Annotated in this window: 51 protein-coding genes and 2 rRNA genes (2 of these 53 only partly in view); 24 read left to right on the top strand and 29 right to left on the bottom strand. The window is 70.4% G+C overall.

What is annotated here, in order from left to right:
* Positions 1-500 carry the start of a sensor histidine kinase gene (locus ACFV2X_RS09505; RefSeq protein WP_385613610.1) on the bottom strand. The gene continues 721 nt to the left of window position 1, outside the view, so only the first 500 of its 1,221 coding nucleotides appear in the window; its start codon is at positions 498-500; its stop codon lies off the left edge, out of view.
* Between the two features lie 178 nt (positions 501-678).
* Here ACFV2X_RS09505 and ACFV2X_RS09500 point away from each other — a divergent pair, with 178 nt between their 5' ends.
* The 3 genes from ACFV2X_RS09500 to ACFV2X_RS09490 all read left to right on the top strand — a co-directional run bounded on the left by ACFV2X_RS09500 (position 679) and on the right by ACFV2X_RS09490 (position 3,026).
* The gene (locus ACFV2X_RS09500; protein ID WP_385613609.1) at positions 679-1,194 is read left to right on the top strand and encodes a YceI family protein; all 516 of its coding nucleotides are present in this window, start codon (positions 679-681) and stop codon (positions 1,192-1,194) included.
* An 81-nt stretch (positions 1,195-1,275) separates the two neighbouring features.
* On the top strand, positions 1,276-2,223 hold the full coding sequence (locus ACFV2X_RS09495; RefSeq protein WP_385613607.1) for an ABC transporter ATP-binding protein: 948 nt from the start codon (positions 1,276-1,278) through the stop codon (positions 2,221-2,223).
* On the top strand, positions 2,220-3,026 hold the full coding sequence (locus ACFV2X_RS09490) for an ABC transporter permease (RefSeq protein ID WP_385613604.1): 807 nt from the start codon (positions 2,220-2,222) through the stop codon (positions 3,024-3,026). Before ACFV2X_RS09495 ends, ACFV2X_RS09490 begins: the two co-directional genes overlap by 4 nt.
* Positions 3,027-3,051: 25 nt before the next feature.
* Here ACFV2X_RS09490 and ACFV2X_RS09485 read toward each other — a convergent pair whose 3' ends face one another.
* Together ACFV2X_RS09485 and ACFV2X_RS09480 are read right to left on the bottom strand one after the other, a co-directional pair.
* Entirely contained in the window at positions 3,052-4,242 is a 1,191-nt protein-coding gene (locus ACFV2X_RS09485; RefSeq protein WP_385613602.1) for a M20 family metallopeptidase, read from the bottom strand.
* 51 nt (positions 4,243-4,293) lie between these two features.
* A complete protein-coding gene (locus tag ACFV2X_RS09480) occupies positions 4,294-5,847 on the bottom strand; it encodes an AbgT family transporter (RefSeq protein WP_385613599.1) in 1,554 nt (517 codons plus the stop codon).
* Positions 5,848-5,974: 127 nt separating this feature from the next.
* Here ACFV2X_RS09480 and ACFV2X_RS09475 point away from each other — a divergent pair, with 127 nt between their 5' ends.
* Entirely contained in the window at positions 5,975-7,000 is a 1,026-nt protein-coding gene (locus ACFV2X_RS09475; RefSeq protein ID WP_385613596.1) for an Lrp/AsnC family transcriptional regulator, read from the top strand.
* Between the two features lie 78 nt (positions 7,001-7,078).
* On the opposite strand, the gene ACFV2X_RS09470 is transcribed toward ACFV2X_RS09475, so the two are convergent.
* The gene (locus ACFV2X_RS09470) at positions 7,079-7,600 is read right to left on the bottom strand and encodes a MarR family winged helix-turn-helix transcriptional regulator (RefSeq protein WP_385613594.1); all 522 of its coding nucleotides are present in this window, start codon (positions 7,598-7,600) and stop codon (positions 7,079-7,081) included.
* A 289-nt stretch (positions 7,601-7,889) separates the two neighbouring features.
* Here ACFV2X_RS09470 and ACFV2X_RS09465 point away from each other — a divergent pair, with 289 nt between their 5' ends.
* A complete protein-coding gene (locus ACFV2X_RS09465) occupies positions 7,890-9,386 on the top strand; it encodes an MFS transporter (RefSeq protein ID WP_385613591.1) in 1,497 nt (498 codons plus the stop codon).
* A gap of 40 nt (positions 9,387-9,426) precedes the next feature.
* On the opposite strand, the gene ACFV2X_RS09460 is transcribed toward ACFV2X_RS09465, so the two are convergent.
* On the bottom strand, positions 9,427-10,503 hold the full coding sequence (locus ACFV2X_RS09460; RefSeq protein ID WP_385613589.1) for a hypothetical protein: 1,077 nt from the start codon (positions 10,501-10,503) through the stop codon (positions 9,427-9,429).
* Positions 10,504-10,803: 300 nt separating this feature from the next.
* On the opposite strand from ACFV2X_RS09460, the gene ACFV2X_RS09455 reads away from it, so the two are divergent.
* Genes ACFV2X_RS09455 through ACFV2X_RS09440 form a run of 4 tightly spaced genes read left to right on the top strand, consistent with a single transcriptional unit; the run spans position 10,804 to position 16,195 of the window.
* Complete coding sequence (locus tag ACFV2X_RS09455; RefSeq protein ID WP_385614009.1) at positions 10,804-12,993, top strand: HAMP domain-containing protein; 2,190 nt, start codon at positions 10,804-10,806, stop codon at positions 12,991-12,993.
* Between the two features lie 6 nt (positions 12,994-12,999).
* The gene (pgsB, locus tag ACFV2X_RS09450; protein WP_385613587.1) at positions 13,000-14,628 is read left to right on the top strand and encodes a poly-gamma-glutamate synthase PgsB; all 1,629 of its coding nucleotides are present in this window, start codon (positions 13,000-13,002) and stop codon (positions 14,626-14,628) included.
* The gene (locus ACFV2X_RS09445) at positions 14,625-15,107 is read left to right on the top strand and encodes a poly-gamma-glutamate biosynthesis protein PgsC/CapC (RefSeq protein ID WP_358630818.1); all 483 of its coding nucleotides are present in this window, start codon (positions 14,625-14,627) and stop codon (positions 15,105-15,107) included. The genes pgsB and ACFV2X_RS09445 overlap by 4 nt, the downstream gene beginning before the upstream one ends.
* A gap of 20 nt (positions 15,108-15,127) precedes the next feature.
* Positions 15,128-16,195 carry an NlpC/P60 family protein gene (locus ACFV2X_RS09440; RefSeq protein ID WP_385613584.1) on the top strand — a complete coding sequence of 356 codons (1,068 nt, stop codon included), beginning with the start codon at positions 15,128-15,130 and terminating at the stop codon, positions 16,193-16,195.
* 12 nt (positions 16,196-16,207) lie between these two features.
* On the opposite strand, the gene ACFV2X_RS09435 is transcribed toward ACFV2X_RS09440, so the two are convergent.
* Positions 16,208-18,523 carry a hypothetical protein gene (locus tag ACFV2X_RS09435; RefSeq protein ID WP_385613581.1) on the bottom strand — a complete coding sequence of 772 codons (2,316 nt, stop codon included), beginning with the start codon at positions 18,521-18,523 and terminating at the stop codon, positions 16,208-16,210.
* A 130-nt stretch (positions 18,524-18,653) separates the two neighbouring features.
* Here ACFV2X_RS09435 and ACFV2X_RS09430 point away from each other — a divergent pair, with 130 nt between their 5' ends.
* On the top strand, positions 18,654-18,989 hold the full coding sequence (locus tag ACFV2X_RS09430) for a YnfA family protein (RefSeq protein WP_014178616.1): 336 nt from the start codon (positions 18,654-18,656) through the stop codon (positions 18,987-18,989).
* A 4-nt stretch (positions 18,990-18,993) separates the two neighbouring features.
* Here ACFV2X_RS09430 and ACFV2X_RS09425 read toward each other — a convergent pair whose 3' ends face one another.
* Entirely contained in the window at positions 18,994-20,133 is a 1,140-nt protein-coding gene (locus ACFV2X_RS09425) for a hypothetical protein (protein WP_385613578.1), read from the bottom strand.
* 209 nt (positions 20,134-20,342) lie between these two features.
* On the opposite strand from ACFV2X_RS09425, the gene ACFV2X_RS09420 reads away from it, so the two are divergent.
* Entirely contained in the window at positions 20,343-21,098 is a 756-nt protein-coding gene (locus tag ACFV2X_RS09420) for an SDR family NAD(P)-dependent oxidoreductase (protein ID WP_385613576.1), read from the top strand.
* A gap of 83 nt (positions 21,099-21,181) precedes the next feature.
* Here ACFV2X_RS09420 and ACFV2X_RS09415 read toward each other — a convergent pair whose 3' ends face one another.
* Together ACFV2X_RS09415 and ACFV2X_RS09410 are read right to left on the bottom strand one after the other, a co-directional pair.
* Positions 21,182-21,592 (bottom strand): hypothetical protein, encoded by a 411-nt coding sequence (locus ACFV2X_RS09415; RefSeq protein ID WP_385613574.1) that lies wholly within the window; start codon positions 21,590-21,592, stop codon positions 21,182-21,184.
* Between the two features lie 326 nt (positions 21,593-21,918).
* Positions 21,919-23,112, bottom strand: a complete 1,194-nt coding sequence (locus ACFV2X_RS09410; RefSeq protein ID WP_385613571.1) for an RtcB family protein — start codon at positions 23,110-23,112, stop codon at positions 21,919-21,921.
* 182 nt (positions 23,113-23,294) lie between these two features.
* Here ACFV2X_RS09410 and ACFV2X_RS09405 point away from each other — a divergent pair, with 182 nt between their 5' ends.
* The 3 genes from ACFV2X_RS09405 to ACFV2X_RS09395 all read left to right on the top strand — a co-directional run bounded on the left by ACFV2X_RS09405 (position 23,295) and on the right by ACFV2X_RS09395 (position 26,680).
* On the top strand, positions 23,295-24,254 hold the full coding sequence (locus tag ACFV2X_RS09405; protein WP_385613568.1) for a DUF3558 domain-containing protein: 960 nt from the start codon (positions 23,295-23,297) through the stop codon (positions 24,252-24,254).
* Between the two features lie 123 nt (positions 24,255-24,377).
* On the top strand, positions 24,378-25,106 hold the full coding sequence (locus ACFV2X_RS09400) for a hypothetical protein (RefSeq protein ID WP_385613566.1): 729 nt from the start codon (positions 24,378-24,380) through the stop codon (positions 25,104-25,106).
* A 119-nt stretch (positions 25,107-25,225) separates the two neighbouring features.
* On the top strand, positions 25,226-26,680 hold the full coding sequence (locus ACFV2X_RS09395; RefSeq protein WP_385613563.1) for a DUF2637 domain-containing protein: 1,455 nt from the start codon (positions 25,226-25,228) through the stop codon (positions 26,678-26,680).
* A 70-nt stretch (positions 26,681-26,750) separates the two neighbouring features.
* Here the strand turns inward: ACFV2X_RS09395 and lysS are convergent, their stop codons facing one another.
* Entirely contained in the window at positions 26,751-28,514 is a 1,764-nt protein-coding gene (gene lysS, locus ACFV2X_RS09390) for a lysine--tRNA ligase (RefSeq protein ID WP_385613560.1), read from the bottom strand.
* A gap of 135 nt (positions 28,515-28,649) precedes the next feature.
* On the opposite strand from lysS, the gene argS reads away from it, so the two are divergent.
* On the top strand, positions 28,650-30,455 hold the full coding sequence (gene argS / locus ACFV2X_RS09385; protein WP_385613557.1) for an arginine--tRNA ligase: 1,806 nt from the start codon (positions 28,650-28,652) through the stop codon (positions 30,453-30,455).
* 57 nt (positions 30,456-30,512) lie between these two features.
* Here argS and ACFV2X_RS09380 read toward each other — a convergent pair whose 3' ends face one another.
* The 4 genes from ACFV2X_RS09380 to ACFV2X_RS09365 form a co-directional block, all read right to left on the bottom strand.
* Positions 30,513-31,079 carry a Uma2 family endonuclease gene (locus ACFV2X_RS09380; RefSeq protein ID WP_385613555.1) on the bottom strand — a complete coding sequence of 189 codons (567 nt, stop codon included), beginning with the start codon at positions 31,077-31,079 and terminating at the stop codon, positions 30,513-30,515.
* Between the two features lie 124 nt (positions 31,080-31,203).
* Positions 31,204-32,730, bottom strand: coding sequence for an alpha/beta hydrolase (locus ACFV2X_RS09375; protein ID WP_385613552.1), 1,527 nt, complete (start codon positions 32,728-32,730; stop codon positions 31,204-31,206).
* Between the two features lie 113 nt (positions 32,731-32,843).
* On the bottom strand, positions 32,844-33,257 hold the full coding sequence (locus ACFV2X_RS09370) for a hypothetical protein (RefSeq protein WP_385613550.1): 414 nt from the start codon (positions 33,255-33,257) through the stop codon (positions 32,844-32,846).
* Positions 33,258-33,413: 156 nt separating this feature from the next.
* A complete protein-coding gene (locus ACFV2X_RS09365) occupies positions 33,414-33,851 on the bottom strand; it encodes an ATP-binding protein (RefSeq protein WP_385613547.1) in 438 nt (145 codons plus the stop codon).
* A 140-nt stretch (positions 33,852-33,991) separates the two neighbouring features.
* On the opposite strand from ACFV2X_RS09365, the gene ACFV2X_RS09360 reads away from it, so the two are divergent.
* The 5 genes from ACFV2X_RS09360 (at position 33,992) to ACFV2X_RS09340 (ending at position 37,841) form a co-directional block, all read left to right on the top strand.
* Complete coding sequence (locus ACFV2X_RS09360; RefSeq protein ID WP_385613544.1) at positions 33,992-34,843, top strand: helix-turn-helix domain-containing protein; 852 nt, start codon at positions 33,992-33,994, stop codon at positions 34,841-34,843.
* 11 nt (positions 34,844-34,854) lie between these two features.
* A complete protein-coding gene (locus ACFV2X_RS09355; RefSeq protein WP_385613542.1) occupies positions 34,855-35,052 on the top strand; it encodes a DUF397 domain-containing protein in 198 nt (65 codons plus the stop codon).
* 122 nt (positions 35,053-35,174) lie between these two features.
* Complete coding sequence (locus ACFV2X_RS09350; RefSeq protein ID WP_385613540.1) at positions 35,175-35,768, top strand: hypothetical protein; 594 nt, start codon at positions 35,175-35,177, stop codon at positions 35,766-35,768.
* Positions 35,769-35,838: 70 nt separating this feature from the next.
* Complete coding sequence (locus ACFV2X_RS09345) at positions 35,839-36,798, top strand: SMI1/KNR4 family protein (protein WP_385613537.1); 960 nt, start codon at positions 35,839-35,841, stop codon at positions 36,796-36,798.
* A 41-nt stretch (positions 36,799-36,839) separates the two neighbouring features.
* Positions 36,840-37,841 (top strand): ketopantoate reductase family protein, encoded by a 1,002-nt coding sequence (locus tag ACFV2X_RS09340; protein ID WP_385613535.1) that lies wholly within the window; start codon positions 36,840-36,842, stop codon positions 37,839-37,841.
* 80 nt (positions 37,842-37,921) lie between these two features.
* On the opposite strand, the gene hemB is transcribed toward ACFV2X_RS09340, so the two are convergent.
* Genes hemB through ACFV2X_RS09315 form a run of 5 tightly spaced genes read right to left on the bottom strand, consistent with a single transcriptional unit; the run spans position 37,922 to position 43,905 of the window.
* Positions 37,922-38,953, bottom strand: a complete 1,032-nt coding sequence (gene hemB, locus ACFV2X_RS09335) for a porphobilinogen synthase (RefSeq protein WP_385613532.1) — start codon at positions 38,951-38,953, stop codon at positions 37,922-37,924.
* Positions 38,950-40,617: a uroporphyrinogen-III synthase gene (locus tag ACFV2X_RS09330; RefSeq protein WP_385613530.1), complete on the bottom strand. Its 1,668-nt coding sequence runs from the start codon at positions 40,615-40,617 to the stop codon at positions 38,950-38,952. Before ACFV2X_RS09330 ends, hemB begins: the two co-directional genes overlap by 4 nt.
* Complete coding sequence (gene hemC, locus ACFV2X_RS09325) at positions 40,614-41,624, bottom strand: hydroxymethylbilane synthase (protein ID WP_385613527.1); 1,011 nt, start codon at positions 41,622-41,624, stop codon at positions 40,614-40,616. The genes ACFV2X_RS09330 and hemC overlap by 4 nt, the downstream gene beginning before the upstream one ends.
* Complete coding sequence (locus ACFV2X_RS09320) at positions 41,621-43,048, bottom strand: glutamyl-tRNA reductase (protein WP_385613525.1); 1,428 nt, start codon at positions 43,046-43,048, stop codon at positions 41,621-41,623. Before ACFV2X_RS09320 ends, hemC begins: the two co-directional genes overlap by 4 nt.
* Entirely contained in the window at positions 43,045-43,905 is an 861-nt protein-coding gene (locus tag ACFV2X_RS09315; protein WP_385613523.1) for a redox-sensing transcriptional repressor Rex, read from the bottom strand. Before ACFV2X_RS09315 ends, ACFV2X_RS09320 begins: the two co-directional genes overlap by 4 nt.
* A gap of 323 nt (positions 43,906-44,228) precedes the next feature.
* On the opposite strand from ACFV2X_RS09315, the gene ACFV2X_RS09310 reads away from it, so the two are divergent.
* From ACFV2X_RS09310 to ACFV2X_RS09295, 4 genes are all read left to right on the top strand, one after another.
* Positions 44,229-44,507 carry a glutaredoxin family protein gene (locus ACFV2X_RS09310; protein ID WP_089509882.1) on the top strand — a complete coding sequence of 93 codons (279 nt, stop codon included), beginning with the start codon at positions 44,229-44,231 and terminating at the stop codon, positions 44,505-44,507.
* A gap of 153 nt (positions 44,508-44,660) precedes the next feature.
* Positions 44,661-45,587 carry an HAD family hydrolase gene (locus tag ACFV2X_RS09305; protein ID WP_385613519.1) on the top strand — a complete coding sequence of 309 codons (927 nt, stop codon included), beginning with the start codon at positions 44,661-44,663 and terminating at the stop codon, positions 45,585-45,587.
* Between the two features lie 611 nt (positions 45,588-46,198).
* Positions 46,199-47,002: an ECF subfamily RNA polymerase sigma factor, BldN family gene (locus ACFV2X_RS09300; RefSeq protein ID WP_358630737.1), complete on the top strand. Its 804-nt coding sequence runs from the start codon at positions 46,199-46,201 to the stop codon at positions 47,000-47,002.
* 204 nt (positions 47,003-47,206) lie between these two features.
* Positions 47,207-48,424: a DUF5667 domain-containing protein gene (locus ACFV2X_RS09295; protein WP_385613517.1), complete on the top strand. Its 1,218-nt coding sequence runs from the start codon at positions 47,207-47,209 to the stop codon at positions 48,422-48,424.
* A gap of 66 nt (positions 48,425-48,490) precedes the next feature.
* Here the strand turns inward: ACFV2X_RS09295 and ACFV2X_RS09290 are convergent, their stop codons facing one another.
* From ACFV2X_RS09290 to ACFV2X_RS09245, 10 genes are all read right to left on the bottom strand, one after another.
* Positions 48,491-49,546 carry a lysophospholipid acyltransferase family protein gene (locus ACFV2X_RS09290; RefSeq protein ID WP_385613514.1) on the bottom strand — a complete coding sequence of 352 codons (1,056 nt, stop codon included), beginning with the start codon at positions 49,544-49,546 and terminating at the stop codon, positions 48,491-48,493.
* Positions 49,547-49,560: 14 nt separating this feature from the next.
* Positions 49,561-50,610, bottom strand: a complete 1,050-nt coding sequence (locus ACFV2X_RS09285) for an NAD-dependent epimerase/dehydratase family protein (RefSeq protein WP_385613512.1) — start codon at positions 50,608-50,610, stop codon at positions 49,561-49,563.
* Positions 50,611-50,815: 205 nt separating this feature from the next.
* Positions 50,816-50,914 carry a 30S ribosomal protein bS22 gene (locus tag ACFV2X_RS09280; RefSeq protein WP_003948845.1) on the bottom strand — a complete coding sequence of 33 codons (99 nt, stop codon included), beginning with the start codon at positions 50,912-50,914 and terminating at the stop codon, positions 50,816-50,818.
* A gap of 140 nt (positions 50,915-51,054) precedes the next feature.
* Entirely contained in the window at positions 51,055-51,264 is a 210-nt protein-coding gene (locus ACFV2X_RS09275; RefSeq protein WP_014053989.1) for a helix-turn-helix domain-containing protein, read from the bottom strand.
* Between the two features lie 128 nt (positions 51,265-51,392).
* Entirely contained in the window at positions 51,393-52,208 is an 816-nt protein-coding gene (locus tag ACFV2X_RS09270; protein ID WP_385613510.1) for a phosphatase, read from the bottom strand.
* A 218-nt stretch (positions 52,209-52,426) separates the two neighbouring features.
* Positions 52,427-53,599, bottom strand: coding sequence for an acetoin utilization protein AcuC (locus ACFV2X_RS09265; RefSeq protein WP_385613508.1), 1,173 nt, complete (start codon positions 53,597-53,599; stop codon positions 52,427-52,429).
* Entirely contained in the window at positions 53,568-54,827 is a 1,260-nt protein-coding gene (locus ACFV2X_RS09260) for an MFS transporter (RefSeq protein WP_385613506.1), read from the bottom strand. The genes ACFV2X_RS09265 and ACFV2X_RS09260 overlap by 32 nt, the downstream gene beginning before the upstream one ends.
* Positions 54,828-54,866: 39 nt before the next feature.
* Positions 54,867-55,511, bottom strand: a complete 645-nt coding sequence (locus ACFV2X_RS09255; protein WP_385613503.1) for an HAD family hydrolase — start codon at positions 55,509-55,511, stop codon at positions 54,867-54,869.
* Positions 55,512-55,598: 87 nt separating this feature from the next.
* Positions 55,599-55,715: ribosomal RNA gene (gene rrf / locus ACFV2X_RS09250) — 5S ribosomal RNA — on the bottom strand.
* Positions 55,716-55,814: 99 nt separating this feature from the next.
* Positions 55,815-56,991: ribosomal RNA gene (locus ACFV2X_RS09245) — 23S ribosomal RNA — on the bottom strand (it continues 1,752 nt past the right edge of the window).

Raw genomic sequence — 56,991 nt, 5'->3', positions numbered from 1 at the left:
AGCCTGCGGCGGGCGTCGAAGTACAGCGCCAGCAGCGGCCCGACCGCGGTACGCAGCAGCCCGATCGTCATATTCGTGGCGGACGGATCCCAGGGCCGCATGACGACGAGGGTGAAGGCGGCGAGCGCGAGGTACGCGGTCCGGCGGCGGTTCCGCTGGTAGAAGAGCGGACCGTAGGCGGCCACCGTGGTGGAGAGGGGCGCCCATACGTTCCCCGGGTGGGCCGGTGTCAGCACGCCCGCCGGTGAGATCAGCAGGCTCACCACGAGCGTGAACGCGCCGAGCACGCCGATGACGGCCAGCGGGGCGATACGGCGGACGGCGAGCGAGGCGCCGGCGAGCGCCTGCGCACCCAGCATGGCCCAGGCGAGCGTGCCGGGGTGTTCGGGCCACCAGGTGGCGCCGACCAGCGTCAGGCCGGTGTCGACGAGCACGAACGCGGCCGCGACGATCACGTCCACAGCGAGCCGGTGCCGGCAGTGCCACGGTCCGTCGGTCATGACGCTCACCGTAGGACATCCGGCTCGCGGCCCCGTTCCGGTCAGCGGCACCGGATACTTCCGCCTCGGCGGACCCTACGAAAGTCGTATGCCGGGCATCGCGGGCAAGCCCTTCGTCGGATGAGGAACCAACCGCTCGCCCTGCCGCGCGGTGCGCCCGCCGCCGTGGAATGGGGGCATGGATGCGACAGGCAACACTGCCACGACGACTCCCCGGCTCGGCCGCTACACGATCGACACAGCCAAATCGTCCATCTCGTTCAAGAGCAGACACCTTTTCGGCCTGCTGCCGGTGCGCGGCACCTTCGCGATCCGCGGCGGCACCGTCGAGGTGGCCGAGCCGATCTCCGGGTCGCGTGTGCACGCCGAGGTCGACGCGGCGAGTTTCCGTACGAACCATGCCCCGCGGGACGCCGCCGTACGGTCGGTGGCGTTCCTGGACACCGACCGACACCCGCTGATCACGTTCGCCGCCGACCACGTGGCCACCACCACGGTCTCCGGCACGCTCACCGCATGCGGACTCTCCCGGCCGGCGGACCTGTCGATCGTGCGCTCCGAGGTGCTGGCGGATGCCTTCACCGTCCGTGCCACCACGCGGGTCGACCGCACCGCGTTCGGTGTGACGGCGGCCCGTGGCATGGCCGGGCGCCATCTCGATCTGACGTTGGAGATCCGTTGCGTCCGCGTCTGACACCGGAGCATCTGTCGCCCGGGCACCCGACGCCCGAGCACCTGACACCGGCGGTTGCGCACTGGGCGACGGGAGACGGCCGTGGCTGACGCGGTCGTGGTGGAGGGCCTGCACAAGCGGTACGGCGCGGTGCGGGCGGTGCGCGGGGTGGGCTTCACCATCGAGCACGGGGAGATCTTCGCGCTGCTCGGCCGCAACGGGGCGGGCAAGACCACCACCATGGAGATCCTGGAGGGGTTTCGGCGCCGCGACTCCGGACGGGTCGACGTACTCGGTCTGGACCCGGGCGAGAAGGCCACCGAGCGCGCCCTGCGCGAGCGGATCGGGCTGGTGTTGCAGGACATCGCGGTCGAGCCCTATCTCACCGTCCGCGAGACGATCGCCCGCAACGCGGGCTACTACCCCGCGCCGCGCGACATCGACGAGGTGATCGGCCTGGTCGGCCTCGCCGGGCTGGAGAAGAAGAAGGTCCGGGCGCTCTCCGGCGGCCAGAAACGCCGCCTGGACCTCGCGCTGGGCCTGATCGGCGGCCCCACCCTGCTCTTCCTCGACGAGCCGACGACCGGATTCGATCCGAACGCGCGCCGCGGCGCCTGGCAGTTGGTGCGGGACCTGCGCGACGCGGGCACCACCATCCTGCTCACCACCCACTCCATGGAAGAGGCCGAGGAGCTGGCCGACCGGGTGGCGGTGATCGCCGACGGGCGGATCGTGGCCGAGGGCACCCCCGGCACCCTGGGCGGACGCGACACCGCACGGGCCCGGATCCGCTTCGCGCTGCCGCCCGGAACCACGGCCGCCGATCTGCCGGTTCCCGCCGCGCCCGGCGAGAACGGCGAGAACGGCGAGAACGGCCTGGTCACCGTCGAGTCCGCGGAGCCGACCCGGACGCTGCACCAACTCACGGACTGGGCGCTGCGCCGCGACACCGTGCTCGCCGGGCTGAGCGTCGGCCGGCCGAGCCTGGAGGACGTCTATCTGCGCCTGACCGACCACAACCACAGCACACCGGAGAGGAGCGCACCATGAGCATCGCCGCTCCCCGCGGCCAGGCCGGGCGCCTGTTGAGCCGTCGGCTCGGCCTGCTGTGGCATCAGATCCGCTACGAGCAGCTGACGTTCTGGCGCAATCCGCAGAGCGCGTTCTTCACGTTCGTCTTCCCGGTCGTGGTCATGGCGATCTTCGGCGGGCTGTTCGGCTCCATCGGGACGAGCGAGTTCTACTACGGGCGCTCCGCGCTCCAGTACTACGTGTCCACGATCGCCGCGGTGTCCGTGCTGGGCTCCTGCTACAGCCAGTTGGCGATCGTGCTCGCGACGCGACGGCAGAACGGAATGCTGAAGCGGGTCCGGGCCACCCCTCTGCCCGCCTCCGGGTACTTCGCGGGTCTGCTGGCGCACTGCGTCCTGGTGAGCGTCGTCGACGTCCTGCTCATCACGGCGGTCGGCAGGCTCTACGGCGTCCCGCTGCCCGCCGCCCCGCAGTGGCCCGCGCTCGCGGTGTCCCTGGTGCTCGGCGCGGCCGCCTTCTGCTCCCTGGGAGTCGCGGTGGCCTCGCTGGTCCGCAACGCGGAGGCGGCGCCGTCGGTCGTCCAGTTCGTGCTGTTCCCGCTCGTGTTCATCTCGGGCACGTATATGCCGGTCCACTCCGCGCCGCTGAACGGCATCGCCGGTGCGCTGCCGGTCAAGCCGTTCAACGACGCACTGCTCCGCGCCTTCACCACGGACCACACCGGCCTCCCCTGGCGGGACTACGGCGTCCTGCTGCTGTGGGGGGTGGCCGGTGCGGCGGTGGCCGTCCGGCGGTTCCGCTGGGATCCGGGTGCGGAGTGAATGCCCCTTGTGTTGTCGGGCGCGCTCAGCCCCGCCGCGGCCGCGCCAGCCGTCCCAGCAACCCCGCGACGAGTGCCGTCTGGGCGGGCACCGTGTCGGGGTAGATGAATTCGCCCTGGGCGTGGGCACCGTCTCCGACCGCGCCCATGCCGCACAGCACCGGCAGTCCGAGGGCGGCGACGAAGTTGGCGTCGCTGGCGCCGCCGACCGCGGTGTCGGACAGTTCGCGGCCCTGTTCGCGGGCGACCTCACGGGCGAGGTCGAGGAGCGGGGCGGAGGCGGCGTTGAGGGTCATCGGCGGCCGGTTCCAGTCCCGGACGATCTCGATGTTCACGCGGGGGTCGCTGACCTCGATGGCGTCGAACTCGGCGTCGACCCGGTCCTGTTCCTCCTGGGTGGTCACCCGGATGTCGATGCCCGCGGTGGCCCGGCCGGCGACGACATTGGTGGCGCTGCCGCCCTTGATGAGCCCGGTGTTGACCGTCGTACCCCTCTCGGGGGCGGCCACGGCCGCGGCGGCGAGGACGAACTCGGACAGCGCGATGATCGCGCTCGCCCCGTCCTGAGGCGCGAGCCCGGCGTGCGCCTCGACGCCGGTGGCGATGACCTGGAAGATCCCGGAGCCCTTACGGGCGGTCTTGACCGCGCCGTGCGCGGTGGGCTCCAGCACCAGCGTCACATCGGCCTTCCACGCGACCTCCTCGATCACCGGACGGGAGGAGAGGGAGCCGATCTCCTCGTCGCCGTTGAAGAGGAACGTGACGGTGGGGACGGGCACACCGCTCTCCCGGGCGAGCTTCAGGGCCCAGATGCCTTGGGCCAGCCCCGTCTTCATGTCGAAGATGCCGGGCCCGCTGAGCTTCTCCCGACCGTCCCCGTCCCCGTCGCCATCCGTCTCCGGCTGCTTCCATCCGGCGAGCGTGCCGGTCGGCCATACGGTGTCGTAGTGGCCGACGAGCGCGACGTGCCCGGGGCCGGTGCCGGTGTAGGTCAGGGTGAGGGTGTCTCCGCACTCGCCGCCGGGGTAGCGGTGTTCGTGGTCGGGCTGCCCGAGCCGGTGGACGGCCAGCTCGCGCAGGCGGTCCAGGCCCGCGGCGAGGCCGGGGAGGTCGTAGCTGCTGGTCTCGTGGTGGACGAGGGCCAGGATGTCGGTGACGATCTCCGCCGAAACATCCTGGGCGCGGGCGGTCAGAGCGGCGACGGGCGATGCGGTCATGATCAGCTTTCTGGTGCGAAGGGGTGGGGGGTGGCTTGGGGAGGGACGGGGTCAGCTGACGCCGAAGGGAAGGCCCAGCAGGTACCAGGCCACGAAGAACGCGACCCAGGCGACCCATACGACGGCGGCGATCGGGATGGTGAAGGAGGCCAGGGTGCCGATGCCGGCGGACTTGCGGTGCTGCTGGATGAAACCGAGGGCCATCGCGAAGTACGGGCTCATCGGGGTGACGCAGTTGGTGACCGAGTCGGCGACGCGGTAGACGGCCTGGGTCGTCTCGGGCTCGATCCCGACGAGCATCAGCATGGGTACGAGGACGGGGGCGGCCAGGGCCCACAGTGCGGAGCCGCTGGTGATGACGAGGTTCATGAAGGTGATCAGCACGGCGATGCCGACCAGCACGGTCCAGCCGCTCAGATCCAGGTCCTTCAGGGTCTCCGCGCCCTTGATGGCGAGGATGTTGCCGATGTTCGTCCACTTGAAATACGCGAGGAACTGGGAGATCGCGAAGAACAGGACGAGGATCGGGGCGTAGCTGCGGGTGCCCTCGACCAGGGCGTCGACGATGTCGCGGGCGGCGCGGAAAGTGCCGGTCATCCGGCCGTAGACCCAGCCGAGCAGGGAGAAGAACACGCACAGCACGAGCGACATGCCCGTGATCACCGGGGATTCGATGAGGGAGCCGCCGGGGCCGCGCAGCGGTGAGGACGCCGGGATCATGGCCACCGCCAGGAGTGCGACGAAGCCCAGCGCGACCAGCCCGGTCACCCGCAGCGCACGGCGCTGCTCCGGGGCGACCTCGACCGCCTTCAGCTCGTCGGCGCTCAGGGCGGTGACCGGCTCGTCGGAGTCCAGGTCCGAGCGCTTGGCGATGACCTTGTCGACGACGAGTGTGATCACCAGGGCGACCAGGACCGAGGAGGCGAGCCCGAAGAAGTAGTTCGCGACCGGGGTGACGGTGTACTGCGGGTCGATGGTGTGGGCGGCGGCGGTGGAGATCGACGACAGGAGGACATCGGTGGTGGTGAGGGACGGCGAGGCGTCGTAGCCGGCGGAGATGGAGACGTACGCGACGATGCAGCCGAGCACCGGGCTGCGGCCCGCCGCGCGGTAGATGAGCGCCCCGAGCGGGATGAGGGTGACGTACGCGGCGTCGCCCGCGACATGGGCGACCATCGCCGTCATCGACAGCGCGAAGGTCAGGTACTTGCCGGGCACCCGGGCGACCATGCGGCGCAGCAGGGTCGTGAACAGCCCGCTCGCCTCGGCGACGGCGATGCCGAAGCCCACGATGAGGATCGTGCCGAGCGGCGGGAAGGTCGCGAAGTTGTCGACGGCCCCCTCGACCATCGTCGTGACTCCTGCCTTGCTGAGCAGGCTCTGCACCTTGATGGTCTCGTGCGTCCCGGGGTGCGCGGCGCTGACGTCGGCCGCCGCCAGCACGGCGCTGAGGACGGCGACGACCCCCGCGAGGATCCAGAACAGCCAGAAGGGGTTGGGCAGTTTGTTGCCGACCTTCTCGATCGCCGCGAAACCGCGGAACGCGGCGCGCAGGACTCTCGAGGGGGGCTCGGTCGGCTGGGGTTCGGTCGCGGTGGCACTCATGGGTACCTCTTCGTGCGATTCGGGGACGTTCCCGCGAATCATGGCAGCGAGATGAGAGATTCTCTATCCCTCGGATGTAACGTTGGGATTAATCGGCACCCTGGGGTGCACCCTAAGGTGGGGAAACATGACTCGCCCTCTGCTCGACGAGCTCGACCGGCGCCTCGTCGGGGCACTGCACCTGGCGCCCCGGGCCACCTGGGACGACATCGGCGCGATCCTGTCCGCCGACGCCAGCACCCTCAAGCGCCGCTTCGACCGGCTGCACGAGGCCCGGATGGTCCGCGTGATCGGGCAGGCCGACTGGGGCATGCACTCCACGGCGATGCCGGTCCACGTACTCCTGGACATCACCGGCGAGACCCCGCTCGCCGTCCTCGACCGGCTCCGCGCACTCCCCCATCTGCAGCTCCTGGCGCAGATCTCCGGGGACTACCCGCTCTACGCGGTCGTCCACGCCCCTTCCGAGGCGGCCACCAGCGAGGCGATCGACCGGATGTTCTCGATCTCCGGCGTCCGCCGTGTGAACGCCCTGCCCGCGCTCAGCACCCTGCGCCGGGGCATCACCTGGGACCCGCAGTTCCTGACCGATACCGAACGGGCCGACCTGCTGAAGCTGACCGGCGCCCAACCGGAAGGCACGGCGACCGCGACACCCCCCGCCAAACTGCTCAGCGAGGCCGAACGCACCGTCGTCGCCCAGCTGATGCGGGACAGCCGGGCATCCTCCGCGAGCATCGCCCGGACCGCGGGCCTCGCCCCCTCCACCGCGCACCGTGTCGTGCGCCGGGTGCTCGACGAGCGCTGGGTCAAGCCGCGCCTGGAGGTCGTATCGGAATGGCTCGGCTTCCAGACTCCGTTCATACTGCGCCTGCGAGTCGCCCCCGGCGAGACCCCCGACGTCATGCACCGCATCGACCAACTCCCCCAGACCCGGCTCGCCGCCCACGTCGCCAGCGACATGTCCGTCCTGTGCACCGGCCTGGTCACCGACCGCTCGGCCCTGGCAGCCTTCATCGACAACGAACTGGCCAAGATCCCCGGCATCCTCACCGTCAGCGTCGACGTCATGCTGGCCGAGCCTCGGCGCTACTGGCTGGACCGGGACCGGACATCAGGACTCAGGGAGTTCCACGCACCGACACTGCTGTGAATCACCGGACTCACCGGGCTCTCCGGTCTCACCGGGCCCTCCGGACTCACCGGGCTCTCCGGGCGCCGCGCGGCAGGGTCAGGCCGAGGGCGGGATGTCGACGTCCGACTCGGCGTGCATGACGAAGTCGTCGGCCAGCCGGCGGAAGAGCCCGGCGAGCTGCCCCAGGTCCTCGGGCGACCAGTCCGCCAGCGCCACCGCCATGCCCCGGCGGCCGGCTTCCCGGATGCGCTCGACCGCGGCCAGGCCGGCGTCGGTGAGCTGGACGCGCTGGGCGCGTCGGTCGTCCGGATCCGGAATACGGATCACATAGCCGGCCCGCTCCAACTGCCCCAGCTGCCGGGTGACATGGGACGCCTCCACGGACAGCCGGACCGCCAGCACCCCCGGGCGCAGCGGCTCGCTCTCGGCGATGAACCGCAGGATCGCCACGGCGGCCCGGTCCAGGGACAGTCCGGCCAGGGCCATCAGCCGCTCATGCTGCCGGGCCCGGCCGGCCAGGTAGGTGATGCGCGTCAGGGCGCGCTCGATCGCGATCACGTCCGTCGAGACGGGTTCACCTGCGGATGACGGCGATGGCGGCGATGGCGGTGTGGACATGCGGCCACCGTAACAGCTAATTGCCTAAGTCAAGTAAAATCGGAAAGGTTGCTTGACTCAAGTAACTCCTTCATGCTTGCCTGAGTCAAGCAAGTAAGCCCGCGGCATCCCGGCAGGGCCGTGGGCACCCGGACCGGGGCCACCGAGAGCGGAGAGGGTCCCGATACGCGCCGAACCCGTGGGGACGGGGATCGGTGCGATCCCCGGGCCCGGCGGCCGGAACCCCCTGTCCGCCGCCGGGCCCGGCGACACCATCGCCCCCCTGACCCCTTCGAAAGAGAGCCCCGCCATGTCCGAAGCCCTTGCCCGACCCGCCGCCGGGGGTTCCGCCCCGCCGAGGCCGAACGCCGTGGTGGCGGTGCTGGCCCTCGCCGGGATCGTGGTCTCGCTGATGCAGACCCTGGTGATCCCGATCGTCCCCAAGCTGCCGACGTACCTCGACGCCTCGCCGTCGGACGCCGCCTGGGCGGTCACCGCCACGCTGCTCGCCGCCGCCGTCGCCACACCGGTCGTCGGCCGCCTCGGCGATATGTTCGGCAAGCGCCGCATGCTGCTGCTCAGCCTGGTGCTGCTGGTGTCCGGATCGGTCGTCTGCGCGCTGAGCGAGTCCCTGGTCCCGATGATCGTCGGGCGCACCCTCCAGGGCCTGGCGGCCGCCGTCGTACCGCTCGGCATCAGCATCATGCGCGACGAGCTGCCGCCCGAGCGGCTGGCCGGCTCCACCGCGCTGATGAGCGCTTCCCTCGGGGTCGGCGGCGCGCTCGGCCTGCCCACCGCCGCGTTCATCGCCGACCGCTACGACTGGCACGTGCTGTTCTGGGCCTCGGCCGCCCTCGCGGCGGCCGCCCTCGCGCTCGTCGGGACGGTCGTGCCCGAGTCGAAGGTGCGTACCGGCGGCCGGTTCGACCTGGTCGGCTCGCTCGGCCTGTCGGCCGGTCTGGTGTCCCTGCTGCTGGCCGTCTCCAAGGGCGCGGACTGGGGCTGGACCAGCGCCACCACCCTCGGCCTGTTCGCCGCCGTCGTCGTCGTGCTGCTCTCCTGGGGAGCGTACGAGCTGCGCGCCCGGCAGCCGCTGGTCGATCTGCGTACCACGGCCCGCCGCCAGGTGCTCTTCACCAACCTCGCCTCGGTCGCGCTCGGCTTCTCGATGTTCGCGATGTCCCTGGTTCTGCCGCAGCTGCTCCAGCTGCCCGAGCAGACCGGCTACGGCCTCGGCAGGTCCATGCTCACCGTCGGCCTGGTCCTGGCCCCGCAGGGCCTGGTGATGATGGCCATGTCCGCCGTGTCGGCGGGCATCACCAAGGCCAAGGGCCCGAAGGTGACGCTGATGATCGGCGCGCTGATCGTGGCCGCCGGCTACGGGCTGAACATCGTGCTGATGTCCGAGGTCTGGCACCTGATCCTGGTGTCCTGCGTCATCGGCGGCGGCGTCGGCTTCACGTACGGTGCGCTGCCCGCGCTGATCATGGGCGCCGTCCCGGCTTCCGAGACCGCGGCCGCCAACAGCCTCAACGCCCTGATGCGCTCCCTGGGCACCTCGTTCGCCAGCGCCGTCTCCGGCGTCATCCTGGCCCAGATGACCACCGACTTCCACGGCCACGCCCTGACCTCCGAGAACGGATTCAAGGTGGTCATGGCCATCGGCGCCGGGGCCGCCCTCCTCGCCTTCGCTCTCGCCACCTTCCTGCCGCGCCGGAAGGCAGCCGACGCACAGGGGGCGCCCGCGGCGGCAGGGCCGGACGAGTCGGCTGACGCGTCAGCGGAGGCATTGGGGACGGCGTCGTAACGCCCGTCCGCACAGCGCGGCCCCACCCCGGCACGGCCGGTCAGCCGGTCGCGCCCGGGTGGGGTGTCCGCTTCGCCCAGCGGGCGGTCACCACGTTCACCGCCGCGACGGCCCGGTCGGCCTCGCGGCGGTCGGTGCGGATCGCGTTGGCGAATTCGACATGGAGGAAGGTGCTGTCCTGGGCCGCCGCGGCGCGGCCCTGTTCATTGGTGCGGCCCTCCAGGGGGCAGGAGCGGACCCAGGCGCGGCAGACCTCGAAGTCCCGGGCGCGCAGGGCGTTCGCGAGGGTACGGCCGTCGGCGCGGCTTTCGCGGGTGGCGCGGCCGGTCGAGGCGATGACGTCGTAGTCGGGGGCCGAGTCGTCGGCGAAGCCGTGGATCTGGATGCCGGGGAGTCCGCGTTCGGCCAGTTCGGCACAGACCGCGGCGAAGACGGTGTAGCGCCGGTGCGCCACGTCGGCCGCGTCGCCGACGCCCGCGTCGCGGTGGGCACCCGCGAGCACGAGGACGCCGCCGGGGCTGCCGCGCAGGACGCCGACGCCCAGCTGCTCGGTACGGGCGTCCGCCACCGGGTGCGGAATCTGGACGGACCAGCGCGCGGGGGCCGAGAGGTCGATGTAGACGCGGCCCCAGCCGCGCGGCGTGGGGCCGGTCTCGGTGCGGTCGGCGATCTCGGCGTAGCGCCTGCCGGTGGCGCTGTCGGTGATCGTACGGAGGTCGAAGTCCAGGGCGTCGAGGCGGGCCGCGGCCTGGTCACGGTGGCCGTCCAGGAGCAGTCCTACGGCGCGGGCGACGGCCTGGCGGTCGGCGCGCCTGGGCTCCAGATAGCCGGTGTCCGCGCCGAACCGGGCCGTGTAGTCGGTGATCCGGCGCTCCAGGTCGATACCCGCTGTAGGGGTGGAGTTTCCGTCCTCGCCACCTTCGGCGCGTATGACGAGGACGGCCGTCAGCAGGGCGGCCACGGCGGTGAGCGCCGCGAGGCCGACGACGAGGGGGTTCTTCCGAGCGGCGGCGGAGGTCGTCCGAAGGACGGTCTTCCGAACGACGGAAGAGGTCTTCCGGGCAGCGCGGGTGGTCTTTCGGGGGCGGTCGGCTCTCATGCTGGAGTCGGCTCTCATGATGAAACGGACGATAGCGGTGCAACCGGTTCCGGCCGCCGTCCGCGGCGATCACGATCGAGCGATCTGACTCACATTTTCATCTCCTCATGCAACCCTTAGCCCCGCGCGACGATCCAAACCTCACGGGTCGCGCGTGTGCGCGCGGCCGCGCGCCCCGCAGCGCCCGCGCATTGACGCGCTCTGAGGGCAGTGCGGGCGCCCCAGGCATTTTCAGGTTTTCCCAGGTATTTCCAGAGAGGAGCCCCCGTGGCCGCTTCGGCGCCGAAGCGGCGGCGAAAGATCCGCCGACGGGCTGATATGTCGCTGATAGGCGGCATTCGTCCTCCTATAGCCGTACTCTCGGCTCTGCTCCTCTCCCTGGCGGGAATCACCGCCCTCACCTTCGGTAAAACCGAGAACGTCCTCGTGCCCAAGGCCGTGCTGACCTCCCAGCAGCACTTCGCCGAGGACGGGGCCGTCGCACTGCGCGCCTCGCTCGACGAGTCGGTCACCGACCTCAACCGCACCGCGATCCTCTTCAGCGAGGGCAAACCCGTCTCCGCCGACGCCGTCCTCGACAAAACGGGCAGCGTTTACCAGAAGTGGAGCGGCACCGCGGTCATCGAGATCAAGTCGGGCAAGCTGCTCGCCGCCCGCGGCGAGACCGTACCGCTCACCGTGATCGACCGCACCAAGCTCTCCGGCAAGGACGGCCTGAAGCCCCGGCTGGTCCGGCTGCAGAACGGCCAGACCCGGCTGATCGCCCTCGCCCTGCTCTCCTGGGAGGGCCGGCCCCAGCAGCTCCTGATCGCCTCCAGCAATCTGAAGGTGCCCGGGATGCGGCTGAGCGAGAGCCGGGGCATCGGCGTCGTGGACTCGACCGGCACGATCCTCAGCAGCGACGGGGCCCTCGACAGCGAGCGGGCCCAGCGCGAGCTGAAGGACTTCGCCACCATCTCCGCCAAGAAGTCCCGGCAGAACCCCATCAGCTCCAAGGAGCCGGGCTCCGGCGGCTACGCGGGCGTCAGCGGCAGCCTCACCGGCGACGCCTCGGGCGACCGGCGGACCGTCGCCGGCTACGCCTCGCTCGCCGCCGCCGAGCCGGGCGAGTCCACGGTGGCCAGCGGCCTCGGGCTGAGCATCGTCACCCAGGTCGGCATCACCGAGCGCGCCTCCCAACTGGCCCGGCCGGCCTTCGGCCTGGCCGCCGCGGGCGCGCTGCTGGTCATCGGCGCCCTGGCCATCGCGGTGCTGCTCGGCACCGTCCAGCGCCCCCTGATCCGGCTGTTCCTGGAGAGCCGCCGGCTCACCCGCGGCGATCTGGCCCGCCCGGTGACCGTGCCCCGGTTCGGCGAGGCCGCCCGTATCGGCCGCGCCCTGGAGCGGCTGCGGCAGCAGCTGCGCGGGGAGTCCCCCGACGGGGCCGACAGCTCCCCCCAGTCCACGGACGGCGCGCGCGGCGGCCGGCGCCTGGGCACCCGCGCCCTGGTCGCCGTCTCCGCCGTACTGCTGCTGACCTGGTCGGTCCCGCTGACCCTGCTGCTCAACCGCCCGAGCTCCTCCGTACACATCCCGGCCCAGGTGGTCAGCGACCAGAAGGCGCGCACCGAGACGATCAGCGACCGGGTGCGCCGGGCGCTCAACGAGGGCCACGCGGACCTGTCCGCCGTCGCCGCCCTGATCGGCAACCGCACCTCGGCCGAGGACATGGCGGACGTACTGGACCGCACCATCGAGGAGCACCCGCGCTACGAGTCCGTCTACGTCCTCAGCGGCGACGGCGAGGTGCTGGCCCGGGCCGGGGACGACCCGCACCACTCCTCCGGTGAGCGCCCCGCCGACCAGCCCCTGAAGGTGTCCGGGCACGGCGGCAAGAAGCCCCTCATCCGCGCCACCGCCCCCCTCCAGGGGAAGGCGGGCGCCGCTGTCGTGGGCGAGTTCGACATCGACTTCGTCAACGCGCTGCTGCGCCGCGACGGTCTCGGCCAGGTCCGGGTGGTCGACGCCGAGGGCCGGACCATCGCCGGGAACTCCGGCTACCTGGCCTTCGAGAAGATGCCCGGTCACCTCTCCCCGCTGGTCGACCGCAAGCAGGCACACGCCAAGGTCCAGCGCGGCGACGACGTACGGATCGCGGCCGCGGCCCCCATGACGGGCGGCGGCGTGGCGAAGGTCCTCGACTGGAGCGTCGTCAGCTGGCAGCCCGCGTCCCGGCTCGACATCCCCGCGTACACCCTGCAGAACCGCACCGTGCTGGTCGGGCTGCTCGGCCTCACCGCGGCGGCGGCCTGCCTGGGCTGGCTGCACATCGTGGTCGTCCGGCCGCTGCGCGCACTCGCCGACCAGGCCGAGGCGCTTGCGGGCGGCGACCGGCGTACCGTCCTCTTCCCGCGCCACCACGACGAGGTCGGCGCCGTCGTCCGCAGCCTGGAGCTCATCCGGCAGCAGTTGCAGGAGCAGCAGCGCGGCGGGCGCGACGGCAGCCGGTCCCTCGCCGGAAGGAACTGAAAAACCGTGCTCTTCCTTTACACCGTGCTCATGGTGTGCAGCGCGATACTGCTGGTCGCCGGGGTCGTGGAGCAGCGGCGGCACTTCGCCAACCTGGACAACATCCCCACCCGGGTGCTGGTCAACGGCATCCGCGGCAAGTCGTCCATCACCCGGCTGTGCGCGGGCGCGCTGCGCGGCGGCGACCTGGTCACCGTGGCCAAGACCACCGGTACGGCCGCCCGGTTCATCCACCCCGACGCCACCGAGGAGCCGGTCTACCGCAAGTTCGGCATCGCCAACGTCGTCGAGCAGATCGGCATCGTGCGGCGCGCCGCCGCGTACCGCCCGGACGCGCTGGTCATCGAGTGCATGGCCGTCATGCCGGCGCTCCAGGAGATCAACCAGTCCAAGCTGATCCGCTCCACGATCGGCGTGCTGTGCAACGTCCGCGAGGACCACCTCGCCGAGATGGGCCCCACCCTGGACGATGTGGCGCGCTCGCTGTGCCGCTCGATGCCGGAGGACGGGATCTGCGTCACCGCCGAGAAGGAGCGTCTGCACATCCTCCAGGAGGAGGCCGACGCCCGGAACTGCCGTCTGATCTACGCGGACCCGGAGACGGTCTCCGATGAGGAGCTGCGCGGCTTCAGCTGGTTCACCTTCAAGGAGAACGTGGCGATCGCGCTCACCGTCGCCGAACTCCTCGGCGTGGAGCGCAAGGTGGCGCTGCAGGGCATGTACGACGCGCCGCCGGACCCCGGTGTGCTGTCGGTCGAGCGCTACCGCACCGACGAGGGCAAGCGGCTGCGCTTCGCCAACGTCTTCGCGGCCAACGACCCCGAGTCGACGCTGATGAACATCAACCAGCTGCTCGACCTCGGCGCGATCCACCGCCCGCTCAACGTGGTGATCAACTGCCGCCCCGACCGCGTCGAACGCAACGGCCAGATGGGCGAGATCATCCCCGACCTCGACCCCGAGCACGTCTTTGTGATCGGCCACCCGGCCAAGTCCGCCATCGACGCCATCCCGGCCTCGTACCGCTCGCGCGCCGTCGATCTCGGCGGCGACCGGCGCGACCCGGAGGAGTTCATGGCGCAGATGCTCGGCATGCTCGGGCCCAACTCCTCGCTGGTCGCCATCGGCAACATCCACGGCCAGGGCGAACTGCTTCTCGAGCATCTGGCCGAGCTCCCGGCCGACGACTCCCCCGACGAGCCGGGCGCCGGCGACGGCGTTGTTGTCCCCGAGGACACCCGGCCGGCCACCGCTCCCGTCGGAGCGACCACGCCGACCACGCCGACCACGCCGACCGCGCCGGCCGCGGCAGCTCTGCCCGCCCTGCCCGCCTCGTCGTCCGCCCTGCCCGCCCCGCCCGAACACGTCGACACGATGCGGCTGTACGCGCCCCGTATCGACCCCTACCAGCGGTACCCGGAGGCGTACGAGACCCGGTACGGGCAGCGGCAGCCCGCAGCGCAGGACGGTCAGGACCGCCCGCGCGGCTACTTCGAGCCCCGAGTGCCGCCCCAGCCCCTCAAGGCAGACCCACCCCTCATGGCAGACCCGCCCCCCGCAGCGGACCAGCCCGCCGCGGCAGCACAGCCCCCCGCCGAAGACCAGCAGTGGCACAGCTCAGGAGAGCCGCGTTGATCCCCTCCGTCCTCACCCCAGAGATCGCCGCGCTCGGTATCGCGCTCGGGCTCATGTTCTCGCTCGTCTGCTATCTGACGACCAACCTCTCGCCCGGCGGCATGATCACTCCGGGCTGGCTCGCGCTCACCCTCGTCGAGGACCTTCAGCGCGCCGCGATGGTCATCGGCGTCACCGTCCTCACCTATGTGTGCGTCCTGCTGCTGCAGCGCTTCGTGATCCTTTACGGCAAGCGGCTGTTCGCGGCGGTCGTGCTCACCGGCGTACTGCTCCAGGCCACCGTGATGATCGCGCTGACCATCGAGTTCCCGCTGATGTACAGCAACCAGACGCTCGGATTCATCGTCCCCGGCCTGATCGCCTACCAGCTGGTGCGCCAGCCCAAGGGGCCCACGCTGCTGGCCACCGGCTCGGTGACGCTCATGGCGTATGTCGTCCTCACCGCCGGGATCCTGCTCGGCGTCATGCCGTCCTCCTGACCCCACCCCCGGAGCCGACCATGTCTGCCAAGAAGACCTCGAAGAAACGCGGCGCGCTGCACGCCGTGACCGTGCTCGCGCTGCTCGGCGCCAGCGCCTATCTGACCGTGGAGCTGCGGAAGGAGGAGGACTCCAAAGCCCCGGCGGTGCAGAAGGTCACGGACAATCCGCAGCTGGAGAACAGCGCGGAGGACACCGGGACCCGGACCTGGGAGCGGCTGAAGAACCCGGAGCGCACCGTGCTGCGCGGCTCCAAGGGCCAGGTGCTCGCCACCTTCACCGACAGCGCCCGCACCGCCACCCTCAAGGGCCCCAGCCGCACCTTCTCCGAACCCGCCAACACCGCCTCCCGCGTGGTGACCGAGGACTGGGTGCGGCTGATGCCCGAGCCCTGGCGCAAGGGGGCGGAGAAGGAGCAGTGGTTCAAGGACTGGTTCAAGCAGAACTACGGCAGCGAAGAGGACGACATCTTCGCGATCGCCTTCCAGTACAGCCAGGGCGCGCCGCTCAAGAAGGACGACGAGGGCATTCCGTACGCGGGTGACGCCGTCTTCGGACCGTTCAAACAGGACGGTGTGGACCGCCTGGAGCAGAACGACTTCTACGACTACTTGGGCATCCCGTACACCTTCCGCGACGGCACCACGATGCAGCCGCGCAAGGAGCGCTACCGCGCGCTGGACTGCTCCGGCTTTATGCGCATGGTGTGGGGCTATCGCGCCCGCTACCCGCTGCGGGCCTCGAACATCGTCGGGGACGGGCTGCCGCGCACGGCCGACGGCATGGCCCGCTCGAACGTGGGCGCCGACATCATCAAGCTCCAGGGCCCCTCGCCCTGGTACCAGCGCCCGGCCAACATCGATGTGCTGCAACCCGGCGACCTGCTCTTCTTCAAGATGGACCACCGCACGGGCAACCACATGGACCATGTCGCGCTGTACCTCGGCGTGGACACCGACGGCCACCGGGTGTTCATCTCCAGCCGCAAGGAGGTCAACGGACCCACCATGGGCGACAAGGGCGGCGCCTCGCGCATCGACGGCAACGGCTTTTACGCCCAGCTGTTCCGCAGCGCGAAGCGGCTCTAGACGCCTATGGGTTCAAGCGCCGGGGGCGGGTTCGGACGGCTGCGGGGAGGGCCCCTCCTCGGTGGGATCAGTGGGACCAGTGGGGCCGGTCGGGCCGGTGGGACCGACGGTGGCGGTGGAGCCGCTGAGCGGCAGGGTCATCGCCACATGGCCCCAGTCGTCCAGCATGGTGACCTTCGCGCTGTACGTGGTGCCCGGCTCGGCCGAGGCGGGAGGGCTGAACACGACCTCGAAGACGCAGGGGCCGGAGGCAGACCTCGGAGGGCCCGGTTTCTGGGTGGCGGGGCATGAGGTCGCGCGGACGCGCCAGGCGGTGGGGTCGCTGACGGCGAGGGTCTTCGCGTCGTCGCACTCCCAGTAGCTGTCCCAGGTCACGCTCTTGCTGTCCTGCTCCCCCGCCGCCACCGGTCCGAAGGAACCGACAGCCAGCGGAACGGGCGGGCACTGGCCGGAGCCATAGGTGGGCTGCCCGGTGGTGGGCCCGGCGGTGGTGGTGACGGGGGCGGTGGTGGCCGTCGGGACGGTGGTCGTCGCGGTCGGCAGGCCGGTGGTCGGGATGGCGCTCGACGTGGGTGCGCCGGTCGGGGCCAGGGTGGGCGTCGGATCGAAGGACGTGATGGGGACGGTGGGGTCGGCGCGGGGGCTTTCGCCGCCCGCGCTCGCGAACGCCACGAAGACGCCACCCGCCACCAGCAGGGCCGCCGCCGTCCCAATGGCGACCGGATTCGCCGCGAACGAGCTCAAGCCCGACTTCCCGGCCGCCGCCGAGCCATGGCCCACGGCATGGCTCACCGCCTGGCTCGCGGCGTGGCCCGAGGCGGGGCCGCCCAGATGTCCGGCCGCCGCGCCGGCGCCGAAGGACAGCCCGGCCGCGACCCCGGCCGCCAGCCCGAGCGCCCGTCTGCGCGCCTCTTCCTCATGGGTGAAGTACGCCAGATCGGCGGCGGCCCCCAGCGCGCGGGCCGCGCCCGCGCCAAGCCCCAGAACCTGCCGCCAGGAGCCCCAGCGCAGCGAACGGGCCAGGGCGGGAGCCGTGAAACGGGCGAGGTCGCGAACGGCTCCATGACCGCCCGCGAGCGCGGCCGCCTCCAGGACGCGGCGGACCACCGCGGACTCGGCGGCCAGCTCATGACGGGTGGCCCCGCGCGCCCAGCCCACCAACGCGGCGGCCAGCACGGCCGGATCCTGCGCGGGCCCGGTGCGCTCGGCGACCAACTGGGCGAGCCGCCCCGTGGCCCGGAAGCCGCCGCCCTCCGAGGAAGCCAGACGCAGCGCCTCCAACTCCGCGGCGGCGGCCCGGTCCACTCCGGCCGCGCCGGTGGCCCCGGCAGGGTGGGCTGGTCCGGCAGCTCCGGCAGCTCCGGCAGCGGCTCCGGCGGGGCCGGCCGGTCCGGCCGCGATCACGGACAGCAGCGCCGGGGACAGCGGAAGGGGCTCGACGGCGCACAGAATGCGCAGCAGCTTGCCCGCCCCATCGCTGAGCCCACCCGCCACCCCGACCGCAAGCGCCCTTTCGTCCACCGCGAGCCCGGCGGAACCGGCGGCTCCCGCAGACTCCATACGCCCCGCCCCCGCGGAGCGCAGGGCCGCGGCGGCCTGCAGCAGGCTCAGGGGGTGGCCGCGTACGGTGGCGATCAGATGGGCCGCCGCCGCTTGCTCATCGCCCCGCAGCGGGCGGCCCAGCTCCTCAGTGAGCAGCGCGAGCGCGGGCTCCTCCAGCAGCCCGTCCAGGCGCAGGGCCCGCCCCTCTTGCCCCTCCTGCCACTCCTGGCGCTCGGCGGTGACCACCAGGACATCGCATCCGGGCGTGGCCGCCACCAGCTCCGTCAGATCCTCGGCCGAGCCTTGGAAGTCGTCGACCGCGACCAAGGCGTGGACCGAGGCCATCAACTGCTGTGTCACCGCCGGTGCGGGCTTGTAGTCGGGTGCCTCGTAACACGCCTGGAAGAGCTCCTGGACGAGGTCGTCGACCGGCACCCCGGCCGCCGGGAGATACACCACGTCCTGGCCGCGGGCCGCGGCGTCGGCCGCGAACCGGCGCAGCAGCAGGGACTTGCCGATGCCGGGCGGACCGTAGATCTGCACCGGGTGGCCCTGCGACAGCCACCGCCGCAGCGCCGCCAGCTCCCCCTCGCGGCCCAGCAGCTCGGGCATGCGGTACGGCAGGGCGCGCCCCGCGGGACGGGCTCGGCGGCGGGCAAAGGGCGGCGGCTCGCTCCGTACGGTCACCGAGGAGCCGCGCTCGGCATTGATCACGACATTGCGATCACCGACGACGACCTGTCCCTCGACATCGCCGTGTACGTGGACCCCGCTCCCACCGGCCATCGGGCTGCCCCTCCCCCTAGCGCCAACCCAATTCGAGTTGTAGCAGGAGAATTAGCCTGTTAGCCAGCGATATTTCTGATTGATCGATAATGACCGATCTAGCACCGGTCACCCCCCGTACCCTTCCCCTATGCTCATCGCACGCTCCATTGCCTTGTTCTGCCTGGCCGCCCTCTTCGAAATCGGAGGTGCCTGGCTGGTCTGGCAAGGGGTGCGCGAGCACAGGGGATGGGCGTGGGTCGGCGCCGGAATCATCGCGCTGGGCGCCTACGGGTTCGTGGCCACGCTCCAGCCGGACGCGGAGTTCGGCCGCATCCTCGCGGCGTACGGGGGCGTCTTCGTCGCCGGTTCGCTCGCCTGGGGCATGGTCGCCGACGGCTACCGGCCCGACCGATTCGATGTGGCCGGAGCGCTGATCTGCCTGGTCGGCGTAGCTGTGATCATGTATTCGCCGCGAGGCCGGTGACGACTTAGTCAGCGTCTCGGGTCACGCTCAGGACGCAGCCGGTGTCCGGGTCGATCAGGACCTCCCAGACCTCGTGGTCGCGCTTGACGTCGACGTCCCAGACCTGCTTCTTGGACTCCTCGTGCCGCGACTCCTTGTGCTCACGGTCCTTGTTGTGGTCCTTGCCCTTCTCGTCCTCGTCCTCGTCCTTGTTGTGGTCCCGGCCCTTGTGCTCCCGGTCCTTGTCCTTGTTGTTGTCGCCGGTCCGCTGCTGCGGGCCCTTGTGGTGGTTGTCCTTGCGCTTGGACTCCTCGCCCTTCTTGGACTCCTCGCCCTTGTGCGCGTCGTCCTCGTCGCACTCGTCTTCCAGCTCGGCGCTGACGGCCTCGCCACCGACCTCGCACTCGGCGATCTCAACGGCCTCGTCGAGCGTCACGGGGCCACTGCGCTCCTGCTCGTCCTTGTTCTCCTCCTCCTTGTTCTCCTCCTCCTTGCTCTCTTCCTCGTGGCGGGCCTGCTTCTTCCCCCACTTCTTCTCCCACTTCTTCTCCTGCTGCTTCTCCTCCTGCTTCTCCTCCTCCTGCTGCTTCTCCTCCTCCTGCTTCTCCTCCTGACGCTTCTGGTCCTCGTGGCGGGGCTCCGTGGCGGCCTCGGACTCGGTCACGCCGTACGGCTGCGCCATACCGGCGGTGTACTTGGCGATGGCGGCGTACGCCTTCTCGGCGCCGGGGGCCGAGCGGTAGTCGTTGCCCTGGGAGCTCTCGTCGCCCTCGGCGGCGTACTGCTCGTCCATGGCCTGGTCGGCGGAGGGCCGCGCGAGGCTCCGCTCCTGGCCGCCGCCGTACTTCCCGCCGTTCTCGTGCTCACGGCCGTTGTCGTGCTCGCCGTTCTCTTCCTTGTTCTCGTGCTCGCTCTTCTTCTCGTGCTTGTGCTCGCGCTTGTTCTCGTGATCACGGCCGTTGTCGTGGTTCTTCTGCTGTTCCTCTTGGCCCTGCTCGCAGTTGCTGCTCATCCCGGAGTGGGGGCTGGGGGTCGCGCCGGCCGCCCAGGCAGCCGTCGGCGAACCGGCCACGAGTGCCGCGGCGGCGATGGCGCCAGCCGATACGACACCCCAACGTCGGAGGGCACGACGGTGCAGCTGGGTAAATCTCTTGTGCTGGGTCATGGGCTGTATTCACTCCTTGGCACAGGGGATGCTCCGGCCCGGCGGCGCGCCGGACGCAGTGCACCCTTCCCCGGGCCTCAGGCGCCGTAGCGGATTCCGATCTTCAGTCCCCCGATTGGCGGCCAATCTGTACGTCATATCCTGCGTATGGATTACAAACACAACGCACCTATGCGGACCCCGCCCAACACGTCGCCTCAGGAGGGCCGATGACCACCCGTACCGCAGTCGTCACCGGTGCGAGCAGCGGGATCGGGGCCGCGACCGCCCGCCGCCTCGCCGCCGCCGGATTCCGTGTCGTCCTCGCCGCCCGCCGCAAGGAGCGCGTCGAAGCTCTCGCCGCCGAGCTGACCGAGGCCGGGCACGAGGCCGAGGCGTACCCGCTGGACGTCACCGACCGCGCCGCCGTGGACGCCTTCGCGGCCGCCCTGGACCGCTGTGACGTACTCGTCAACAACGCGGGCGGGGCCCTCGGCACCGAACCCGTCGCGACCGCCGACCCGGCCGACTGGCGGGCGATGTACGAGGTCAATGTGGTGGGCGTGCTCAATGTCACACAGGCCCTGCTGCCCACGCTGATCGCCTCCGGCGACGGCACCGTCGTCGTGCTGTCCTCCACGGCGGGCCATATCGCCTACGAGGGCGGCGGCGGTTACGTGGCCGCCAAGCACGGCACCCACGCCATCGCCGCCACTCTCCGCCTCGAACTGTGCGGCGACCCGGTGCGGGTGATCGAGATCGCCCCGGGCATGGTCCGCACGGACGAGTTCGCGCTGAACCGCTACCGCGGCGACGAGGACAAGGCCGCCGCGGTCTACGAGGGTGTGGCCGAGCCCCTGACCGCCGACGACGTCGCCGACACCGTCGAGTGGGCGGTCACCCGCCCCTCGCACGTCAACATCGACCTGATGGTCATCCGCCCCCGCGCCCAGGCGGCCCAGCACAAGGTGCACCGGGAGCGCTGACCCGCCCCCTCACGCGCACGACGACGGCCCGCCCCGGTAAAGCGCCGGGGCGGGCTGTCGTCGATGACGGTGCGGTGCGCGGGTCAGGCGGCTTCGCCGGTGCGGATGCTTATCCAGCCGGTCCAGCCGGTGCAGTCACGGTTGATTCCACTGCTGCGGGCACAGACGCGGAATTTGATCCGGCCGGTCTCCGTCATGTCGTAGTCGCAGGTGACTGTCCAGCCCGTGCCGAGCGCGTTGTCGCACTCGCCCTCGCGGCCGTAGTCGGTGTACCAGTCGACCACGGTGCGCTGGCCGTCGCTGTAGAGGTCGGTGGCCTGGATGTCGTCGCCGTTGCCGATGAAGCACCCTTTGCCCGTCCAGACGTCGAGGGTCGGGTGCAGGTTGCTGACGCAGGTCTTGCCGTCTGCGGCGGAGGCGGGGGCGGCGGAAAAGCCACCCACAATCAGAGCGGCGGCACCGACCGCGGTAGCGGCACGGGAAATGAATCTCACCTGTTCTCCTCTGCGAACCAGGGGAATCGATTGCGGAGATGCTAGCGGCCTCGGACGACCGTGAAAACCGTCTGCGATCAAGCTTTTTGTACCGTGAAGTAGCTCCGCTCCGGTAACCTCAGAAGAACCTCAAGAAATTCGCGAACAGAAAGCAGCCTGCTATTTTCCGCTGCGTGTCGGCGATCAATCCCGTGCCATTGATGGCGAATTGGACGCGCTTTCTTTCGAATTTCCAGGGTGCGGACTAGGCGATGGCCCCCGCGCGGGCAGCGCGATGGCCCCGGCCTTGATCGGCCGGGGCCATCGATCACGTGCGATCCCGCACCTCAACCCTTCACGCACACCAGCTGCTTGAGCTTCGCCACCACCTCGACGAGGTCCCGCTGCTGGTCGATCACCTTCTCGATCGGCTTGTACGCGCTCGGGATCTCGTCCACGACCCCGGCGTCCTTACGGCACTCAACGCCCCGCGTCTGCTCCTCCAAGTCCCGCGTGGAGAAGCGCTTCTTCGCGGCGTTACGGCTCATCTTCCGACCCGCGCCGTGCGAGGCCGAGTTGAACGACGCCGCGTTCCCCAGGCCCTTGACGATGTACGAACCGGTGCCCATCGAGCCGGGGATGATCCCGTAGTCCCCGCTGCCCGCCCGGATCGCGCCCTTACGGGTCACCAGCAGGTCCATGCCCTCATAGCGCTCCTCGGCCACGTAGTTGTGGTGGCAGGAGATGACGGGCTCGAACGTCGGCCTGGCCTTCTTGAACTCCTTGCGGACGACGTCCTGGAAGAGCGCCATCATGACCGCGCGGTTGTACTTCGCGTACTCCTGCGCCCAGAACAGATCGTGTCGGTACGCCGCCATCTGCGGGGTGTCCGCGATGAAGACCGCCAAGTCGTGGTCGACCAGGCCCTGGTTGTGCGGCAGTTTCCTGGCCTCGCCGATGTGGTAGTCGGCCAGCTCCTTGCCGATGTTCCGGGAGCCGGAGTGCAGCATCAGCCAGACCGAGCCCGACTCGTCGAGGCAGAACTCGATGAAGTGGTTACCGGAGCCGAGCGAACCCATCTGCTTCACGGCCCGCTCCTGACGGAACCTGACCGCCTCGGCGACCTCTCCGAACCGCCCCCAGAAGTCGTCCCACCCCGGCGCCGAGAATCCGTACAGCTGCCCCGGGTCGACCGGGTCCTCGTGCATTCCGCGCCCCACCGGGATCGCCCGCTCGATCCGCGACCGCAGCCGCGAGAGGTCCCCGGGCAGGTCCTCGGCCGTCAGCGAGGTCCGGACCGCCGACATCCCGCAGCCGATGTCCACACCCACCGCCGCCGGGCATACGGCGCCCTGCATCGCGATCACGGAGCCGACGGTGGCGCCCTTTCCGTAGTGCACATCCGGCATCACGGCCAGGCCCTTGATCCACGGCAGCGTCGCGACGTTTCGCAGCTGCTGCATGGCCACGCCCTCGACCGTCGCGGGATCGGTCCACATACGGATCGGAACCCGCGCCCCGGGCAGCTCGACATACGACATGTTTTACTCGTTCCCCCATAGAAGACTGAAAACGCAAAAGCCGGACCAGGGCCCCCAATATCGGCGGGCGACCGGCAGACGCGGTGGCGCGTGCGATAGACATTGTCTGCAGGCCCCGCCCACGGGCGGCAAGCAGTTTTCGCTCCGTGTTCGCTCGGAGAGATCTTGAAAGGACGGGGAGAGTGCAGCCAGCGCAGCAGCGAAGGGCGTACGTAGCGGGTGCCGCACGGGCCGCCGCCGTGGTCACCACGGTGCTCGCCGCCATCGGCCTGAGCGGCTGCACCAGCACCGCCTCACACGCGGGCCTCGACGACGCCAAGCCAGGCGACTCCGGGGCGCCGGTCGCCGCCGCGCCCGGCAAGTACCGCACCCTCCCCGAGGCGTGCGGCGCGATCGACTCCAAGACGCTGCGCAATCTGCTGCCCGGCGCCGAGGAGGACGACCCGGTCTACGACGGCCAGGCCACCGTCACCTATGACACCAACCGGCGTGTCGGCTGCCGCTGGAAGCTGGAGACGAGCAGCGGCACCCGCTATCTCACGCTCGACTTCGAGCGCGTCGTCTCGTACGACCCGACGGTCAGCGACGACGACCAGGCGAAGGAGCGGTACGAGAAGAAGGCCGCCGCCGCGCACGTCCCGGGCGCCTCGGAGACCCCCAGCGCACCCTCCGGCTCCTCCGGCTCGGAATCCGGCTCCGGCTCGCCCGGCAAGGACACCCCGAAGGGGTCCGCGTCGGCCTCCTCCGACTCCGGGACGGACGATTCCGGGAAAGACGGCTCCGGCAAGGACGGTTCCAAGACCGAGGGCACCAAAGTCGAGGGCACAACGCCCCACGCCTCCGGAAGCGACGAGCCGGGGACCCGCGGCACGGACGCCTCCGGCGACACCGACGCCTCGGAGACCGCCGCACCACGCCGCCTGGACGATCTCGCCGACGACGCCTTCCTCGACGACCAGCTCATCACCAGTGACTCCGGTATCCACCGAGATGTCACCGTCGTCTTCAGGTCCTCAAATGTGATTGCCACCATTGAGTACGACCAGTGGTCGACCAACAAAAAGAACATTCCCAGCAGCGAAGAACTGCAGGTCAACGCCGAAGATCTGGCCCAGGAGCTGACCGGGCGGCTCAACGAATAGACCGGTGTAGGGGGCCTCGCGCAAGACGCCCGAATTGGGCTGTGCGCGCATCGGCCGCGTACCGTGCCGTGTCATGACGCGGGCGGGACGGCCGCCCATCGACCGAGAACGAGCGAAGGACCCATGCACCGAACAGCCCCTCGACTCGCCCGTATATTCGTCAGCGCAGCCGTACCGGTGGTGCTCGTCGCCGGCTGCTCCTCCGGCTCCGACAAGGACTCGAAGGACTCGGCCAGCCCGTCGAAATCGGCCACGCCCAGCCCGACGCCGACCGTCGCGGCCGCAAAGTACAGCAAGCTCCCGACGGTCTGCCCGACCCTGTCCGGCAAGACGATCGACGAGTTGGTCCCCAAGGCCGAGAGCAAGAAGGGCAAGGAACTCCCCTCCGCCGACGCCAACCAGTCGGCCAGTTGCCTGTGGACCGGCCTCAACGGGTTCAAGTACCGGCAGCTCACCGTCTCCCTCAAACTTTTCAGATCCGAGGTGTCGCTGGGATCCGGCGACAAACGGGCCCAGGCCTACGCCGGCGACCAGGCCCAGAAGGCCGCCACGTCAGACGGCGCCAAGAACGCCAAGACCGGGCAGGTGTCCGGCATCGGCGACGCGGCCACCACCGTCAGCACGGAGTCGAAGAAGGACGGCGACGAGTTCCGGAACCAGACCGTCGTGGTCCGCACCGCGAACGTCGTCCTGACCCTCGAGTACAACGGCGCCGGCTACGAGGACGAGAAGACCCCGGACCCCAAGGCGCTGCTCAAGGACGCCGAGACCGGGGCCAAGGAGGTCGTCGCCGCCATCGAGAAGGACGCCGAAAAGAGCGGCGCGAGCAGCGCGAGCAGCAGCGCCGCGTAGCCACCACCCGCCGCCGGCCGAGCCGTTGCGACCCCCTTCCCGTCCACCGCCCTTGACGTGTATGCGACGCTGGGCGCGCCGAATGCCGTAGGACGGGGGAGGGGTCGCGGGTGGCCGCGATGCAGTTGACACGTACGCACCGCATATTGATCGGGGTGGTCGTCACCGGAGCGGTGGTGATCGCCGCGATCGGTTTCGCGGGCTCCTACGCCGCCGTGCGCGATCTCGCCCACGACAAGGGATTCGGCGCCTTCGCCAACGTCCTGCCCATCGGGATCGACGCGGGAATCGTCGTCCTGCTCGCGCTCGATCTGCTGCTGACCTGGCTGCGGATCCCCTTCCCGCTGCTGCGCCAGACGGCCTGGCTGCTGACCGCGGCCACCATCGCCTTCAACGGCGCGGCCGCCTGGCCCGACCCGCTCGGCGTCGGTATGCACGCCGTCATCCCGATCCTGTTCGTGGTCTCCGTCGAGGCCGCCCGGCACGCGATCGGGCGGATCGCCGACATCACCGCCGACCGGCACATGGAGTCGGTCCGCGTCGCCCGCTGGCTGCTGGCACCCGTGCCGACCTTCCGGCTGTGGCGCCGGATGAAGCTGTGGGAGCTGCGCTCCTACGACCAGGTCATCAAGCTCGAACAGGACCGCCTCGTCTACCGCGCCCGGCTGCGGGCCCGCTACGGCCGCGCCTGGCGCCGCAAGGCCCCCGTCGAGTCGCTGATGCCGCTGCGCCTGGCGCGCTACGGGGTGCCGCTGGCGGAGACCGCCCCGGCGGGGCTGGCCGCGGCGGGGCTGGACCCGGCCGAGCTGACGCCCGCACCGCTGCCCGCCGCGCTGCCCTACGGGGGCAGGAACGCGGGCATTCCCGGTGCCGCGGGAGCGGTCGGTGCCGCGGGGGCGCCAGGGGCCGCGGGAGCGAACGGGGCCGCGGCCCAGGAGCGTGAGCTGCCCATGGCCTTCCCGCTGCCGGTGTACCAGCAGCAGGGGTACCAGCAGCCCGCCACGCCCGAGCACGACGGACGGGCGGCGACCGGCTTCGAGCAGCAGGCCGCGGGCCACCCGGCGGCCGGGCAGCCGCAGACACCGGACGAGGTGCAGCAGGCCAAGCAGGCCCACGAGGCACAGCAGGCCCAGCAGCAGGCCCAGCTCGACACCCAGGCCCAGCAGCAGGCGCAGCAGTCCGCGGCGCAGGCCGACGAGGCGCAGGCCGCCGGGCCGCAGGTGACCGCCCCGGTCGGCGCGGGGGGCCGGGTCCGGCCGCTGGGCGGGCAGGGCACCAGCAGCCAGGTCCCGTACGTGCCGGCGCAGCGGGGACTGGAGTCCTACGGCGAGCCCGAGCCGTCCGAGGCAGCCGTCCCGCCCATGGACCTGCCGGACGACATGCCACGCGACGAGGTGTACTACGGGGCCTTCCGCCAGCACCTCGCCAACAACGCCATGTTCCCCTCCCCGTACCAGTTCGGCCGTCTGCTGCGGGAGGGATACGGCATCCCCGACCTCAGCGACGGCGATGTGCGCAGGCACCTGGCGGAGTGCACGGAGCGCTACAGGCTGGAGACCGAGTCCATCCCGTAACGCGCACCCGTTACAGCACACGGGCGGGCCGGACTCACCACGAGTCCGGCCCGCCCGCTGTACGAGAACGTCAGGCCGCGAGCAGTTTGCGCACCCGGTCGGCGCCCACCGCGAGCAGCAGCGTCGGCAGCCGGGGGCCGGTGTCCCGGCCGACCAGCAGTTGGTAGAGCAGCGCGAAGAACGTGCGCTGCGCGACCTTCAGCTCCGGCGTCGGCTTGGCGTCCGCCGCGAGCCCGGCCTGGAGCTTGGGCACCCCGTACACCAGCGTGGTCAGCCCGTCCAGCGACCAGTGGGTGTCGAGCCCGTCCAGCAGCAGCCGCAGCGACTCGCGCTCGGTCTCGCCGAGCGAGGCCAGCAGCTCGGTGTCCGGCTCGTCCCGCACCCGGGTGCGCTGCTCGGCCGGAACCTGGGTGTTGATCCAGCGCTCGGCCCTGTCGAGCCGCGGCCGGGTCTCGTCCAGGGACTTCACGGGGTTGTCCGGGTCGAGCTCGCTGAGGATGCGCAGCGTCTGCTCGTCATGGCCGGTGGTGATGTCGACCACCGACGCGAGCATCCGGTACGGCAGCGGGCGCGGAGTGCGCGGCAGCTCGCCGGAGGCGGTGCGGGTGGCACGGCTGTACGCGGCCGCGTCCGCCGGCTGGGCCGCCCCCTCGGTGATCTTGCGCTCCAGGGCGTCCCACTCGTCGTAGGTCCGCTGGATCTCCTGGTCGAAGGCGATCTTGAAGGACTGGTTCGGCCGGCGGCGCGCGTACAGCCAGCGCAGCAGCGGCGCCTCCATGATCTCCAGCGCGTCGGCCGGGGTCGGCACGCCGCCCTTGGAGGAGGACATCTTGGCCATGCCGCTGATGCCGACGAAGGCGTACATCGGGCCGATGGGCTGCTCGCCGCCGAAGACCTCGCGCACGATCTGCCCGCCGACGACGAACGAGGAGCCGGGCGAGGAGTGGTCGACGCCCGAGGGCTCGAAGACCACACCCTCATAGGCCCAGCGCATCGGCCAGTCGACCTTCCAGACCAGCTTGCCCCGGTCGTGCTCGCGCAGGCGCACGGTCTCGCCGTGGCCGCAGGCGCAGGTGTACGCCAGCTCCGTCGTCTCGTCGTCGTACGAGGTGACGGTGGTCAGATCGCGCTCGCACACCGAGCAGTACGGCTTGTACGGGTAGTAGCCCGCGCCGCCCGCGCTGCCGTCGTCCTCACTGGCCGCGCCGGAGCCCTCGGCGGCCTCCAGCTCGGCCTCGTCGACCGGCTTCTGCTGCTGCTTGGCGGGCTTCTTCGCCCCGCCGGTCGCCTTGTCCTTGTCCTTGGTGCGGTAGCGGTCGAGCACGGCGTCGATCTGCCCGCGGTGGCGCATCGCGTGCAGGATCTGCTCGCGGTACGCACCCGAGGTGTACTGCTCCGTCTGGCTGATGCCGTGGAACTCGATGCCCAGCTCCCGCAGCGCCTCGATCATCGGCGCCTTGAAGTGCTCGGCCCAGCTCGCATACGGGGATCCGGGCGGGGCCGGGACGGAGGTCAGCGGCTTGCCGATGTGCTCGGCCCAGGAGGGGTCGACCCCGGCCGGGACCTTGCGATACCGGTCGTAGTCGTCCCAGGACAGGATGTGCACGCATTCATAGCCGCGCCGCCTGATCTCGTCGGCGACCAGGTGCGGGGTCATGACCTCGCGCAGATTGCCGAGGTGGATCGGGCCGGACGGGCTGAGACCCGAGGCGCAGACGATCGGTTTGCCCGGGGCGCGACGCTCCGCCTCGGCAATGACCTCGTCGGCGAATCGGGAGACCCAGTCGGTCTCGGTGCTCTGAGCCACGGTCGGCACTTCCTTCCTTGCGGTCATGGCGAAACCATTGTCCCAGACGGAACGAGGACCCCGGAGGTTTTCCACAGGGCGCCGAAGCACCGGACAAAAGCGTTGGACACGCCGTGAAATACTGAGGTGGACCCAACCATCTACCGGAATGGCATTCCACTCATGGCCTCGGTCCCATCCCTCGCCGCCACGGTCCACCAGCGTCTCGCGGACGCCCTCTCGGCTGCCCTGCCGGAGGCCGGCGCCGCCGATCCGCTGCTGCGACGTAGCGACCGGGCCGACTTCCAGGCCAACGGGATGCTGGCGCTCGCGAAGAAGCTCAAGGGCAACCCGCGCGAGCTGGCCGCCAAGGTCGTGGAGAGCCTTCCGGCCGGCGAGCTGATCGCGGACATCGAGGTCTCCGGGCCCGGTTTCCTCAACATCACGGTGTCGGACGAGGCGATCGTCAAGACCCTCGCCGCCCGCGCCGCCGACGCCCGGCTCGGCGTGCCGTACGCCGAGAGCCCCGGCACGACCGTGGTCGACTACGCCCAGCCCAACGTGGCCAAGGAGATGCACGTCGGCCATCTGCGCTCGGCGGTGATCGGCGACGCGGTCGTGCGGATCCTGGAGTTCGCGGGCGAGACGGTGGTCAGGCGCCACCACATCGGCGACTGGGGCACCCAGTTCGGCATGCTCATCCAGTACCTGCTGGAGCACCCGCACGAACTGGACCACAAGGCCGCCACGGGCGACCAGGGCGCCGGGGACGACAAGGACCTGGCAGCCTCCGGCGAGGAGGCCATGTCCAACCTGAACCGCCTCTACAAGGCCGCGCGGGCGCTCTTCGACTCCGACGAGGAGTTCAAGGAGCGGTCCCGGCGCCGGGTGGTGGACCTTCAGGCCGGGGACGCGGAAACCATCGCCCTGTGGCGCAAGTTCGTCGACGAGTCGAAGATCTACTTCTACTCGGTCTTCGACAAGCTCGACATGGACATCCGCGACCCCGACGTCGTCGGCGAGTCCGGCTACAACGACATGCTGGCCGAGACCTGCCGGCTGCTGGAGGAGTCCGGCGTCGCGGTGCGCTCCGAGGGCGCGCTGTGCGTCTTCTTCGACGACGTCAAGGGCCCGGACGGCAATCCGGTGCCGCTGATCGTGCAGAAGTCCGACGGCGGCTTCGGCTACGCGGCCACCGACCTGTCCGCGATCCGGGACCGGGTCCAGAATCTCCAGGCCGACTCCCTGGTCTACGTGGTGGACGCCCGGCAGTCGCTCCACTTCAAGATGGTCTTCGAAACCGCCCGCCGGATCGGCTGGCTGAACGAGAAGACCCACGCCTACCAGCTCGCCTTCGGCACCGTCCTCGGCAAGGACGGCAAGCCGTTCAAGACCCGTGAGGGCGAGACGGTGCGGCTGGTGGACCTGCTGGACGAGGCCATCGAGCGGGCGACGGCCGTCGTCCGCGAGAAGAGCGAGAACCTGGGCCTGAGCGAGGAGGAGATCGCCGAGCGCGGCGCCCAGGTCGGCATCGGCGCGGTCAAGTACGCGGACCTGTCCACGTCGGCCGCCCGCGACTACAAGTTCGACCTGGACCAGATGGTCTCGCTCAACGGCGACACCTCGGTCTACCTCCAGTACGCGTACGCCCGGATCCAGTCGATCCTGCGCCGCGCCGGCGAGGGCCAGAAGCCGGTCGCTCACCCCGAGCTTCCCCTGGCCCCCGCCGAGCGGGCGCTGGGCCTGCACCTGGACCAGTTCGCGGAGGTCCTGCGGGAGGTCGCGGCGGGCTACGAACCGCACAAGCTGGCCGCGTATCTGTACCAGCTGGCCTCGTTCTACACGACCTTCTACGACAAGTGCCCGGTCCTGAAGGCCGAGGGCGGCCCGGCCCAGGTCGAGAACCGCCTCTTCCTGTGCGACCTGACCGCCCGCACCCTCCACCAGGGCATGGACCTGCTCGGCATCCGCACCCCCGAGCGCCTCTGAGCGCTCCCGCGCGCCCCATGACGGCGGCGCCGACCCGGTAGTGGTCCGGCGCTGCCGTCAGGCGTACTGGGTGAAGCCGCTGGTGGAGATCTTCACGCCGAGCGCCGGGATTTCGACGTCCTCGCCGTACAGCCCGTGGAGGACGCCCTGATACGCCCCGTCGCGGGGAACGGTGTATAGGATCCATGTCCCATTTCGGGGGTCGACCAGCAGATACGCGGGAATGCGAGCGTCGGCGTACCAGCCGACCATCTCGCTCGTGTCCTTGGAGCTGTTGCCCTTGGAGACGACCTCACAGACGAGCTCGACATCGCCCGGGTCGAGCAGCCATTCGTCGGACTCGCCGAAACCCGCGTCGCAGACGAGCAGGTCGGGGGTGGCGTAGTCGTCCCGGTCGTCCGGCATGGACACGGAGGCGGCCTGGTACGGACGCAGATGGTCCGGCAGCGCCGGGCGCAGATGGTCGTAAAGCTCGTTGATGATCCCGGCGTGCTTGCCGCGCGGGGTCGGGGACATCATGAGAACTCCTCGGATGATCTCGGCGCGCAGGCCGGTCGCTTCTTCAGCTGCTTCGGCGGCCTTGCGAAGTCGGCTCATGCCAAGCTCCGGGATGGTGAGGGTCATGGTGTCCAACCTTCCGATGCGAAAAGTCTAGCCACAGGGCCACCGCTGTACGGTGACCCTGGCAGCACGCTCGGCGCCCCGTCAGGCACCCCGTCGGCCATCACCGCATCGGGTGATGACGCCGCTACCGGCTCCCCTCCGCCCCGCAGAACGTGTCGCGTTCCGGCCGCTGTCCGCCGACCAGGAAGTCGGTCACATAGCGGTCGGAGCAGGCGTTCCCGTTGGTCACGTACGCCCCGTGCCCCGTCTCGTCCGCCGTGACCATCCGGGCCCGCTTCCCGAAGGCCCGGCGCAGCTTCAGTGCGCCGCTGTAGGGCGTCGCCGGGTCGCGCCGGTTCTGGACCAGCAGGACGTTCGACGGGCCGTCCGAAGTGATCCGCACCGGCTTGTCGCGCGGCTCGTCGGGCCAGAAGGCGCACAGCATGACGTTCACCGGCATCCCGGCCGTCAGCGGGTGGCTCGTCCGGCTGGCGGCGACATCGCGGGCGTAGCGCGGCAGGGACTTCGGCCATGAGACGTCGTTGCACATCGTCGCGGCGCCCGAGGCCAGGGCGTTCTGCATCGCCTCGTCCGGCACCGTGGCGGGCTCGGGCAGCTCCTCGCCGTCGCGGGCGGCGCGGATCAGCTCGGCGAGGGCGGCGTAGTCGCTGCCGGGGAGGTCGGCGTAGCGGCTCGGGGCGTAAAGGGTGTTGAGCAGCTGCTGGCGCAGCACATTGCCGTTCAGCTCGGGCGGGTTGGCGCCCTCCCAGGGGATCGGACGGGCGTCCAGCCGGGCCGCGAGGTCGAGGAAGAGCCGGCGGACGCCGTCGGGGGTGGCGGCGAGCCGGTGGGCGCCGGGCCGGGAGGCGTACGCGGCGAAGGCGGGGAAGGTGTCCTCGACGCCGACGGCGTAGCTGGCCAGCCAGCCGCGCCCCACGCGCGTCGGGTCGGGGTCGTCGTTGCTGTCCAGCACCCAGCGGTCGGTGTGCTCGGGGAACATCTGCGCGTACACGGCCCCCGCGTACGTCCCGTACGACACGCCCCAGGCCGACAGCTTCTCCTCGCCGAGCGCCTGGCGGATGCGGTCGATGTCCCGGGCCTCGTTGACGGTGCTGATGGACGTGCGCAGCGGGCCGATGTTGCGGGCGCAGGCGTTGGCCAGGCGCCGTCCGGTGGTGACGTTCCCGGCGATGCTCCCGTCCGGGGCGGGCCAGGGGCGGGAGGCGGTGATGGCCAGGTCGTCGTGGCCGAGGCCGCAGCTGACCGGGGTGGACCGGCCGACGCCCCGGGGGTCGAAGCTGACGAGGTCGTACGCGTCCCGCACCGCTCGCGGCAGCTTGGCGCCCAGGGCGGACGGCCTGTCCAGGCCGGTGTCGCCCGGTCCCCCGGGGATCAGCAGCAGGGTGCCCCGGCGGGCACCCGGTTTGGCGCTGGCGACGCGGGAGACGGCGAGCGAGATCTCGTCCCCGCCCGGGTCCCGGTAGTCCAGCGGCACCTTGAGCGTCGCGCACTCCTGCCTCGGGTCAAGGCCGGTCCCCTCGCAGGCGCCCCAGCTCAGCGGCGCGGCGGATCGTGGGGCGGCCGCGTCGGCGGCGGCCGTGGAGGCGAGCAGGGAGGCGGTGGTGGCGGCGGCGAGTGCTAAGGAGGCAGCCTTGGCGTTCGTGATTCTCATGGCCTTGAGCCTCACGGAGTCCGCGGCGAAATCCCATCCGGCCAACTGGCCACTGCGGACGGGGGATATCCCCCGATCCGCTGCGTCAGCCTGCGTACCCGGTGGGCTGCGTGTCAGGCCTTCCAGGTTTCGTCGTCCGGGTAGGCGATGTAGTTGCCCTCTGTCAGGGCCACCATGAAGCTGTATCCCCGGCCTTCGACGAGGTTCCATCCAGAGTAGGAGGCGTCGCGGCGCTTGCAGTTGCCGTTGCCGCCGACGGTGAGGGTGCGGGTTTGGCCGGTTTTGGGGTCGTAGATCTCGGCGTAGGCAGCGAAGCCGTCGGCCTCGATGTCGCAGAGCTCGACGATGTCGCCGTTGGCCTCGAACCGCAGGCGGGCCCCGGGGTCCCCGTCGTCCGAGTGGATCGTGTGGTCCCAAGCGATGGCGTGGGCGTTCGGCGAGGCCAGGACGGGCAGCGAGACGGCGGCGGCGAGAACCGCAGCGATCCGCAGCCCGGCCCCCTTGGTTGGCCTCCGAAGCTTCGGCACAGGGTGCTCCTTGATTTTTCTGGGGGAGGCCGCATCAACCGGCCTGCGGCGCAGTGATCTTGAGCCGGGAGATTAGCCGGGGCGTTTCCGGCCGTGAACAACTTCCCCCGTTTGTTGAGCATTTCCTGAGTTAACTTCGCCGACCCGCGCCTTTTGTTATGCGTCCCGCCAGCCCTCCCCGAGCTCGAACCAGACGGTCTTGCCGCCGACCCCGAACAGCTCGTCGCCAATGGCGCAGCCGCCCCAGCTGTCGGCGATCACATCCAGAAGGCCGATTCCACGGCCCTGCTCGGCATCGGCGTCACCGGCCCAGTCCGCAGCCATGTACGGGAGTTGGGGGTTGGTGTCGCAGACGCTGACCCGCACCCGCTTATCGCTTCGCCTGACGTTCATGGACGCCGGGCCGTCCGAGTGGGCGTAGGTGTTCGTGACGAGCTCGGAGGCCAACAGCTCGGCAGTGTCGGCCAGATCGTGTACGCCGTGCTCTTCGAGGATGAGGCGCAGTATGCGGCGGGCGATGCGCGGAGCGAGGGGGTCGCGGGGGAACTGGAGGGTGTAGTCCCAGTCTTCGGGCACACGGGGGTCGTTGCACATACGCGCCTCCGTAGAGTGAGTGACGTGACACACACCGTAGAGCATGAGGGTCATACAGGTCACAGTATTGGGAAAATCTATGTTCCGATGGACCACTGAGGGCGACGACGGCAGACTGTGCACGACAGGGAAGAGAGGCCATGCCACCGAGGAATGACCCCACGGCACGTCAACAGCGATTGGGTTCCGAGCTTCGTAAGCTCCGTGAACGAGCCGGGTTGACCGCCTCGGCTGCTGGCGCGCTACTGGGCGCCGACCAGGCCCGGATCAGCAACATCGAAGCGGGCCGCGTCGGAATCAGCGCCGCCCGCCTGCGTACCCTGGCGGGCCACTACGACTGCACCGACCAAGTGCTGATCGACGCGCTGGCGGCAATGGCCGGCGGACGCGGCCGATTCTGGTGGGAGGAGTACCGGGGCGTTCTCCCCAACGGCCTCCTGGACCTCGCCGAGCTGGAACACCATGCCGTGAAGATGCGCACAGGCCAGACGGCCACTCTGCCCGGACTGTTCCAAACGGTCGACCACTCACGGGCGTTGTTCCAACAGGCCATGCCTCCGCTGCCACCCCACGAGGTGGAGCACCGCGTCTCTCACCGCATCAAGCGCCAAGTGGTCCTCCACAGGGACCACCTCCTCGACTACACGGCGGTCATCCACGAGGCCGCACTGCGTATGCAGTTCGGCGGCAGAAACGCCACACGGGCGCAGTTGGAGCACATCCTCGCGCTGAGCGAGCGTGACAACGTCACCGTCCTCGTCCTGCCGTTCGAGGCAGGAGTCTTCCCTGCACCCGGACAGACGATCTTCTACGCCACGGGGCCGGTCCCCCAACTCGACACCGTTCAGATCGACGAGGCCCACGGCCCCGTCTTTCTCGACAGCGCAGGGAAGCTGGAGACCTATCGCAGCATCCTCGACCGCATGGAAGCCCTCGCCCTTAAGCCGGAGAAGTCACGAGACTTCATCCGCGACATCGCACAGTCACTCTGAAAGGCAACACATTGTCCACGCTGGACTGGCACAAGTCTTCCTACTGCCAAGCGGCGAACAACTGCCTCAACGTCGCCTCCGCCGCCGACGGAACCATCCGTCTCCGCGAGAGCGAGGCCCCCGACACGGTCCTCACCACCACCCCCACCCACCTCGGCCACTTCATACGCGCCGCCAAGGCAGGTGAATTCGACCACCTCAACCCCTAGCCGCATGGTTTGCGACAAACTTCCCGATCGGCCTGGCAGAAAATCGCCGACGCGGACAACCTCCTCCCAACCGGGGCAGTCGGACGTCACGTAACTGGCAACCGATCTTTTTGGAGGAAGTCATGCGACGCTGGGGGACCGCACTCGCGGCGCTCACGCTGGCCGGCGCCGGACTGGCGGCGACGGCGGGGACGGCCGGTGCCGCCACCACGTCGAGGACGGCCAACGCTTCGGCAGAGGCCTGTGCGACCGTGTGGGGCAGCGGCGAGAAGACCGCGCAAGATGCGAGCTACAAGCCGCTGAAGAACATCAGGGCCGGACAACACACGTGCTACGACCGCCTGGTGTTCGACATCAAGGGCGGCACGACGGCCGGCCAGACCGGCTACCGCGTCGGCTACGTCCACGCGATGTACCAGGACGGCTCCGGCGACCCGATCGCCGTCGGCGGCGGCGCGATCCTGGAGATCCATGTGGCCGCGCCGAGCTATGACCCGGAGGCCGGCGGCGAGACGTATCCGGGGCGGGCCGGGAAACCGCTGCCCGGGGTGAACATCGCCGGGTACCGCACCTTCAAGGACACCCGCTACGGCGCCAGCTTCGAGGGTGAGACCCAGGTCGGGCTCGGCGTGCGCGCCCGGCTGCCTTTCCGGGTGCTCCAGTCGGGCGACCGGCTGATCGTCGACGTCGCGCACTCCTGGGCCACCGCCCGCTGACCTCGGGCGCCCCGTCCCCTCCCGCCCCGCCCCACGGCCGAATGTCAGTGGCACGCGCTTCACTGTCCCTGTGAACGAGAAAGAACTGCTGTCGTCGCTCCACGGTCTGCTGTGGCCGGACACCGGCAAGCTGGACTGCCGGTCGGCCGGGCACGGGGCGGGGCATATGTGCCTGACGATCCCCGACGGGGCGGGCCTGAGCGAACTCGTGGACACGCTCAGCGACTGGTACGGGGAGCCGCGCACCCTCGTATCGGAAGGGCGTGCCGACCCCGCCGCGAGCGAGCGGACGGGGCTGCCGCTCATCGCTCCCTTCGGGGACGGCGAGCGCGTCGCCGAGATGCGCGCCTGGGCGTTCGGCGGCCGGTGGATCGGCTGCGGCGTGGTCCGCGTCGACGGGGAGGCGCGGCTTGTGGTGGTCCTGGCCTCGCGCACCACCCCGGCGCCGGACGAGCTGCCCGCCGGCGCCTCCTGGCTGGACCGGCTCACCGCCGTGACCGGCTGGGACGCGGACCAGGTGGGCATCGACCCGATCCGCCTGGACCGGATGTACTCGGGCCGGATCCGTACGGCCGACTGCGCGGCGGCCGAGGAGCGGCTGGGCACGGCGCTGCCGAGCGACTACAAGAAGCTGGTCGAGACGTTCGGGGACGGCGCCTTCGACGGCTTCCTGGACGTCCGTCTGCCGGCCGACATCGTCAAGGGCGCCGAGTTCGCGTCCGGTTGGGCGAAGGCTCACGGCACCCCGTCCTGGGAGCCGCACCCGCCGTTCCCCGAGCCTGGCGGGCTGCTGCCGTGGGCGGGCACCGAGCACGAGACGTCGTTCTATTGGATCACCGAAGGGCCCGACCCCGACGCCTGGCCCGTGTACGTCACGGAGGTCGGCCCCGAGGCCGGGACCCGGTTCGCCATGACCACCACGGAGTTCGTCTTCCGTATGCTCGCCGACCCCGAGCACCCCTACTCCATGCCCGCCGACTTCGCCGCCCACTGGTTTATGAACTACAACAGGCCCCGGGCGGTAGCGTGACGGCCCGAACCAGCAAAGGGACGGGCGAAAGGGGAGCCGGGATGCGCTACGTCGTCATCGGAGCGGGCGCCATCGGGGGCGCGATCGGCGGGCGGCTCTCCCAGAGCGGGCATGACGTCGTCCTGGTGGCGCGCGGAGCGCACTACGAAGCGCTGCGCCGGGACGGGCTGCGGCTGCTGACGCCCGACGGCACGCACCGGCTCCCGGTGCCTGTGGCCGACCGGCCCGAAGCCGTCGAGCTGCGCCCCGACGACGTGCTGGTCCTGGCCGTGAAGACCCAGGACAGCGTGGCCGCGCTGGACGCCTGGGCGCCCCGCCCGGTGGCCGGCGGCGGGACGGCGGCCGACCGGCTGCCGCTGGTGTGCGCGCAGAACGGGGTGGAGAGCGAGCGGCTGGCGCTGCGGCGCTTCCGCCGGGTGTACGCGATGTGCGTCTGGCTGCCCGCCACCTATCTGGAGCCGGGCGAGGTCATAGCCCCCTGCGCGCCCTGCACCGGCGTGCTCCACCTGGGCGCCTATCCGTCCGGAGCGGACGAGACGGCCCGGCGGATCGCGGCCGACCTGGAGAAGTCCCACTTCCTCGCGCCGGTCGTGCCGGACGTGATGCGCTGGAAGTACGCCAAGCTGCGGGCCAACGTCGCCAACGCCGTGGAGGCGGTCTGCGGGCCGGACGGGGGCGATGAGGCGGCGGCCCTGGTGCGGCGCGCGAAGGCGGAGGCCAGCGCCGTCTTCGACGCGGCGGGCATCGACCGCGCGAGCGACGCCGAGCAGAGCGCGGTGCGCGACGGAAAGATGGACATACGCCCCGTCGCCGACGGTGCGGCGTGGGGCGGCGGCTCATCGTGGCAGAGCCTGGTCCGAGGCTCAGGAACGGTCGAGGCGGACTATCTGAACGGCGAGATCGTGCTGCTGGGCCGGCTCCACGGAGTGCCGACCCCGGTCAACGAGGCGCTGCGGCGCACCGCGAACGAATGCGCGCGCGAGCGCCGCACCCCCGGCACGATCACCGCCGCGCAACTCACCCGGATCATCGACGCAGCCTGAACTTGCGGTGAGTATGAGACAGCGACACGCCGAAACGACGGCGTGTCGCTGTCTCACTACTCACCACAAATGCCGCGGTCTCAGACGTCGCCCCGGCTCAGCCACTGCGCGACCTCGGTCGCCCAGTAGGTCAGGACCATGCCCGCCCCCGCCCGCCGTACGGACGTCAGCGTCTCCATGATCGCCCGGTCCCGGTCGATCCACCCATTGGCCGCGGCGGCCTCGACCATCGCGTACTCGCCGGAGATCTGGTACGCGGCGACCGGCACATCCGACTCGTCCGCGATCCGGCGCAGGATGTCCAGGTACGGCAGCGCGGGCTTGACCATCACCATGTCGGCACCCTCGGCCAGGTCAAGCGCCAGCTCGCGCAGCGCCTCCCGGGCGTTGGCCCCGTCCTGCTGATACGTCTTGCGGTCGCCCTTGAGGGAGGACCCCACGGCCTCGCGGAAGGGCCCGTAGAAGGCCGAGGCGTACTTGACGGCGTAGGCGAGGATCGACACGTCCTGGCGGCCGATGCCGTCCAGGGCCGCCCGGGCGACCCCCACCTGCCCGTCCATCATTCCGCTCGCGCCCACCACATGGGCACCCGCGTCCGCCTGCACCCGCGCCATCTCGGCGTAGCGCTCCAGCGTCGCGTCATTGTCGACCCGGCCCTCGGCGTCGAGCACGCCGCAGTGGCCGTGGTCGGTGTGCTCGTCGAGGCACAGATCGGACATGACGATCAGTTCGTCGCCGACCTCGGACCGCACATCGCGCAGGGCGACCTGCAAGATCCCGTCCGGGTCGGTGCCCGGCGAGCCGATCGCGTCCTTCTTGCTCTCCTCCGGCACGCCGAAGAGCATGATCCCGCCGACGCCCGCCTCGACCGCCTCCACGGCGGCCTTCCGCAGCGAGTCGCGGCTGTGCTGCACGACGCCCGGCATCGACGCGAGCGGCAGCGGCTCGTTCGCGCCCTCCGCGACGAAGGCGGGCAGGATCAGCTCGGCCGGGTGCAGCCGGGTCTCGGCGACCATGCGTCGCATGGCCGCGTTCACCCGCAGCCGGCGCGGCCGGGCGCCGGGGAAGCTCCCGTACGGGGTGGGGCCGTGCGTGCTGCTGTGCGTGCTCAAGAGCGTGCCCTCCTTCGTGAACCGGGCCGCCGCTCGCTCGGGCGGGTGACCGGCTCCCCTGCCTGGCTCGCGGCCCGCCGCCGGGCCGCCCCGAACTCCGCCAGCGCCTCGGCCAGCTTGTGCACCGAGGGCTCGGGCGACAGTACGTCCACCCGCAGGCCGTGCTCCTCCGCGGTCTTCGCGGTGGCCGGGCCGATACAGGCGATGACCGTGACGTTGTGCGGCTTGCCCGCGATGCCGACGAGGTTCCGCACGGTCGACGACGAGGTGAAGAGCACCGCGTCGAAGCCGCCGCCCTTGATCGCCTCGCGGGTCTCGGCCGGCGGCGGCGAGGCGCGCACGGTGCGGTACGCCGTGACGTCGTCGACCTCCCAGCCCAGCTCGATCAGCCCGGCCACCAGCGTCTCCGTGGCGATGTCGGCACGCGGCAGGAAGACGCGGTCGATCGGGTCGAAGACCGGGTCGTACGGCGGCCAGTCCTCCAGCAGCCCGGCCGCGGACTGCTCACCGCTGGGCACCAGGTCCGGCTTGACCCCGAAGTCGATCAGCGACTTGGCGGTCTGCTCGCCCACCGCCGCGACCTTGATCCCGGCGAAGGCGCGGGCGTCGAGCCCGTACTCCTCGAACTTCTCCCGCACCGCCTTGACCGCGTTGACCGAGGTGAAGGCGATCCACTCATAGCGACCTGTCACCAGGCCCTTGACCGCGCGCTCCATCTGCTGCGGGGTGCGCGGCGGCTCCACGGCGATGGTCGGCACCTCGCTGGGCACCGCGCCGTACGAGCGCAGCTGGTCCGAGAGCGAGGCGGCCTGCTCCTTGGTGCGCGGCACCAGCACATGCCAGCCGAACAGCGGCTTGGACTCGAACCACGCCAGCTGTTCGCGCTGCGCGGCCGCGCTGCGCTCGCCGACGACGGCTATCACCGGCTGGGCGCCCTGCGGCGACGGCAGCACCTTTGCGGCCTTCAGCACCTGCGCGATGGTGCCCAGCGTCGCCGTCCAGGTGCGCTGCCGGGTGGTCGTACCGGCGACGGTGACGGTCAGCGGGGTGTCGGGCTTGCGCCCGGCGGCCACCAGCTCGCCCGCGGCGGCCGCGACCGTCTCCAGGGTCGCGGAGACCACGGCGGTCGCGTCCGAGGAGCCGACCTCGCTCCAGCAGCGGTCGTCGGCCGTACGGGCGTCCACGAAGCGCACATCGGCGCCCTGCGCGTCCCGCAGCGGCACCCCCGCGTACGCGGGCACGCCCACCGCGGCCGCCACGCCCGGCACCACCTCGAAGACGATGCCCTCGGCGGCGCACGCGAGCATCTCGTCGGCGGCGTATCCGTCCAGGCCAGGGTCGCCCGCGACCGCGCGGACGACCCGCTTGCCGCTCCGCGCGGCGCCCATGACAAGATTGGCCGTGTCCCTGAGTAGGGCCACGTCGGCGGTGCTTGACGACGCGTCAGCTCTCGCCTGCTCCGGTGTGCCCTGAGCGTCCGCGGCCACGCCCGGCCTGACGTGCGTACGTACCACGTCGAGCACTTGTGGATCGGCGATCAGCACATCAGCGGCGCCTAGTGCCTCCACGGCACGCAACGTCAGCAGACCTGGATCTCCTGGGCCCGCACCGAGGAAGGTGACGTGCCCATGTCCGGGTGGGTGGTTCGGGGCGTTGGGGTTCAATGTGCTCGCTCCCCCATAAGACCGGCCGCACCCTTCGCGAGCATCTCGGCGGCGAGCTCATGTCCCATGAGCTGGGCCGCCTCCTCGCCAGGCGCCGCGGGAACGGGACCGGTGATGGACAACTGCACCAGCGAGGAGCCGTCGGTGGTGCCGACGACGCCACGCAGGCGCATTTCGGTGACAGCCTGACCGTCGCCGAGCAGGTCGGCCAGCGCACCGACAGGTGCGCTGCAGCCGGCCTCCAGGGCGGCGAGCAGGGAACGCTCGGCGGTCACGGCGACCCGGGTGTACGGGTCGTCGAGCTCGGCGAGCTGAGCAGCGAGCGCCGCGTTGGCGGCGGCGCACTCGACTGCCAGTGCCCCCTGGCCGGGGGCGGGCAGGATGTGGTCGGCGTCCAGGATCTCGGTCGCCTCGTCGAGCCGTCCCAGGCGGGTCAGGCCGGCGGCGGCCAGCACCACCGCGTCCAGCTCCCCCGAGCGGACGTAGCCGATACGGGTGTCGACGTTGCCGCGGATCGGCACGGTCTCGATCCGCAGGCCCAGCGAGCGCGCCCAGGCGTGCAGCTGGGAGGTGCGGCGCGGGGAGCCGGTGCCTATCCGGGCGCCGGGCGGAAGCTCGGCGAAGGTGAGGCCGTCGCGGGCGATCAGCGCGTCGCGCGGGTCCTCGCGAGTCGGCAGCGCGGCCAGGACCAGGTCCTCGGGCTGCCCGGTCGGCAGGTCCTTCAGCGAGTGGACGGCGAAGTCGATCTCGCCGCGCAGCAGCGCCTCGCGCAGCGCGGTGGCGAAGACGCCCGTGCCGCCGATCTGCGCGAGGTCCTCGCGCGAGACGTCCCCGCGCGTCGTGATCTCCACGAGCTCGACGGGACGTCCGGTGACACGGCGCACGGCGTCCGCTATCTGCCCGGACTGGGCCATGGCCAGCGCGGAGCGGCGGGTGCCGAGCCGCAGCGGCGCCGGGCCGCCGGAGGTGTGTGCCCGGCCGGAGGCGGCGGGAGGTGTCGCGTTCATGCCCGGCCTCTCTTCGGGTCGTTCGGTACGGCCGCGGCGCCGGGCCGGCCGGTGTCGCCGCCGCCGTTCGGACGGGTGCCGTTCGTATCGGCCCGGCTGACGGCGGCCACCGCCTGCGGGTCGAGGTCGAACAGCTCGCGCAGCGCGTCCGCGTACCCGGCACCGCCGGGCGTGCTCGCCAGCTGCTTGACCCGCACGGTGGGCGCGTGCAGCAGCTTGTCGACGACGCGGCGCACGGTCTGGGTGATCTCGGCGCGCTGTCTTTCGTCGAGGTCGGGGAGGCGCCCGTCGAGCCGGGCGATCTCGCCGGCGACCACATCTGCCGCCATGGTACGCAGCGCGACCACGGTCGGCGTGATGTGCGCGGCGCGCTGAGCAGCCCCGAAAGCGGAAACCTCGGAGGAGACGATGGCCCGGACCTGGTCGACGTCGGCGGCCATCGGCTCATCTGCCGCGGCCTCGGCCAGCGACTCGATGTCCACCAGGCGCAGCCCGCCGACGCGGTGCGCCGCCGCGTCGATGTCGCGCGGCATCGCCAGGTCGAGCAGCGCGACGGTCTGAGCCGCGCCCGCCGCCGGACGATCCTGTGTACGCCGGTCGAGGGCTTCGCGCAGCATGTCGGCGGTCAGCACCAGGCCGGTCGCGCCCGTACAGGAGACGACGATGTCGGCGTGCGGCAGCTCGGCGGCCACGGCGTCCATCGGCACCGCGCGGGCGCCGTCGACAAGTCCGGCCAGCGACTCCGCGAGGCGCCGCGCCCGATCCAACGTCCTGTTGGCGATCACCAGTTCGGCAACACCGGCGCGCGCGAGCGTGGTCGCGGCCAGCGAGGACATCGAGCCCGCCCCGATCACCAGGGCACGCCGCCCCGCCGCCCAGTCCGCCACCGGCGTGGTGCCCCCGGCCAGCTGTTCGAGGCCGAAGGTGACGAGCGACTGGCCGGCCTTGTCGATACCGGTCTCGCTGTGGGCCCGCTTGCCGACCCGCAGCGCCTGCTGGAACAGATCGTTCAGCAGCCGGCCCGCGGTGTGCAGCTCCTGCCCCAGCGCGAGCGCGTCCTTGATCTGGCCGAGGATCTGGCCCTCGCCGACGACCATCGAGTCCAGGCCGCAGGCCACCGAGAACAGGTGGTGGACGGCCCGGTCCTCGTAGTGGACGTACAGATACGGGGTGAGCTCGTCGAGGTCGACCCCGGTGTGCTGGGCGAGCAGCGTGGACAGCTCGGCGACCCCGGCGTGGAACTTGTCCACGTCCGCGTACAGCTCGATGCGGTTGCAGGTGGCCAGCACGGCGGCCTCGGTGGCGGGCTCGGCCACGAGGGTGTCCTGCGCCAGCTTGGCCGACTCCTCGCCCACCAGGGAGGCGCGCTCCAGCACGCTCACCGGCGCGGTGCGATGACTCAGTCCGACGACGAGAAGGCTCATGCCGGCATCACGGCGGGCACATCCCCGTCAGGTCCCTGGCGACCGTTGTCCTGGCGACCGTTGTCGGTGCCCGCGCCCGGCGCCGCGCGGTGCGGGGCGAGCGGGGTCGGCGCCGCCGCGGCGGCCCCCGGCGACCCCGGAGCGTCCTGGGCGGCCGACTGCGCGCTCGCCGCCTCGTCGGGCGCGCCCGTCTCCTCGCCCGCCTTGCGCTGCTCATGGAAGGCGAGGATCTGCAGCTCGATCGACAGGTCGACCTTGCGTACGTCCACCCCGTCCGGCACCGAGAGCACGGTGGGGGCGAAGTTGAGGATCGAGGTGACCCCGGCGGCCACCAGCCGGTCGCAGACCTGCTGGGCCGCGCCGGCCGGGGTGGCGATGACGCCGATCGACACGCCGTTGTCGGTGATGATCTGCTCGAGCTCGTCGGTGTGCTGCACCGCGATGCCCGCGACCGGCTTGCCGGTCATCGCCGGGTCGGCGTCGATCAGCGCCGCGACCCGGAAGCCGCGGGAGGCGAAGCCGCCGTAGTTGGCGAGCGCCGCGCCGAGGTTACCGATACCGACGATCACAACCGGCCAGTCCTGGGTGAGGCCCAGCTCACGCGAGATCTGGTAGACGAGGTACTCCACGTCGTAACCGACCCCGCGGGTGCCGTACGACCCGAGGTAGGAGAAGTCCTTGCGAAGCTTGGCCGAATTGACCCCGGCCGCGGCCGCGAGCTCCTCCGAGGAGACCGTGGGCACCGAGCGCTCGGAGAGCGCGGTCAGCGCACGGAGATACAGCGGAAGCCGGGCGACGGTGGCCTCGGGGATCCCTCGGCTTCGGGTCGCCGGTCGGTGAGTTCGGCCAGTTGCCACGGTGCTCCTGCGGGTAGAGCGGGGCTGCGGGCGTCCGTATGTTTCAGGACGTCCCCATCGACAGCAGGCTATGTCTTTGTGAACGCGTGCACAAAGATGGTGTCCGCTTTGTCCGAGCAAAGTGACCGGTGTCACGCATCCATTCGACCTGCTCGTGGAACCGCAACGGGTGTCACACCGTTCCCGGCGGTCACATCCGCACGGCCGGGACGCCGACGGGAGCACGGGCCCTCACTCCTCACCGCTTGCCCCACAGGGCAGCAGCACAGACAGCAACAAATCGCCCTCGATCGTAATCGACGGCGCGGGGCACAATGGCGGACATGAGCCCGCTGCTGCGCCGCACCCCGCGCAAGAACCCCGCCGAACGCACGGTCACCCTGATCGGCAAGCCCGACTGCCATCTGTGCGAGGACGCCGAGGCCGTGGTCGCGAAGGTCTGCGGCGAGCTGGGCGCGTCCTGGGAGAAGAAGGACATCACCCAGGACGAAGAGCTCTACCGCAAGTACTGGGAGCAGATCCCCGTGGTCCTCGTCGACGGCGCACAGCACGACTTCTGGCGGGTGAACCCGGATCGGCTCCGGAAGGCGCTGCGCGGCTGAGCGAGCGCCCGCGCCCCGCCCCCGCCCCGGGCTGCTCCGCGGCCCTTCCGCAGCCCTTCCGGACCCGTTCCGTATCCGGGAAGTCGGCGCGGCTGAATCGTCCCGACACCCGGCCGTAACGGGATGCGGGGAATGGCTGGCTATGCTCAGCCCATGGCCGCATTGGGATGGTTCACCCGTCGTCGACACCTCGCCACCGAAGCGAGCGTCCTCGCCGGAGAAGCCTCGGCCGAGGCCGCGCGCAAGTCCTCGGCCCAGACGCCCCCGCCCCCCGAGGCCCCCGAGCCGGAGTTCCCCGTCGTCGGGGACGAGCGGGCGGCCGCCTTCTTCGACCTGGACAACACGGTCATGCAGGGCGCCGCTCTGTTCCACTTCGGCCGCGGCCTCTACAAGCGCCATTTCTTCCGCAAGCGCGAGCTGGCCCGCTTCGCCTGGCAGCAGACCTGGTTCCGGCTGGCCGGCGTCGAGGACCCGGCCCATATGGAGGACGTGCGCAGCAGCGCCCTGTCCATCGTCAAGGGCCACCGGGTCTCGGAGCTGATGACGATCGGCGAGGAGATCTACGACGAGTACATGGCCGACCGCATCTGGCCAGGTACCCGCGCCCTCGCCCAGGCCCACCTCGACGCCGGACAGCGGGTCTGGCTGGTGACCGCCGCCCCGGTGGAGACCGCGACGATCATCGCCCGGCGGCTGGGCCTGACCGGTGCGCTCGGCACCGTGGCCGAGTCGGTCGGCGGGGTGTACACGGGCAAGCTGGTCGGTGAGCCGCTGCACGGGCCGGCCAAGGCCGAGGCGGTACGGGCGCTGGCGGCGGCCGAGGGCCTTGACCTGTCGCGCTGCGCCGCGTACAGCGACTCCTCGAACGACATTCCGATGCTGTCGATCGTCGGCCATCCGTACGCGGTGAACCCGGACGGGCGGCTGCGCAAGCACGCCCGCGAGCACGGCTGGCGGCTGCGCGACTACCGTACGGGCCGCAAGGCCGCCAAGATCGGCATCCCGGCGGCGGCCGGGGTCGGCGCGGTGGCGGGCGGCACGGCGGCCGCCGTGGCCCTGCACCGCCGCCGCCGCTTCTGACACCTCCGCTTCTGACACCTCCGCTTCTGACACCCCCGCTTCCGACACCGCGCGGCTGACGCGGCGCGGCACACAGACACCACGCAGAGCCACAGGCCGCATTCGATATGCGGCTCCGCCGCGTGGCACAGAGGCGCCACGGAGCGTCGCCCAGCCGCCTGCCGTCACCCTGCGGCCTCGACCTTCACCCTTGACCGCTTGCGCCGACACCCGACCACTAGCGCCGGGCGATGACCGTCCGTGATGACGGCCCCCGGCGCGCCACCCCGCCCCCGGAGCGTCATCGGCTGACCACGGCCGCGCCCGGCCGGTCAATCCCGGTTTCCCGACCCACAAGGCCCCGGCCTGCCCTCTTACCGCCTCTTTTGCACAACACGCCACGAAATCGCGCAGACCCCGACACTTACCGGTCAAGAGCCCTACTGCATTCGATACTTGATCGGTCATCAACCCATAACGGAGCAGACTGAAACGATGATTTGGACAACTGGGTGTAGCGTTGCCTGTACGAAGCGTTATTCTCCTTAGACGCAAATCGGTACCCACGCGTCCCTACGGCGGGTGAACGGTCCCGTACTGCACGTGATGGAAGCTCTGCCTCTGGGAGTCCCGTGTACCCACACGTCGGGGTTGACGCCTCGGGCCTGGCTACGCTGCGCGCAACGGTCCTCGACTGTCTGCGCGGCTTCGTCCCCACCGCGTATGCCGTCCCCGCCCTCGCCACACCCGTGCCCGTCGGCGCTGTCGGCACCGACGGCGCGGCCGGCCCCGCCAGCTCCTGCTATGCCCTGGCCGACGGCGGCGCGGCGGTCGGCAGACGTTCCCGCGGCGGCACGTCCACCGCCCGCCGTCCAGGCGCGGACAGCGACAGCCGCCGCATGATGGACCTCGTCGAGCGCGCCCAGGCGGGTGAGGCCGAGGCCTTCGGCCGGCTGTACGACCAGTACGCCGACACCGTCTACCGCTATATCTACTACCGCGTAGGCGGCCGGGCCACGGCCGAAGACCTCACCAGCGAGACGTTCCTGCGGGCGCTGCGCCGCATCGGCACCTTCACCTGGCAGGGCCGTGACTTCGGCGCCTGGCTGGTGACCATCGCCCGCAATCTGGTCGCCGACCACTTCAAATCCAGCCGCTTCCGGCTGGAGGTCACCACCGGCGAGATGCTCGACGCCAATGAGGTCGAGCGCTCCCCCGAGGACTCCGTCCTGGAATCCCTCTCCAACGCCGCGCTGCTGCAGGCCGTGCGCAAGCTCAACCCGCAGCAGCAGGAGTGCGTGACGCTGCGCTTCCTCCAGGGCCTTTCCGTCGCCGAGACCGCCCGCGTCATGGGGAAGAACGAAGGCGCGATCAAGACCCTCCAGTACCGGGCCGTCCGTACCCTGGCCCGGCTCCTCCCCGAGGACGCCCGCTGACCCTCGGTGGCGGCGCCACCACGTCCCGTCCGATCATCGGGAGGGCGTAACCCTGGTGCTGCGCCGCTCGTTGAGGAGGATGCAGGCTCCTTGCGGTCACGTCCTTCCACAGACACCCCACTCGTTCGGGTGGAAAGGCATGCGGCGTGCAACCTTCCAGGTGTCCTGGGGAGTGGACCGTCATGATGAGAGGAGGTGCCGCCTGTGATCGCGAACGTATCGGCGCACCGGCGGGCTCACGCCTTCGCCAAGGCCCTGGAGGCCCTGGAGGCCCTGGAGAAGGACAGCCGCCAGGATTCCCAGGGCGCGGCGGGCGCCGAGCAGCCCGGCTCTTCGGCCGACAGCGCGGAGCACAGACGGCTGCTGGCCCTGACGAGCGGGCTCGGAGAGTTGCCGGCACCGAAGCTGGATCCCGAGGTCCGGGTCACCCAGCGGGCCCAGCTGGTCGCCGCCATGGAAGCGGCCTTCGCCGAGGGCGCGCCCCAGGTGCCCGGGCAGCGGCCGCCCCGCGCCCGCCGGGCGACCCCCCTCAGCAGACTGCGCCCCCGCTCCCGCTGGTCCAAGGGGCTGGCCGCCGGAGGGCTCACGGTCGGGGTGGCGGCGGGCGCGTTCGGCGGCGTCGCCGCGGCCAGCTCCGACGCCCTGCCCGGTGACACCCTCTATGGCTTCAAGCGCGGCATAGAGGATCTGAAGCTCGAGATGGCCGACGACGACGCGGACCGCGGCCGGCTGTATCTGGACCAGGCGTCGACCCGGATGAGCGAGGCGCGCCGGCTGATGGAGCGGGGCCGCTCGGGCGACCTGGACCACGAATCGCTGAGCGAGATCCGCAAGACCCTCGCCGGGATGCGCCATGACGCCTCCGAGGGCCACCGGCTGCTGCACAAGGTCTATGAGCGGGACGGCTCGCTCGGCCCCATGCGGACGCTGTCGTCCTTCTCCCGCTCCCACCGCGACGGCTGGTCCCGGCTGCGCGAGAAGCTGCCCGTCCAGCTCATGGACGTGGGGGACGAGGTGAGCTCGGTGTTCGACGCCATAGACCAAGAGGTCGGTCCGCTGCAGTCCCTGCTGCCCTCCTCCCGCGACGGCCGGGACAACACCGGTCATTCGGTGGTCGAGCCACCCGAGCAGACCACCACGGGCGGTTCCAACATTCCGGCGCCCGCCGTGACCACGCCGAGCGCCCCCCGCCCCAGCGGGGACGACACCCGCCCGCACCCCTCGGCGCCGTCCCACCTCGAGGACGGCGGCCTCATCGGCGGCGCCGGCGACCTGCTGGATCCGCCGACGGGCGAGCCGACCCCGCTCCCGTCCTCCGGCAAGGGCGACCCGGGCACCAAGCCGACCCAGCCGGAGATCACCATCCCGCCGCTGCTGCCCGACCTGCTGCCGGGCCTCGGCATCGACGGCGACGGGAAGTAGGGGCGCGCACGACGGAGGCGGCGCCCGGCGTTCCACACGGAACGCGGGCGCCGCCTGAGAAAGCGCTCAGAAAAAGACAGACCGCCGCTGCACCAGCAGCTTGTAAAGCGTGTGCTGGATCGTCTCGCGCACCTGGTCGGTCAGGTTGAACATCAGCATCGGGTCGTCCGCCGCCTCCGGCGGATACGAGTCCGTCGGGATCGGCTCACCGAACTGGATCGTCCACTTCGTCGGCAGCGGCACCCCGCCGAGCGGCCCCAGCCAGGGGAAGGTCGGTGTGACCGGGAAGTACGGGAAGCCCAGCAACCGCGCCAGCGTCTTCGCGTTCCCGATCATCGGGTAGATCTCCTCGGCACCGACGATCGAGCACGGCACGATCGGCGCCCCGGCGCGCAGCGCCGTCGAGACAAAGCCGCCCCGCCCGAAGCGCTGCAGCTTGTACCGCTCGGAGAACGGCTTGCCGATCCCCTTGAAGCCCTCCGGCATCACCCCGACCACCTCGCCGCGCTCCAGCAGCAGCTGGGCGTCCTCGGCGCACGCCAGGGTATGCCCGAGCTTGCGCGCCAGCTCGTTGATGACCGGCAGTACGAAGACCAGGTCGGCCGCGAGCAGCCGCAGATGGCGGTCCGCCGGGTGGTGGTCGTGGACCGCGACCTGGAGCATCAGCCCGTCCAGCGGCAGCACCCCGGAGTGGTTGGCGACGACGAGCGCGCCCCCGCTGTCCGGGATGTTCTCGATGCCCTTCACCTCGACCCGGAAGTATTTCTCGTACATCGGGCGCAGCAGTGACATCAGGACCTGGTCGGTCAGGTCCTCGTCATAGCCGAAGTCGTCGACCTCGTACTCCCCCGTGACCCGGCGGCGCAGAAAGCTCAGGCCGTGCGCCAGCCGCCGCTCCCAGCCGCCGGCGGGGGCGCCGCCTCCCGGCGGGTCGTGGGGCGGCAGCGGCGGCGTCGCGGCGGCCGCCGCAAGCGTCTCCGCCCGCTGGTCGCGCTCCTCGTCGCGCTGCTGCGGCACGGGCTTGAGCGGGCCCTGGGCGGCCCGGTGCGTACGCCCCTGCCGCTGACCCTTGCGCCGGGACCGCGGCTCCTCACCGAACGGAATGACCTTGGCATCCGCCATGGTGGTTGCGCTCCTCAATTCTGGGCGGCGCCGCGGGCGGGCAGCAGCCCGGCGAGCCGGTCGACGGTACGGGCGAGGGTCTCGGGCGGGAGCAGCCCGGGCCCGCGGCTGCGGGCGTAGTCGGCGAAGGCGCCGGCCGTGGAGTATCGGGGCTCGAAGCCCAGCGTCTCGCGCATCTGATTGGTGGCGACGACGCGGCCGTGCGTGAGCAGCCGGATCTGCTCGGGCGAGAAGTCGGTGATCGCGACGGAGCGCAGCGCGGTACGGGCCCATCTCAGGGTCGGCAGCAGCAGCGGGAGCGTCGGGCGGCCGAGCCGCCGGGCGGCCTGTGAGAGCAGCAGCACACCGTCGCCCGCGATATTGAAGGTGCCGCTGTTGAGCGTTCCCCGGGACGGCTCGGAAGCGGCGATCCGCAGCACCTCGATGGCGTCTTCCTCATGGACGAACTGCAGCCGCGGGTCGTAGCCGATGACAGTGGGCAGCACGGGCAGCGCGAAGTACTCGGCGAGGGGCGAGTCCGCGCAGGGCCCCAGGATGTTGGCGAAACGCAGCACACAGACCGCCACATCGGGGCGGCGCCGGGCGAAGCCGCGCACATACCCCTCGACCTCGACGGCGTCCTTGGCGAAGCCGCCGCTGGGGAGCGACTTGGGCGGGGTGGTCTCGCTGAAGACGGCGGGGTCGCGGGGCGCGGAGCCGTACACATTGGTGCTGGACTTGACCACGAGCCGCTGGACGGACGGCGCCTTCTGGCACGCGCCGAGCAGCTGCATGGTGCCGATGACGTTGGTCTCCTTGACCGAGGTGCGGCTGCCGCGCCCGCCGAGCGGGGTGCCGTTGATGTCCATGTGGACGACGGTGTCGACGCCGGTCTCGGCGAGCAGCTTCCCGATCGCGGGGTGGCGGATGTCCGCACGTACGAAGTCGGCCCCGCCGAGGTGGTGTTCGGGGGTGACGGCGTCCACGCCGATCACCCGGGCGACATCGGGCTCGCGCTGTATGCGCCGTACGAAGCGGCCCCCCAGGCGGCGTGCGACTCCGGTGACGAGCACGACCTTTCCCAAGATCAGCGCCTTCCTTCCCACCCTCGTGCGAGCTGGGCCGAGGCGAACACCGTAGCCGCTGGATGTTGCCCTGTGATGACCACTCGCCGCACGTTACGAGGTTTTAGGACGAGGGCCCGGCGGCGCTGGGAACGCCCCGTGTGCACGCGCCGCAGCCCTCCCACCGACGGTGGAAGGGCTGCGGGACGAACACAGCGTCGCTTGCTTACTTCTTGTTGCGACGCTGGACGCGCGTGCGCTTGAGCAGCTTGCGGTGCTTCTTCTTCGCCATCCGCTTGCGCCGCTTCTTGATAACAGAGCCCACGACTACCCTCGCTCACTTCGATTCACTCGGTGCGGGGCGTCCGAGCCCACACGACCTACATCGGGCCAGCCTACCCGGCGCCGAGCGAAGCGCGTAATCCGAGGGGCGCCCTGGGCCCTGCCGTCAGGCCCGTTCCGGGCCTAGGCGGACTCCACCCCCACATAGGACTCGCGGAGATACTCATGAACCGCCTGCTCTGGGACCCGGAAGGACCTGCCCACCCGGATCGCCGGCAGATGACCGCTGTGCACCAAGCGGTACACGGTCATCTTGGACACTCGCATCACCGAGGCGACTTCCGCCACGGTCAGAAACTGAACCTCGTTCAGAGGCCTTTCGCCAGCAGCCATGACACACCTGAACCTTCCGCACATGTCGGGCACCGGCTTCCCCTCCGGTGACTCCTGCTCGCATGCGCGCTCCTCACCAGATTAGGGGCGCGTGATACGAGTGGGGAAGAGGAGTAGCGATCGGACGCCTACTGTGACAGACACGCCCGATTGAGTACATAGCGAGTAATCGGTCGGTAGTAAGCGGACCGCACAGCGTCGTCAAGCGGAACCGCCACCGACACCCGCCCCTCCGCCTGGCCGACGAACGGCGCGGGGTCGTCCGCGTCCGCCAGGCCGATGGCCTCAAACCCCAGCTGACCTGCCCCGCAGACCCATCCGTGGTCCCCGATGACCAACCCGGGGAGGGGGCCGCCACGGTCGGCGGCACAGCCGAGAGCCACCCGAACCGGGAGCGGTGAATGACTGTGGCAACCCGGGTCGCGAGCCCCGTTTCGCGCGCCGGGTTCCCGCACCATCGCGACTCCTCGTACGTAGACGATGTTGTAGGTGCGTACGCCGAACTGGGTCGTTATGTCGATACATCTATTCTGCGCGGGGGTGAGAACAGAGCAGCCGGCCGCCGAGAGCGCCGCCGCCAACGCGGCGTAGAACCCGAGGAGGCGGTGCGGATGCCCGGTCCCGAGCAGCACCGGCGCGCCCACGGCGGCGGCCGCGGCCAGCCGCTCCGCGAAGGCGTCGAGCGCGGCGATGGTCAGATCCGGATCGATCACATCCTGACCTGAGGTGAGTGCTGGATTGGCCGAAACCCCGCATTTGTCGCTCATGAGGCGAAGTAACTCCGGGAAGGACCAGTCATGTTCGGGCTCGATACCGATCAGCACCCGGGGGTCGCGCGCGGCGAAGAGCCGGTAGCTGCGCAGGCTCCGCTCCCGGCTCGTGGCCACCGGCCCGGCGAGCCGCGCGGCCAGCAGATGCGCACGCAGCGCGGCGGTACGGGGCACGTCATCGATGCTGACGGATCACCGCGACCGCGGGCCGAAGAACGCCGAGACTTGCCACGGTTGGCCTAACGGCGCCCGGGGCCCACCGCCCAACGCGGTCAGCCCCGGACCACGTGTGGTTCAGGACCTCGTGTGGTTCAGGACCTCGTGTGGTTCAGGACCTCGTGTGGTTCAGGACGGCAGGGCCGGGCGTTACGGGACGGCAGCGCCCGGTCGTCTCAGGGCAGCAGCCCGTGATGGGGGAAGACCGCCCGGCGGGTCGCGAGGATCGCCTGGTCCAGCCGGTCCCCCGGGTCGTACCCCTCCTCCCCGAAGTCCCGCCACTGCGGCGACCGCCCGTCGGTCATCCGCCGCGGCGCCGACTGCCGGGTCCGCCGGTACACCTCGTGCCCCCACTCCTCCGGCACCTCCGCCTCCGGGGCCACCGGACGCCCGGCGGCGATCGCCACCAGATGCGTCCACGTCCTGGGCACCACATCCACCACCGCGTACCCGCCGCCGCCCAGCGCGATCCACCGCCCGTCCGCGTGCTCATGCGCCAGCTCATGACAGCTCTCCGCGACCGCGCGCTGTGCGTCCACGGTCACCGCCAGATGCGCCAGCGGATCCTCCACATGCGTATCCGCGCCGTGCTGCGTCACCAGCGCCTGCGGCCGGAACGCCGCCAACAGCTCCGGCACCACCGCGTGATACGCCCGCAGCCACCCCGCGTCCCCGGTCCCGGCCGGCAGCGCCACATTCACCGCACCGCCCGGCGCCCGCTCCCCGCCCGTCTCCTCCGGCCATCCGGTCTGCGGGAACAGGGTCCTCGGGTGCTCGTGCAGCGAAATGGTGAGCACCCGCGGGTCGTCCCAGAACGCCGCCTGCACCCCGTCCCCGTGGTGCACGTCCACATCCACGTACGCGACCCGCTCCGCACCCATCTCCAGCAGCCGCGCGATCGCCAGCGCCGCGTCGTTGTACACACAGAACCCGGCGGCCCCGCCCGGCATCGCGTGATGCAGCCCGCCCGAGAAGTTCACGGCGTGCAGCGCGTCCCCGCGCCATACGCTCTCCGCCGCGGCGACCGACTGGCCGGCGATCAGCGCCGATGCCTCGTGCATCCCGGCGAAAGCCGGATCGTCGATGGTGCCAAGACCGTACGAGCCGTCCGCCGAGGCCGGATCAGCCGACGCCCGCCGCACCGCCTCGATGTAGTCCTGGCGGTGCACCAGCCGCAGCGTGGACTCCCCGGCGGGCTTGGCCGCGACCACCTCGACGGTGCGGTCGAGCCCGAACGCCTCCACCAGACGCATGGTCAACGCCAGACGGACCGGATCCATCGGATGTCCGGCGCCAAAGTCGTACGCCGTCAGACCCTCATCCCACATCAACTGTGCGCGACCGCTCATGTCCATCACCGTATCGGGCAGGAGTGGGCGCAAACGACCTCGCGTACCACAGCGTCGCGAGCACCAGCGCCATGGGCACCAGCATCGCCCCCCGGTAACTCCATGCGCCGCCCAGTGCGCCGACGAGCGGGGAGCCGATCAGAAAGCCCACGTAATTGAAGATGTTGAGGCGCGCGATCGCGGCGTCCGACGCCCCTGGGAACAGCCGCCCGGCGGCCGCGAAGGTCTGCGGCACCAGCACACACAGCCCCAGCCCCAGCAGCGTGAACCCCAGCATCCCCACCCACGCCCCGGGCGCCGCCGCGACGACCGCGAACCCGCCCGAGGCGAGCAGGGTGCCGACCCGCACGACGGCGACCGCGCCGAAGCGGCGCACCCCGAGGTCGCCGAAGGTGCGGCCGAGAAGGGCGGTGACCATATAGACGTTGTACGGGACCGTGGCCAGCTGCTCGGAGCTGTGCAGCACGTCCTCCAGGTACTTGGCACTCCAGTTGGAGACCGTCGAGTCACCGATATAGGCGAACGACATCACCAGGCAGAGTGGCAGCAGCAGTTTCATGCTGACGGCGGCGGACGCCTGCTCGTCCTCCGGGCTCTCCTGCTCCCTGTCCTTTTCCTGTTGCCCCGCTTCCCGTTGCCCCGCATCCTGTTGCCCCGCTCGATCCACGTACCAGCGGCTGGCGAACAGCGCGACCGGCACGAGCGTCGCGACAAGTGGCGCGTACAGCACCGGCAGCGACACATCCCAGTGCGCGCCCGCCCAGGCCAGCGACGCCCCGCCGATCCCGCCCAGGCTGTACGCGGCATGGAAGCCGAGCATGATGCTCCGCCCGTACGCATGCTGCAGGGTGACGCCGAGCATGTTCATCGACGCGTCGAGGGCACCGACGGAGAGCCCGAAGACCGCGAGCGCGAGGGCGAGCTGCCACAGCGCCGTACCCGACCCGGCCGTGAGCAGCGCGACGGAGACCACTGGCTGGGCCCAGCGCAGCACCAGCCCCGGCCGCACCCGCTTGACCAGGTGCTCCGTCCCGACGCTGCCCACACCCGCGAGGATCGGAACCGCGGCGAGGATCGCGGGCAGCAGCCCGTCGGACACCCCATACCGGTCCTGCAGCGCGGGTATTCGGGTCACCAGCAGAGCAAAGACCGCGCCCTGGACGAAGAAACTGACGGCCAGCGAGGCCCGGCCGTGCCGCAGCCGCGGGGTCGGGCGCGTATCTGTCATGGCCGAGGAGCGTACGGCCCCAGGCTCTCTTAGGCGAGATCAGGCGAGCAATTGCGGAAGTTCTGCCATCTTCGCGAAACGGGCGTGGGCGCGGGCGAGCTTGGTGGCCGGCGTCATCGCCGTATATCCGTATACATCCATCCCGGCGGCGATGGCGGCCTGCACACCCAGCGGACTGTCCTCGACGACCGCACACCGCTCCGGCGGCACCCCCATCGTCCGCGCCGCATGCAGAAACAGATCCGGTGCGGGCTTGCCCCTCCCCACATCCTCGGAGCTGAAGATGCGCCGCTCGTCGAAGAGCCCGTACAGCCCGGTCTTCCGCAGCGCGACGCGTATGCGCTCATGGCTTCCGGAAGAGGCGACACAGTACGGAACGCCGTCCGCGTTCAACTTCTCCAGGACATCGGCTACGCCTGTGACAGGCTCCAGTTCCTGGCGGAAGGCGTCGAACACGCGGCTGTGGAAGGCCGCGTCGAAGTCGGCGGGCAGCCGGCGGCCGGTGCGCTCGAGGACCAGCTCATGGATCCGGTGCATGGCCGACCCCATGTAGTCGCGTATGGAGTCCTCGTAGGTGGTGGGGTGGCCCAACTCCGTCAGATAGGCGGCGAGGAGCCGATTGGAGATCGGCTCACTGTCGACGAGCACGCCGTCGTTGTCGAAGATGACCAGGTCGTAGCGCATGCCGCTCAGACTACTCGGGCGGTGCACGGGAAAAAGATAAAAGCCCGGTTGGGAGCTTGGCTCCCAACCGGGCTTTTATCAAAGATTGTTCGGCGGCGTCCTACTCTCCCACAGGGTCCCCCCTGCAGTACCATCGGCGCTGAAAGGCTTAGCTTCCGGGTTCGGAATGTAACCGGGCGTTTCCCTAACGCAATAACCACCGAAACACTATGAAGAAAACAAACCAACACCACACACCACCATAACCATGGCGTGGATCGGTCGGTCGTTACTTCAGAACCAACACAGTGGACGCGAGCAACTGAGGACAAGCCCTCGGCCTATTAGTACCAGTCAACTCCACCGGTCACCCGGCTTCCATATCTGGCCTATCAACCCAGTCGTCTACTGGGAGCCTTACCCTCTTATAGAGGTGGGAGCCCTCATCTCGAAGCAGGCTTCCCGCTTAGATGCTTTCAGCGGTTATCCCTCCCGAACGTAGCCAACCAGCCATGCCCTTGGCAGAACAACTGGCACACCAGAGGTTCGTCCGTCCCGGTCCTCTCGTACTAGGGACAGCCCTTCTCAAGACTCCTACGCGCACAGCGGATAGGGACCGAACTGTCTCACGACGTTCTAAACCCAGCTCGCGTACCGCTTTAATGGGCGAACAGCCCAACCCTTGGGACCGACTCCAGCCCCAGGATGCGACGAGCCGACATCGAGGTGCCAAACCATCCCGTCGATATGGACTCTTGGGGAAGATCAGCCTGTTATCCCCGGGGTACCTTTTATCCGTTGAGCGACGGCGCTTCCACAAGCCACCGCCGGATCACTAGTCCCGACTTTCGTCCCTGCTCGACCCGTCGGTCTCACAGTCAAGCTCCCTTGTGCACTTACACTCAACACCTGATTGCCAACCAGGCTGAGGGAACCTTTGGGCGCCTCCGTTACCCTTTAGGAGGCAACCGCCCCAGTTAAACTACCCACCAGACACTGTCCCTGATCCGGATCACGGACCCAGGTTAGACATCCAGCACGACCAGAGTGGTATTTCAACAATGACTCCACCATGACTGGCGTCACAGCTTCACAGTCTCCCACCTATCCTACACAAGCCGAACCGAACACCAATATCAAGCTGTAGTAAAGGTCCCGGGGTCTTTCCGTCCTGCTGCGCGAAACGAGCATCTTTACTCGTAATGCAATTTCACCGGGCCTATGGTTGAGACAGTCGAGAAGTCGTTACGCCATTCGTGCAGGTCGGAACTTACCCGACAAGGAATTTCGCTACCTTAGGATGGTTATAGTTACCACCGCCGTTTACTGGCGCTTAAGTTCTCAGCTTCGCCACACCGAAATGTGACTAACCGGTCCCCTTAACGTTCCAGCACCGGGCAGGCGTCAGTCCGTATACATCGCCTTACGGCTTCGCACGGACCTGTGTTTTTAGTAAACAGTCGCTTCTCGCTGGTCTCTGCGGCCACCACCAGCTCCGAGT

Source organism: Streptomyces sp. NPDC059679, assembly GCF_042734105.1.
Taxonomy (GTDB): domain Bacteria; phylum Actinomycetota; class Actinomycetes; order Streptomycetales; family Streptomycetaceae; genus Streptomyces.
The sequence above is the reverse complement of the archived record's forward strand: the minus strand, read 5'-3'. Positions and strand labels throughout refer to the sequence as shown.

Coding starts and splice junctions, on each gene's coding strand:
- ACFV2X_RS09310 (WP_089509882.1), top strand. CDS start 44,229: ATGAGCCCGCTGCTGCGCCGCACCCCGCGCAAGAACCCCGCCGAACGC.
- ACFV2X_RS09375 (WP_385613552.1), bottom strand. CDS start 32,730: ATGAGAATCACGAACGCCAAGGCTGCCTCCTTAGCACTCGCCGCCGCC.
- ACFV2X_RS09380 (WP_385613555.1), bottom strand. CDS start 31,079: ATGACCCTCACCATCCCGGAGCTTGGCATGAGCCGACTTCGCAAGGCC.
- ACFV2X_RS09490 (WP_385613604.1), top strand. CDS start 2,220: ATGAGCATCGCCGCTCCCCGCGGCCAGGCCGGGCGCCTGTTGAGCCGT.
- ACFV2X_RS09470 (WP_385613594.1), bottom strand. CDS start 7,600: ATGTCCACACCGCCATCGCCGCCATCGCCGTCATCCGCAGGTGAACCC.
- ACFV2X_RS09395 (WP_385613563.1), top strand. CDS start 25,226: ATGCAGTTGACACGTACGCACCGCATATTGATCGGGGTGGTCGTCACC.
- ACFV2X_RS09360 (WP_385613544.1), top strand. CDS start 33,992: ATGCCACCGAGGAATGACCCCACGGCACGTCAACAGCGATTGGGTTCC.
- ACFV2X_RS09440 (WP_385613584.1), top strand. CDS start 15,128: ATGTCTGCCAAGAAGACCTCGAAGAAACGCGGCGCGCTGCACGCCGTG.
- ACFV2X_RS09460 (WP_385613589.1), bottom strand. CDS start 10,503: ATGAGAGCCGACTCCAGCATGAGAGCCGACCGCCCCCGAAAGACCACC.
- ACFV2X_RS09410 (WP_385613571.1), bottom strand. CDS start 23,112: ATGTCGTATGTCGAGCTGCCCGGGGCGCGGGTTCCGATCCGTATGTGG.
- ACFV2X_RS09455 (WP_385614009.1), top strand. CDS start 10,804: ATGTCGCTGATAGGCGGCATTCGTCCTCCTATAGCCGTACTCTCGGCT.
- ACFV2X_RS09500 (WP_385613609.1), top strand. CDS start 679: ATGGATGCGACAGGCAACACTGCCACGACGACTCCCCGGCTCGGCCGC.
- ACFV2X_RS09485 (WP_385613602.1), bottom strand. CDS start 4,242: ATGACCGCATCGCCCGTCGCCGCTCTGACCGCCCGCGCCCAGGATGTT.
- ACFV2X_RS09305 (WP_385613519.1), top strand. CDS start 44,661: ATGGCCGCATTGGGATGGTTCACCCGTCGTCGACACCTCGCCACCGAA.
- ACFV2X_RS09465 (WP_385613591.1), top strand. CDS start 7,890: ATGTCCGAAGCCCTTGCCCGACCCGCCGCCGGGGGTTCCGCCCCGCCG.
- ACFV2X_RS09430 (WP_014178616.1), top strand. CDS start 18,654: ATGCTCATCGCACGCTCCATTGCCTTGTTCTGCCTGGCCGCCCTCTTC.
- ACFV2X_RS09265 (WP_385613508.1), bottom strand. CDS start 53,599: ATGAGCGGTCGCGCACAGTTGATGTGGGATGAGGGTCTGACGGCGTAC.
- ACFV2X_RS09475 (WP_385613596.1), top strand. CDS start 5,975: ATGACTCGCCCTCTGCTCGACGAGCTCGACCGGCGCCTCGTCGGGGCA.
- ACFV2X_RS09255 (WP_385613503.1), bottom strand. CDS start 55,511: ATGCGCTACGACCTGGTCATCTTCGACAACGACGGCGTGCTCGTCGAC.
- ACFV2X_RS09435 (WP_385613581.1), bottom strand. CDS start 18,523: ATGGCCGGTGGGAGCGGGGTCCACGTACACGGCGATGTCGAGGGACAG.
- ACFV2X_RS09320 (WP_385613525.1), bottom strand. CDS start 43,048: ATGAGCCTTCTCGTCGTCGGACTGAGTCATCGCACCGCGCCGGTGAGC.
- lysS (WP_385613560.1), bottom strand. CDS start 28,514: ATGACCGCAAGGAAGGAAGTGCCGACCGTGGCTCAGAGCACCGAGACC.
- ACFV2X_RS09260 (WP_385613506.1), bottom strand. CDS start 54,827: ATGACAGATACGCGCCCGACCCCGCGGCTGCGGCACGGCCGGGCCTCG.
- ACFV2X_RS09290 (WP_385613514.1), bottom strand. CDS start 49,546: ATGGCGGATGCCAAGGTCATTCCGTTCGGTGAGGAGCCGCGGTCCCGG.
- ACFV2X_RS09365 (WP_385613547.1), bottom strand. CDS start 33,851: ATGTGCAACGACCCCCGTGTGCCCGAAGACTGGGACTACACCCTCCAG.
- ACFV2X_RS09480 (WP_385613599.1), bottom strand. CDS start 5,847: ATGAGTGCCACCGCGACCGAACCCCAGCCGACCGAGCCCCCCTCGAGA.
- ACFV2X_RS09275 (WP_014053989.1), bottom strand. CDS start 51,264: ATGGCTGCTGGCGAAAGGCCTCTGAACGAGGTTCAGTTTCTGACCGTG.
- ACFV2X_RS09350 (WP_385613540.1), top strand. CDS start 35,175: ATGCGACGCTGGGGGACCGCACTCGCGGCGCTCACGCTGGCCGGCGCC.
- hemC (WP_385613527.1), bottom strand. CDS start 41,624: ATGAACGCGACACCTCCCGCCGCCTCCGGCCGGGCACACACCTCCGGC.
- ACFV2X_RS09425 (WP_385613578.1), bottom strand. CDS start 20,133: ATGACCCAGCACAAGAGATTTACCCAGCTGCACCGTCGTGCCCTCCGA.
- ACFV2X_RS09340 (WP_385613535.1), top strand. CDS start 36,840: ATGCGCTACGTCGTCATCGGAGCGGGCGCCATCGGGGGCGCGATCGGC.
- ACFV2X_RS09420 (WP_385613576.1), top strand. CDS start 20,343: ATGACCACCCGTACCGCAGTCGTCACCGGTGCGAGCAGCGGGATCGGG.
- ACFV2X_RS09400 (WP_385613566.1), top strand. CDS start 24,378: ATGCACCGAACAGCCCCTCGACTCGCCCGTATATTCGTCAGCGCAGCC.
- argS (WP_385613557.1), top strand. CDS start 28,650: ATGGCCTCGGTCCCATCCCTCGCCGCCACGGTCCACCAGCGTCTCGCG.